Origin of the sequence: Streptomyces sp. WM6378, from assembly GCF_001279695.1 — a bacterium.
In the GTDB taxonomy this organism is placed as follows: Bacteria; Actinomycetota; Actinomycetes; order Streptomycetales; family Streptomycetaceae; genus Streptomyces.
Genome location: NZ_LGDD01000320.1, coordinates 1 through 50,388 on the forward strand (window position 1 = coordinate 1; position 50,388 = coordinate 50,388).

Genomic DNA, 50,388 nt, shown 5'->3' on the forward strand with positions numbered 1-50,388 from the left:
CGCCCTCGTAGAAATCACCCCCGACGGCACACTCCTGGCAGCCGCCGACCCCCGCAGGGACGGCGCCGCCGCAGGCGGCTAGATCGAAATCCTCACCCCCGCATAGACGCCCGCCGGCAGAACCCGGAGCCGGGACCCGATCGCCGAGATCCGCCTGCTGGACAAGAAGCTCCTGGACAACTCCACGCAGATACAGGGCCTCGTGGAGGCGGCGGACAGCATGTTGATGGACACATCTGGCATCGGTCTGGTCGGGGCCGGCCACCGTCCTCCTGCTCGGTGTCGATGCCGCAGGAAATGACACTGCGCACTTCACCTCGCGCAGCAGGTCCTCGCCTTCGGTGCGTGGCCGGGTTGGTGGGACAGGACCAGGATGAGGGCCTGATGGTCTTGATCGGCAAGGTGAGGGCTGACGCGACGGCCGCCGTCCGTGAGGGCTGCCCGGGCCAGGAGTACGGTCGCCTCGGTGATGTTCGCTTCCCGGTCGCTGTCCAGGCTGTAGCCCCACTCGGCCAGCTTGCCGATGACATGCCGGCCCGCTTTCGCGGGTGGCCAAGCGGCGTTCTCCAGCGCCCAGTTCGCCGCCCTACGGTTCGCAATCCTCGCCGCCAGACGCGGGCGCACCAAGACCGAGAGCTGTATGTCACCGAAGCGTCCGACGAAGCCCTGGCGAAAGCGGAGAGCCTGCCGAAGGCCGAGGCCGAGCGGTCCGGCTTCACCGGCTCGCCGACCATCCTCGCCGACGGGCGCGACCCCTTCGCCGAGCCGGGCCGCGCTCCCGGTGTGGCGTGCCGGGTGTACCGGAGCGCGGACGGCCTGGCGGGCGTGCCCGCCCTCGATGAGCTGCGCGACGCGCTCCGGACCGCTGCCGGGGGTTGAACCGGGGCGGGCCGTCACGGCGCCTTTGCCTCCCGCCCCGGAGATCAGTCCGGCCGACCGTACAGGTGCCGTCGCGCGGTCAGCGGGGGTGGGCGGCGAAGAAGAGGCAGGCACGCCCGTCGAACTCGGCGCACCCTACGCCGCGCGAGCAGTACGGGCGTAGGTCTGAGCGCAGGGACCGAACGGCCTTGAGGGTCACCCAGAGGGGCCCCGATCCCCCGCACCCCTTCCCAGGAGTGACTTTCATGGGCATCCAGGACCAGTGCAAGGACAAGGCGCAGGAGCTCGCGGACCAGGCGAAGTCGCGAAGCTTCCCGGTGACAAGGCCGAGGCCTCTGAGCGGGCCTCGCAGGCGCAGGACCGGGCGAAGCAGCGGGCGCAGGAAACTGCCGACGACCTGCGGGACGAGTTCGACGCCTGACACGCGGTTCTACTTGCGGCGTCGGCCCTCGACCCGAGCGGTGCGAGGGTTGCGGGACAGAGTGCATGCGGCGACCGTCATCTCGAGGGCCGAACGGTCGGTGTCCGCCAGGTTGTCGACCGCAACCCCGAACTCCGGAGCAGGGAGCATCTCGCTTACCGGGTCATCAGGCGTTGATGGCCGCTATGAGTTCGTCCCGGCCGCAGGTGCCGGTCTTGCGGAAGAGTGCTTTCAGGTAATCGTCCACGGTGTGGGCGGACAGGTCGAGCAGCCGGGCGATCCGTTTGGGAGTGGTGCCGTCGTGCAGGTACCGCATGACCTGCCGTTCGCGGGTGGTGATCTGGTACCAGTCGCAGAACGTGGGGAGCAGCAGTGTGCCGGTCGCGCGCTGGACCGTGATCGCGACGTCGCCGTTGTCGCCGAGGGGTTGTGCCTCGATCGCGGTCCAGCCGGAGACCGCGGACCTGAAGCAGATCCGCGGGTATCGGCGGCTCGGGTCGCGGGCGTGTTCGTGGGCCTCGAAGGACAGGGCAGCGAGGAAGGATTCGAGGAGCCAGCCCGGGACCGCGTCCTGCGGCGCCTCCGCGGCCAGCCACTGCCGGGCTACGGACGTCATCGCCTGGATCTTGCCGTCCGCGCCGACCACGAGCATGCCCGGCGGCAGCCCGTCCGCCGTGGGCGCGACGGGCCGCGCTGTCACGCTGCCGCGTAGCGCGGCGATGAGCGGCCGTCCGACTGCGGCGATCGAGTGCATGTCGTCAGCGTCGAACGGCCGGCCGCCCGTGGCGCGCGTCAGGCTGAGCAGCCCCCATACGCCGCGCGTGTCCCGCAGCACCAGGCACAGCTCCTCGCCGACGCCGAACACGCCCAGCGGAACGCTGAGATCCACGACGCCCACCGGCACGGTCTGCCGCGCGAGACGGGCCAGTTCGGGCAGTCCGGCGGCAAAGCTGCTGACGCTCATCAGCTCGCGGCCGAGATCGGGCCCGTACCCGTGCCAGAACCCCAGCGCGCTGATGCCCACCCCCAGTGACGGGTTCATGACGCCGCACCGCAATCCGTCGTGCGCCACGACGGGCGCGATCACCCGGGACAGCGCCGCCCCCGTTTCTTCCGTCCCCGCGCCCGGTACCAGCGCCGCGCGCAGCTCCCCCGACAGCCGATCATTCACCACACCCGCAGTGTGGGTCCGCAGTCACAGGACGGACAAGCGCTTTATTACGTACATTCCGGCCCACCGGCAACCCCCGGAATCCCGGGGGTTCTTCCTGACTCCTGACCTTGCGAACCTCGATTAGGCACATCGCCGATCACTGCAGGTATCAGGAGACAACCATGACGTCGACAACGAAGCGCTCGGCCATCGCACTCCTCGGGCTCGCGCTGACCGGATCACTGATCAGCTCCACCGCCTCGGCATACACCCCGGCGGACGCCGCTCCCGCGGTGACGACCAAACCACTCGCCGGTTTCATGCTGGCCTCCAACATGAACAACCGGTGCCTGACGGTAGTCGGTGCCAACAACCTCCCGGGCGCGGCCGTCTACATGCAGGACTGCGACGGTTCCCCGGGGCAGCGCTGGTACTTCATCGGTAACCAGCTGCACACCGACGTCAGCCCCAACTACTGCCTCGACGTCGCCTGGAACAACCACGACATCGGCGCCGCGGTGAACATGTGGAAGTGCATCGGCGGGGACGCCCAGACCTGGAACTGGTCCGGCACCAAGCTCCAGAACGCCAACGGCAACGTCCTCGACATCTCCCACTCGAACCCAGCAAACGGTGCCGCGGTCCAGATGTGGAACCCCGGCGAATCAGCTTCACAGGACTGGCACATGAGCTGAACAAGGAGTCCCGGATCCAGACGGACCGTCACCGGTCATCCCGCTGGCGGCCGAAGCGCACCTCCAAGTGGCTGGCGTTGGCGGGACGGGAACGGCGAGCGGCTGCACCTGCGGCGGCCCAACCCGGGCGCAGCCGGTCGAGGGCGCGGGTGTCGGAGCACAGCGGGAGGCCGGGGCGACGAGGGTGCGGGGCAGCGGCGGGCGGAGTGCCGACCAAGGTCAAAACGCCCGCCGCTGACTCCCCATCATCCCAGGCGGACACCGCTGCGAGGCACCGTTACCGGCCTCGCATGCGTGCCGAACCTGCCCGCACTCCGGACAGCCCTTTGACCCGCATCAACTCGTCATTGCCATAGAGAGCGGGTGCGCAGCCGCTCCAGAGGGGGCAGCCAGCGTGGAGGCCGCGCCCTCGTACGGGGTGACGCAGAGCCGTTCGTGTCCCTGCACACGGACCCGGACGCTATCTCTTGACACATGATCACTTCTCGCGGGTGGCTGCGCGCCGCCACCGCCTTGGCCGGTCTCGCCGCCGCCCTTGCCCCCGCCACTGTGGCATCCGCAACCACCACCACCGCCTCAGTCACATCACAGCCCGTCCCGGCGCTGCGGCGGGCCTTGCCGGAGCCGCCCCCGGCCGAGGTCGCCCGGGGCGAGCTCGGCGACCTGAACGTCGAGGTGCCGCACGCGATGTCCGGGTACAGCCGGGCCAAGTTCCCGCGCTGGGCCAGGCAAGGCAGTACGGCGAGTGCGACACCCGCGAGGTCGTCCTGCAGCGCGACGGAAAGGACGTGGACCAGGACGACAAGTGAAGGGCCGTGTCCGGCACTTGGCACAGCGAGTACGACGGCAAGACCCTGACCGCCTCCGGCCAGGTCGACATCGACCACATGGTGCCCCTCGCCGCCAGCTGGCGGGCCGGAGCCGACCTGTGGGACACCGCCAAGCGGAAGGCCTTCGCCAACGACCTGGAACACTCCCAGCTGATCGCCATCTCCGCCGCCTCCAACCGGTCCAAGGGCGACCGGACCCCGGACCTGTGGAAGCCGCCGCTGCGCTCTCCTACTGGTGCACTTACCCCGCGCCTGGATCGACGTGAAGCACCTCTACCAACTCAACGTCACCGAGACAGAGAAGGCGGCGCTCGGCGAGATGCTCGACACCTGCCCGGACAGCTGATGCCCGCCCCGGAACCGGCGGTGTGCGACGACCAGGTCACCGCCGGACCGGGCGGCGCCATGACCGATCAGGTCGGCGTCATCACCGGCGACCTCACCATCCACACCACCCGGCGGGCCGACCACCTGGTCGCCATCGCGATCCAGTACACCGGCGCCGACGAGTGGTACGCCCTCACCGGCAGCCCGGTTGCCGTGCCCGACGGCGAACTGGAGGCGTACCACGAGCGCGTCCTGGGCGCCGTCGAACACGGCGCGGAAGCCGTAGCCCCCACCTGAACAGGACAACGCCGACCGCGGTTCAGGCCAGGCTGATCCTCAACTGCAGGGAGTGCCGACTCACTACCAGGGGCCGGACGTTGGCTCGGCCGAACTCCGCCTGCCGCGGGTTCTCCGCCACGTCCCGCAGGTCCAGGCGGCAGTTCGCCCGGCGTCGCAAGCCCCAGGTTTCAGGATTGCCGGTGGGCGTGGACTCCTGCCTCTGCCTACTGCCAGTCTTTGGCGAGCTTGTAGGACCATTCGAAATCGACGTCCACCGTCCCCTCATCTCCGATGACCCGACTGCGGACGCTGTAAGTGCCGGAACGGGCCTGTAATCCGGTGGGCGCCTCCTCCGCGGGAAGCTCCTTCTTGCACGGGCTTCCGTCAGGTGAGGGACCGTACGAACCGAGCACGGCTTCCAGCTTGTCCACCGTGATGCCCGCACGCTTGACCACGTGGATGTACCTCATGCCCGAGGTGTCCCCGTGGTTCACACGGAACTCCAGGCCGAGGCTGTACTCCACGCCTTCCTTGATGACGACCGGGCCGGCCGCAAGGCGGCCATCGGCAGGGTCCAGCCTCCGCCGCTCGCGCCCTTCGGAACTCACCGTCAGCGCCAGCAGGACGAACTCGGGCTCTTCACTCATCAGATCCCCTCACAATTGGATGCGGTCAGGCGAAATTCGAGGACAACCTAACCAACCCGAAGATCACGACGCGGCTCACACAGAAGATCAGACGCGAGAGGTTCTCAGAACGGCCGAAACCGATACCGTCCCCAGACTGCCGCCCGCAGAACCCTCTCAACCGGCCCCGGGGCCGGGCGCGAATGCCTGTCAGACGGTGGTGGCCAGCCAGCCGACCTGCTCCGCCGTGTGCTTGCCACCACTCATGACGCTGCAGGAGCTCAGCTTCGGCGTCGATGCCACGTTTACGGCCGGACCGTTTGAGCGCGGCCCGCAGCCGAGCAAGGACGATCCGGGCATCGGGGCGGGTCAGCCCGCCGAGCCTGCCCTGGAAGGCTGCGAGGGCGGCCGGGTAGCCCGTACCGCAGCGGTAAGAACCTCCCGCCTGAGCGGGGGACCCGGAGGCGGGCAGGACCGGATGCCCAATGTGGCAGCACCAGTTGCGTCACCGCCGGTGGTGCCGCACGTGCATGCTCTCGGCGGAGGCGAGCAGGGCGACGATGTCGCCCACTGCTCCGCTCGCGCCGAGACGGAGCGCGTCGTCGACGATCGCCAGGAGCTGGTCCTCGCCCGTCGCGGTGAAGTAGTCGCGGGCGTAGTGCAGGCATCAGGCTCACACCGGGTATGCCCTACCCCACAACGCCGCGTGCCGACCATACTCCACCACCGCGCATCGCCAAGCACCTGACTCTGATCAATGCGTGGGCGTCGTCATGGTCGATGCCCGACCCTGCGGCTGATGGCTCCGAGTCGGCGGGTGAGACCGTCCAAATCGAGTTCGCCGAAATGGCGATTGAGTAGGGCCAGGCAACACCTCACCTCCGCCATAACAGAGCCCGCTCCTCACCCTGCCCAAGCAAGCATGGGCAGGGTGAGGCCTAATCAACCTCCAGTCCAACCGTCTGTGGGCGGACCACGGTCGCTCAAAGAGGTGATCTGTCCGCCGCCGTCGAACCGTGCCGGGGTGGGTCGGCGTCGCCCGGAGTATGACGCCGATCAATAACGGTATGTGTCCGAGCCGGGCCTGGTCGTTCTGGACATCCTGGTCGTTCTGGACATCACCGCCGCGGACGAGGCGACCGCCCTTGCCGTGCAATCCGAGCTGGAACAGTGGTGGGCGACGTCCGGGGCCGCCACCGTGCGGCGCACTCCCGGCGCGCCGGGAGTGCAGATTCGCGTGTACTCGGACCTCCGGCGCGCCGGCACCCAGGCGTAGCGCTGCCCCGGGGCCGGCAGAGCATGCGCGATGTGGACCCCTTGTCTTGCGCACGGTCTCGGTCTCCCGCTCGGCCCGCTGTGCCGTACGCCGCTCCGACTCGAGTACGGCCGCACCCGCCGTACGTCGATTCCGTGGCGGGTGGGCTTGTGCGGTTGTGGCGCAGCATTCGCACGGGTCGGTCAGGTCTCGTAGTGGTGGCGCATCGCTTGCGCCCACTGCTGGGGCGGGCGGCCTCGCAGCCAGCACGGCGACGTCCGGTGATCCACGCGCGGGCCGGGTAGGGCAGTTGGGCTGAGGGGCGCCACCGACGCCCAACTGCAGTTGAAGGGGAGGACCCCGAAGAAGTACGCACCTCAAGAACGCACGCGCTGGAGCAGGCACCCACGTGAACTACGCGTCAGGCGAACAGTCCCGCCTTTCGGTGAACCTCGTCCCACAGTGGTGACCATGTTGAACCGAGTAGCCGTCCTGTCCGACATCCACGGAGTCCTGCCTGCCCTGGAGGCCGTGCTCGCCGAACCAGACGTGAGCGCCGCCGATCGCATCGTGCTGACCGGCGACATCACCGCCGGCCCGCAGCCGACCCAGGTCCTCGACCTGCTGGTCAGTCTCGGCGACCGGATCGCCTGGGTCAGCGGCAACGCCGACCGCGAACTCCTCGAATACCGCCGCGGCCAACGCGACTCGATCCCCGATCCAATTGCTCCCTGGGCCGCCGAACAGCTACACGAAGACCACCTCGACCTCCTCGGCCAGCTGCCCCGATCACTCTCTCTGCCCGTGCGCGGCCTGGGGAAGGTGCTGTTCTGCCACGCCACCCCTCGTGACGATGAAGAGGTCGTCCTGGTGGACTCACGCCTTGACCGCTGGCGAGAGGTCTTCAGCGAGCTTGACTCCGATGTCCACACGGTGGTCTGCGGTCATACGCACATGCCGTTCGTCCGCCTCGCTCACGGCCGACTCGTGGTCAACCCCGGCAGCATCGGCATGCCCTATGGGCGGGCGGGAGCCCACTGGGCACTTCTGGGCCCCGGCGTCGAACTGCGATCGACCACCTTCGACGCGGAAGCTGCCATCACCCAGGTCACGCAGGACTCCTCCTACCCCGAAATCGCCGAGTGGGCCGACTACTTCCTTCATGCTCGGGCAACCGACGCAGACGCTCTCGAAGCCTTCGCACCGCGGGACGGGCGCAGTGATGCACCGTGACATCGCGCGCCACCGTCCTCATGAACCACCCACCAAAGCGTGTGATCTGCATCGCACACATGGAGGTGGAATGCAACACAGCCGATGGACTGCGTCACGAAAGGATCCACATCGACACGCCTGCTCATTCGCTACACGGGGTCATCCGCACACGGCCTCTGCGGACACAAGCAGGATCTTTTCGTCACCGACGCCATCATGAACGGACTGCCCCCGCACAGGTGTCCATCGGCACCTGCGCACGCGCCTCCGAGGGTCACCAGGCCCGCGTCTAGCAGCGCTGCCAAGGTCTGCGCGCGGGTGATCTGCTGAAGCTGCCACGGTCGCGAAGGTGCGGCAGGGACTTCGCCGACGAGCCCTACGAGATGGCCACTGCGGGTGGGTACGGCCCAGGCCGGGAACCGCTCCCCGGGGACACGCCGTCAGGAGATCGAGATGAGGGTCTCGCTGGGTGAGGTCATGCCTCTGGACGCTGCCTCGCCCAAGGTCTCCCGTCTGCCCCGAGCGTCCGCAATGTGGGTGACATGGGTCACGGCCCGCCGCCCCGGCACTCGGAAGACATTGAGGTTCAGAGATGGGTTCGAAGTGGGGAACGAGATCGAGCAGGTCCGCGGCCACCCCTGAGTACCGGGTGGCCGATCTTCAAGAGCGTCATCATCTTCCGTCCCGTGCGGCGACGTCCCGACTTCACGGGCCGTCCCGCCGGGCGGCCGCGCACGCCCCGAGGACGACGGCGGCGAGTGCGCGGCCGGGTTGGGCAAGCCGCCGTTCAAGGCGGCTTGCCCAGGCTCCCCTTGGGCTTGCCCGGGTCAGGTCCGCCAGCGGAGCAGACCGCGGCGGGGCTTGCCCGGCTCCTGATCGCGGTCGTCCTCCGGCTCCGGCTCCGGCTCCGGCTGTGCGGGAGCCGGAGCCCAGGCGGTCTCGGTGCGGGCGGCTTCCTGACGGGCGACGTCGTCGGCACGGCACGTCCCGCACACGGACACGTCACCGGCCTTCCAGGCACTGCTGTGCGCGGTGGTCTCCTGCCAGCGCTGGTCGGTGAACTTCTGCCCGCACCGCTTGCACACCGGACGCCACGCCTCGCGGTCGGCAGCGCGCTGCTGTGCCTCTGCCGCCTCGGCCCGCGCGACCTGGCGGCGGAACAGGGCCTCGCCGTCGGGGTTGTCGAGCGCGGCCGTCAGCGCCTGCTCATCGGGACTGCCGAGACGGCACCACACCGCCGCGCCCGCACTGTGCTCCTGGAGCCGCTCCAGGGTGGTGAAGACGACCGGCACGGCCTGGCCGTAGTCCCGGGCCGTGATCCCCCGGTAGTAGGTGTCGTACCGGCGCGGTGCCCAGTAGCGACGGCCGGCCTCCTCCAACACCTTCACGGTGTTGGCGACTTTGGCGTCCGTGGTGTCGGCGAACACGAACGCCACCGGCGGCAGGCCCTCCCGGCCGGTCGGCGGGTAGACCCGGCGCGGCGACGAAAGAAACGCGATCCGTGTTGACGGGTGGGAATGGGAAGCCAGCCGCCCCGCCTGCGTTGGTGCCCGTAATTGCATCCTCAGGCGGGCATCGGGAACCAGCGCAGAGCGGCGGCCTTGGCGTCGGCTATCAGAAATCCGTGGTGGCGCGGTTCGTAGACGAGGTCTGCGAGATCCTGGGCGCCGGGCAGGGGCCAGAGCGAGATCACGCCCGCCATGGTGATCCTGCCCACCTCCGTGGAGGTGGTGAACCACATCGCGTGGTCGGGTCCGGCGATGACGGACCGTACGTAGGTCATGTTCCCCGTCCGGTAGGACGAGATGGCGCCGCTCGGTGTGATCCGCCCGATGGCGTTGGTCTCGCTGAACCAGAGCGCGCCGTCGGGTCCGGGGACGATCGACCCGATGGGCGTGGCCGCGAGCGGCAGCCGCCAGACCTCGGTGTGCCTGCTGGAGTCCGCGTAGCCCACTTCGCTGGGAGCCTTGCTGATGGGGGACTCGGTGAACCAGAGCCGTCCGCCCGGCCCGAACGCCAGTGACGTGACGTGCGGCGCGAAAGGCGCCAGTGGCACAGGGATGCGGGTGGCCGAGAGTGAGGCGGTGAGGTGGGTCAGTTGCGATGCGTCGACGGACGCGCTGCCGTACCAGACGGAGCCGTCGGCGCCCGCGGTGATGGCGTCGGGCGAGCCGGGCCCCATGACGGGCGGGCCGAAGAGGCTGACTTTCCCGTCCGGCGCGAGCCGGCCGACGTAGTTCGGGCAGGTGAACCAGACGGAGCCGTCGGAGGCGACCGCAAGGTAGGTGGGATCGAGAGAGGGGCTGTGGATGGCGTCGGCGAGGCGGTGCTGGATGATCCGCCCGTCGGGGCTGATGGACGCGAGGAAGCCGATGGAGGACTCCGCGGCCCACAGCGTGCCGTCCGGTGCCATGGCGAGTTCGGCCGGCCAGGAGTTGCCGGGCAGCTCGACGGCCTGGGGCGAGCGTGAGACCACGGTGGCGGTGGCGCTGTGCTCGGGAGCGGCGGGACGGTGAGCGTCGGTGCACCCGGTGAGCATGAGAGGGAGCGCCAGCGCGAGGCAGGCGAGGGCGCGTACGGCGGGGTGCATGGGCAGCGGACCGTGCGGGTTCGGCCCTGGTCGGCGGGGCGAGGGCCGCCGCGGTCCGCGAGCGCGCGGCCCCTTCATGCCGGGCAGCGCAGGTTCGAAGGGGCGCTTGATCCCATGTACTGACTCCAGACATCGGGAGTGAGGTCCCGGCCGGCCGAGGCGCAAGCGGCGCGCGCCCAGGCGTCCGGGTTGAGCTGCCAGGTGATCAGGGTGCCCACGTTTCCGGTGACGTCCCCGCGGGACTCCGTCGCGGTGACCAGTTCGGTGCCGTCGGCCGAGAAGGCGAGACCGGTGGACTCGGCCTTGCCGCCGGGCGGGAGCTGGAGGGTGCCGAAGGTGTGGCCGGATGTGAGGTCGATGAGCCGGATGGTGTCGTCGTCCGACTTCTCGGCGATGACCTCTTCGCCGACGGCCGGGCCCACGCTCGTGCGGGGTTCGCCTTCGAGTGTGTTCAGGTGCCGGTCCCCTGCGGCGGTCCACACCTCCAGGTCGCCGCTCCCTCGCTGGACGAGCAGGTGGTCTCCCGCGTACGCGACGCCCAGGGCGTCCGTCCCGGGGAGCGGCCGGGAGCGGCCCGTGGCGGTGTCGGTGACGACCACCTTGTCGGTCTTGAGATCCAGGGAGCTCATATCGATCACGGCCGCGTGGCCGGCCGTCGCGTCCAGGGCCGCCCATCCCTGCGAGAGCGCCCGGGTGCCGCCCCCCGTCGGGGCCATGTCACGGGGGCCGTCCAGCCGGCGCAGCACCTTCCCGGTTGCCACGTCCCGGAAGAGGATGGCGCCGGAGGTGTCCAGCTCCGCCGCCTGTCGGCCGTCCGGCAGCAACCGCAACAGCGAGGCGGGGTCGGAGAGTTGGAGCGGGTAGGGCACCGGCGGCCAGCTGCCCGTGATCCGGAATCCCTGGGAGGCGGAGAGGATCTCGGCACTGCCGTCCTGCGCGGAGACCACGACGACCCGGTCGTCGTCCTGCCACAGCGCTGCCGCGAAGCCCTGGCCGGTCATCAGGGGCCCGTTCACCGAAAAGGACTTCCGTACGGCTCCGGACGGGTCGAGCCCCTGGAGATCGAGCGTCGCCCCGTTGCCGTCGATGACCGCTGCGGAGCGGCCGTCGGGAGACAGGGAGACCCGCGGTCCCCGACAGCCGTTGCACGACCGGGGGATGGTTGTTCCCGCTCCCGTGGCGATCCGGGCGTACTGCCCGAGGTCCCACAGGCTCAGCACGGTGCCGGAGGCCGAGAGCAGCCTGACGCCGTCCCCGCCGAGGAAGGCGAGGGCGCCGCGCGACACCACCCCTGCCCCGGCAAGAGTGATGGGCGCGGAAAGGTTCTGGCCCGATGCGTCGGTCCGCGAAACGTAGATGCTGCTGCCCACGGCCTCGCCGGCCCAGGTGCCGCCGCTGCTCACGGCCAGGGCCGTCGCCGGATGGCCGGCCTGGGTCTGCGCGAGGAGGGGCGGCTTGTCGATGTCGGGCACGCCCTGGGAGGACCAGACCGGGAGGGTCGCCGCGCCGTTGGTGTAACTGAAGTGGCTGCCGTCCGGGGCGAGTGCGGATGCCTGGTTGTGGACACCGAAGCCGACCGTGCTTCCGGCGGTCCGGGCGAGCGCCGGAAGGGAGATCCGTTCCCAGGAACCGTACCCGCTCTCGAAGGCGACCGGGGTCGAGTCGTCGGAGAAGGCGATGTGGCTGGCGGCCGAGGCCAGGCTCAGGTCGACGTGACGGGTGCTTCCCGTGGTCCGGTCCAGCACCCACAGCGTGGGCGGGTCGGCGAACGTACCGGAAGCGGCGGCCACCGCGGTGAAGCGTCCCGACGGGGAGACCGCCACGGCCGTGGGGCTCTGTCCGGCGGGTAGCTGCGGAGCCGCGGTCTGCTGCGAAGCTACCCAGAGACGGACCGTGCTGTGGTCGATCGCGGCGACCGTGCCTCCGTCGGTGTCGGCCGCGACGGAGGTGACGGATCCGGGCAGTCGGCCCAGTAGCTTCGCCGGGCCGGGTCTCGTCCCGGTGAGCGTCCATTGCTCCACCTCGCCCTGCTGGGTTCCGGCGAGCGCGGCACGTCCGTCCGCGGAACTCCCGAGCGCGGAGACCGGCCCGCTCGCCTGCACGCCGCCCGCCAGATGCGGACTGGCGACGACAGCCTGGAGGAGCGCGGCGCGGGTCAGCGAATCGGAGGTGTGGCGGTAGGCCTGCACGGCGAACAGTCCGGCGAGCCCGGCATCGCTGGAGAGCAGGCTCTGGGACACCTGGGCGAGCCGGTGCGCGGCGGCCAGCCGCTGCGCGGCCGCCTGGTCCTGCTGGGTCACTATTGCTCCGGTGGTGGCGGCCGTGGCGACCAGGGCCAGGGCGACGGCCAGCCGGCCGGTGCGGAACCGGCGGGCGTACCGGTCGGCCTGGCGCAGGGTCGCGGCGAACTTCACATCGCCGGGCTCGGGCGCCCTGGTGACGTCGAGCCGGTTCGCCTCGGGTGCTACGAGCCGTAGCCTCTTGCGGTGTGCGGCCAGCAACTTGGCATTCATGTTGCTTACTTGGAGGAGGCGCTCACCTCCGTCGAGCGCACCGGTCACCGCGGTCCGCGGCCGCAGTCCGTAGAAGACGCCGCGAAGCCCGGCCATGCTGGGCCGGCGGGAGGGCGGGCGCCGCAAGAGGTCGCGGAGGGCGAGCGCGAAGGCGGCACCGAGGGAGGGACCCTCGATCCGCGCGGGGGGCATGGGGTCGTCGGACAGGACGAGGCGCCACAGGACACAACGCCCCTCGCGCCGGGCGCCGGCCGCGTTCCACGCATGGCCCAGCGAGGCCGCGAAGTGCCCGTTCGGGCTCCGTACGCCCGCCATCGCCCGCGGGTCGGGATACAGGCCGGCGGGGCCGGCGGGGAACGCGCGCAGTTCGAGTACGCCCGTGGCGCCCTCCGCCACGGCGGCCTGCCCGGTGGGACCCGCGGATCGGCCGAACACCACCGGCACACTGACGCGGGGCCCGCGCGGTTCGGCCCCGGCCATCAGCAGTGCGGCGATCACCAGGACGCCCGCCGGGCCGGTCGCCTCCGGCTGCTCGACGGTGGTGTGGCGCCGGGCCTGAATCCGCCCGACGACGGCCCTCAGACCGTCCGCGACGTGCGGCGGAAGGCTCTCAAGTCCCTTTCCCGACAGCTGAGCGGGCCCGGGAGCCGCCTGCGCCGAGACCAGACCGCTCCGCTCCCACGCCTGCGCCAGCCGGTCCAGTGCGCCGGCGTGTTCCCCGTCCCGGTCCTCGGTCGCGGTCAGCGCCCTGGCCAGCAGCCAGGCGTGATCGGCCGTCGTCACGGAACCGGTGGCGCGGCCCGGCACGGTGGCGTTGAGCCCGGCATGCAGGTCCTCACCGCGCCGGTCGGACAACCAGGACGGATCGGTGCGAACGGCTTCACTGCAGCACTGCCACCACAGCTGCCGCGCACCGAGCAGGTCCTGCACGGCGGCCTGCGGACTCGTCGCGCCGTCGAGTACGGCGTCGAGCGCCGCCCGGTACGGGAACGAAACCGCCCGGGCGTCCGAGCGGCGCCGGAGCGACCGGAGCGGCCTCGTCACGACAACCCCCCGTCGATGACCCTGCGCAGATCGTCACCGACGAGTTCCCGCACCTGCCGCCAGGCGGCGCGGGTCGCCTCGTTGAGCGCCGCGCGAACCGAGTCGGCAACCGTCGCGGCGTCCCAGGCGGTGCTCGGAGTCACCGGAGCCGGAGCACGGGCCGTCCACTCCGCTGACGCCGAGTCGGCGGTGAAACCGGGGAGTCGGACCAACGAGGCCGGAGGTCCGAACTGCCCCTGTATCACTGGCACGAGCAGCACTTGCTCGTTGCCGCTCGCCGTTGCGTACCGGACCGAGGACACAAGCGGCCGGGCGGCATCGACGCCCTGCAGCACCAACTCCAGCCTGTACTCGGGCGGGACGGTGCCATGCCTGCGCACCAGGAACCTGGCCCCGCGGTCCGGGGACGACGCTTCGAGGATCAGCGCGTCACCTCCCGCAGCGGTCAGACCGCTGACCTCCAGGAGCGGAGGCAGCGCGAACCACCCTGGTTCAAGTCGGCCTGTAAGCAACCCGCTTCGGGTGCTCTCCCGTGACGACGGCATCGGGAGGCCAGCCGATGCCTCGGCCGTCGGTACCGTACCGAGGGAAGCGGAGGGCAGGTCCACACCGATGAATGACGCCCAGAACCGCTGCCGCAGGGTATATCCGTCGCGTCCGCGCCCCACCGTTCGCGGAAGGTGCGGCTGCCGCCCGCCGATGAACGACCTCCAGCTGCGCTGGGCAACCGAACCAGCACTCATGAAGCCGTCTCCTCGCCGGCCGGGGGACGTTCTGGAGGACCGAGTTGGGAGATTGAGCCGCTCGGCTCCCCACCGGGCCCACCGCGGAGGGCCTCAGCTGCGGTGGTCGCCCTGCCTATCTGGGCCAGTAGCGCGGGCGCGGAAGCACCCACAGTCACAGCCGCGTACACACCGGTGACCTCGGCATGGAGCAGCCACGCGGCCGTGCCACCCAGCGCCACGCGAAAGAGCGCGGCGAGCAAGTCCGCGAGTGGATCGACGAATTCGCCGATGCGAGGTAACTGGCCCGCTGCTGCTCTCGCCGCATGCCGCGCCTGTTGCCAGGCGTGCAGCCGTCCGAAGGTGACGACAGCCTCGACAATCAGCCCGCCCCCGCCCCCGCACGCCGTGGCCTCGACCCACGTCAGCATTCCCCCCCCCGTCCCTCGCTGGGCAACCGACATACGTTGGTTCACACCCGGTAATCCGCGAGGCCGACACCGTAGCCTCACGTTTCCGAGACGAGCATCGGACTGACCGGAGCAGTAGCCCGCTCTGCCCCCTGGCCGCGCAGGTCACTGTGCCCCTGCGACCTCCACGCCGCATCCCGTCTTCCCGAAAAATCCACGAACCATTCAGAGAAGAGCCACACTCGTGCTTTCGGACCCTCCAGCCCGGGTCTGGACTCGGGTGTGCAGTTGCGGCGCTCAGGCTCTCTCGAACGGATTAGGACGGGTCGACACCTTCACCGCCAGGGAAGAACCCTCCCCCCCGGGCCCCAGCGATGCCCCGTACCGGCTGCTTGGATCGTTCCTGGCCGAGGCAGTCGAGGACAGGCGAGCGATGGCCGGGGTGCACAGCGGCCGAGGCATCCGCCTATGCTCGGCTCGTGCAGCCGCTTTCCGACAGCAGCAATCCGTTGATCGCTGCGTTCCCGGCCGAGCTTGCAAGCGATGCCGAGGCAGTCCTGGCTGTGATGCCTGATTCTCGGCTCCAGCCGCAGGCCTCGTTCTCGGTCGCTGTCGAGGGCCAGCAGGTTTTGATCCCCGGGCGCCTCTACAACGACGAGCCGCCAACTGACGCGGTGGCGTCGCTTTCGTCGCGCCAACAACAGCTTCTGCACTGCCTGTACTCACGGCACTGCGACGGCATGGTCAGGCAGCGCCACCTGGAGAAGACCGTTGGTTCCACGGACCCATGGGTCGTCCCTTTCGTCGTGCAGCTGATTGGCGAGTACGTCTTGGAGATCCTGGTCGTCATCTGCAATGAGCTGCGTGATCTCGCCACGCCCGGCACCTGGGGCCACCTCGCTTACGGGCAGTTCATCGTGGACAACCCTGCTTTCTTCGCGCGCACTCAACGGCGGGTCGTGAGCTACTGGAGCCGCTACTACCGGGGCACCTACGCGAGTTTTCAGGGCTACCCGGGGTGCACGATTCTTGACCTTCTACGGTCCGCTGCCTCCGACAGAGCAGGACATCCCTGGCCCAACCTCGCTCCAGCCGGCGGCAGGGTGGACGGCTACTGCTAGGACCCGGCCGGGCACGGTCGCCGGGCTGGTCAAGCAGCATCGGCGAGGGGACGTCCGCCCCAACGGATGCCCTTCTCGCTGCGGATGCGAGTGCGCTCGCGGCGCTGGGCTGCCAGCACGTCGGGGTGACGGGCATTCGCGTTGCGCCAGCGCAGACAGGCGTGCAGGGCCCGGGTCTGCACGGTGTGGTCGCGGTGGTTGGAGTTGGCGATGGTGAACTGCCGCAGCGGCCCGAAGTGCGCCTCGATTGGGTTGGCCCAGGACGCGTATTTCGGCGTGAAGCACAGCTCGACGCGGTTCTTCTTCGCCCAGCGGCGGATCGTCTCTCCCTTGTGGGCGGACAGGTTGTCCAGGATGACGTAGATGGGGGCGCCGTCCGGTTGGGCGGCCGGGATCGACCTGAGCGCGGCCAGTGTGTTCGCGGCGCCCTTCTTCCGGCGGTTGACGCCCCAGAGCGTGTCGTCGCCGACCGCCCACCGGCGTTCCGGACGGCAGGGGCCCATTTTCCCGCCTCCACGGCGGCCAGCGCAGTGGCCTGGGATCCTGACACGCCCATCGGCGACGACGGTCTCGGGCTCAGCGATGAGCATTTTCATGCGGGCTCATCGGATGCTCGGTGAAGAGGGGCTGGCCCGCCGTTCCGGCCGCCCGGCCAGGGCGTGTTCCGAGGTGGAACCGGTGCTCGTGAGCAGGGCGGCGGGACGGACGGCCGCGCCATGGGCGGGGCGGCGTTGACAGCTTGTTAACCGGTCCCTGGTGTCCTCTCGGCATGGCCAGGCAGGAGGCGCTCGGAAAGCCTCTTCCGGCGAGGCACTGTTCAGGGGGATTGCTCCTATGCGAAAGAGACTCGGGACGACCATTGCGGCCGCCGCCATGGTCATGGCGTCCACGGCGGTTTCGGTCCGGGATGCGGGGGCCCATGACGCACCGGGGGCCGGCAGTTCTGTCCGGTTGGCCGCAAGTGTGGTACCGCAGCAGGTGGCGGACGAGGCCGGCTACTACCGGATGGCCGCCGACGACCTGCACCACAAGACCGGTCTCCCGGTCACCACGATCCGGCAGCGGCTTGCCGAACAACCCGCGCTGTCCGCCAAGTTGAAGGACTTCAGGGAGGCACTGGGAGATCGCTCCGCCGGATCGTGGCTCGACAGCCTGGGCGACGGACGGGCCCACGTGGGCGTGCTCGACCGGGCCGACGAGGACCGGGCCACGAAGAACGGTCTAGTCCCGCACCGGGTCCGGTATGCCACGGCCCAGCTCGACCGTGTGAAGGCCGCCCTGGACGAGGTCGGCAAGCGCCAGGTGATGCCACCCAACAGCGCCTGGTCGGTGGACACCCGAGCCAACAGGGTCTCCCTGGAACTCTCCGCCCGGCAGCCGGGCGGACTCAGCGTGCAGCAGGCCGCACGGAAGATCTTCACGGCGGCGGGACTGACGCAGCAGGAGCAGGCCCGGGTGCGGGTCGACACCTCCCGGAGCACCCTCAGCAGACACGGTCTCGTCGGCGGGGACGACATCCAGGTGGGAGGGAACGACTGCTCGGCCGGGTTGGGCATTCTGCAGGGCGACAACTCCACGTACATCCTCACTGCCGGGCACTGCGGAAACGTGGGGGACTCGGCGTGGCGGAACGACGGCGGCACGATCGGAACGATATCCGAGAAGGTGTTCGGCGCCGAGGGGGACTACGCCCTCATCGGGGTCAGAACCCCCACCTCCTGGCGTCCATTCGGGAATCTCCAGAAGGGTTCTCCCGAGGGGACCTTCAACACCTACAAGGGGTGGGTCACCCAATCCCAGCTCCCCGATCTCGAATCGATGTACGCCTGCGGTTCCGGCAGGTATCTGCGATGGGAATGCGGATCCGTCGTCGATTCCAACGCCAGCATGACCGACGAGCACGGTGTCACCACCAACGGGCTCGTGAGAGCGATCAACATGCGGTCGCAGCACGGTGACAGCGGCGGAGCCGTGATGTGGGGCGGAATGGGCCTGGGAACGATCGTGGGCGGCAACGGCCAAGGGGTCACCTACATCCAGCCGGTGGCCAGGGTGATCGACGCCCAGCCCGGTCGCAGGCTTCTCGACTGGCAGAAATGGTGACGCTGCCCGCGCCGAAGAGCCTCCGTGCACTTCGCACGGTGGAACAACCAATGACCCCACGGGGACACAGCCCCGTGGCAACAAAAGGAGAAGCGATGAACGAGGAAATCCTGACCCCCGTCGAGCTCGACGACCTGCAGATCGAGGAGCTCAACGTGTCCGCCGAGTTCTTCTGCAACAACACCACCAGCTGCAACACCACCAAGTAGACAGCCGCACACCGGTGAACCGGCCTGCCGAAGCGGCAGCAGTATCCGCTCCGGCAGGCCGGCCCGGCATACGACCCGCGCACATCCCCGGACCCCGGAAAAGGATGGAAAAGTGCCAGGCAACATACGGTTCAAATGGTCCGTCACATCCTTTGTGGTGCCCGGCGAAGGGGTGTTCCTGCTCTCCGAGCGCGGGCAGACCGTGCTCCGCGGGACTCTCGTCGAGAACCTGGCGCCGCTGCTGGCCGAGCCCCGTACCCGTGAGTCCATCGCTGCCTCGCTGTCGGAGCGGTTCGCCCCGGAGCAGGTGACCCGCGCCCTGGACCGCCTCCTTGCCTCCGGTCACGTGATCGAGACCGGACTCACGGCGGACCCCGGTGCCCCCGCGTTCTGGGAACTGGCGGGTCTGGACGGCACCGCGGGAACGCGGATCGCGGACGGCTCGCTGGACATCACCGCCCTCGGCTCGACATCCGCGGCCCCGTTCGCGCAGGCCGCCGCGGCGTCTGGAATCCGGGTACGGGACCGGGACGGCGATCTCGCACTGGTACTGGCCGACGACTACCTGGACCCGGCACTCGACTCCCTCAACAGCAACTGCCTGGACCGCGGCTGCCCTTGGCTGCTGGTGCGGCCGGCCGGGGCCAGGATATGGATCGGCCCCCTGTTCCAGCCGGGCCGTACGGGGTGCTGGCACTGCCTGGCCGTCCGGCTGCGCGGCAACCGCATGGTCGACTCCTTCGTCCAGTCGTCCCTGTCCCTGGAGCGCATTCCCGTGACGGCCACGGCCGCCGGACCGGGCGCGGCGGACATCGCCGGGCGCCTCGCCGTGCTGCAGGCCGCGAAATGGCTGGCCGGGGTGCGGACGGATGATCTCGCGGAAGTCTTCGCACTCGACACCGTCACGCTGGAGGGCGAGCGGCACCGGCTGACCCGCCGCCCGCAGTGCCCGGCCTGCGGCGACCCCGGTGTCCAGACCAAGGCCGCCTCGCGCCCCGTCGTCTTCCGGCCGCAGCAGAAGGCCGGTACCACTGACGGCGGTCATCGCGCCCGGGACCCCGAGGCGTTCGTCGAGACCTACGGGCATCACGTGAGCCCGCTGACCGGGGTCGTCTCCGAACTGGTCAAGTTCGACACCAGGACGGCCGACGCGGACGGGGCCGGGCTGCTGCACAGCTACATCGCAGGGTTCAACGCGGCCGTTCACCAGGGCGGATTCAAGGCACTGCGGTCCGGTCTGCGGTCCATGAGCGGAGGCAAAGGCCGCAGCGACGCCCAGGCGCGGGCCTCTGCGCTCGGCGAAGGGGTCGAACGGTACTCGGGGATCTTCCAGGGCGACGAGCCTCGGCGCCGCGCCTCGTACCGGGAACTGGGACCCGAAGAGGCGATCCACCCCAACGCGCTCCAGCTCTACTCGGCCCGGCAGTACGCCGAACGCGAGACGTGGAACAGCCGTACCTCGGGGTTCCACCACGTCTGGCGCCCGCTGGATGAAGACGCCCGGGTGGAGTGGACACCGGTCTGGTCGCTGACCCGCGGCCGCCACGTGCATGTCCCCACAGCACACCTCTACTTCGAACACCCCGAAGCGGCGGACGGGTTCGCGGGCGGTGACTCCAACGGTTGTGCAGCCGGGGCCAGTCCGGAGGACGCCGCCCTCCAGGGGCTCATGGAGCTGGTGGAACGCGACAGCGTCGCACTCTGGTGGTACAACCGCGTCCGCCGCCCCGCGGTGGACCTGTCCTCCTTCGATGACCCGTACTTCGCGCAATGGCAGGCGGCCTACCGGCGGATGGGCCGGCAGACCTGGGTTCTCGACCTGACCTCAGATCTCGGTATCCCGGCCGTGGCGGCGCTGGCGCGCCGGACTACGGGGCCCGTGGAGGAACTCCTTTTGGGATTCGGAGCCCACTTCGACATCGGGATCGCCATCTCCCGCGCGATGACCGAGGTGAACCAGTTCCTGCCGCATGTCGGTGCCGGCTCCCCGGCCCCGGGCGCCTACCGGTTCGACGAACCCGATCACGTGCGCTGGTGGACCACCGCCACCCTCGCCAACCAGCCCTACCTGCAGCCCCTCGACGGCCCGGCCCGCACCCGCGACGCCTACCCGGCGCCGCCGCCCCGCGATCTGTACGCCGACCTGAAGACCGCTCAGGAGGCGGTCGAGGCCGCGGGCATGGAGATGCTGGTCCTCGACCAGACCCGGGTGGACGTCGGCCTGCCCGTCGTCAAGGTCCTGGTTCCCGGACTGCGTCACTTCTGGCCCCGGTACGCGCCCGGCCGGCTCTACGACGTGCCGGTGGGCCTGGGCTGGCTGAGCGAGCCCACGTCGGAAGACGACCTCAACCCGATCGGGATGTTCCTGTGAAACCGACCAGTGCACGGCTCGCCTTCCGCGACGATGTCATCGTCGAGGAGGGCTCGGCGGCAGCAGAGACAGCGGAGGGCCGGCGCACCCTCGTCGTCAGCCGCGGCCCGTCCCGGTTCACGCTCAGAGGCACACGGCCGGAAGTCGCCCGGGTGCTCGTGCGGATGACACACGAACCGGTGGACACCGAAGCCGCGGTGCGCGACGCCCCGGCCTGCGCCCGCCAGATGAGCGCCGTCCTGAGCAGGCTGGGCGGCTTGCTGGCCCACCACCTGCGAGCGGGAGGCGAAGAGGCCGCCCGCATCGAATCGTCGGCCGGCGCCCCCCTGACTGCCGCGCCTGTCGACGCCCATGCCCCTGTGCGCATGTCGCCCTTCTCCCTGTGCCGGTCCGTGGACGGCCATCCGGTCGTGGAGTCGCCGTTGTCGACGTTCCGTGCCGTCCTTACCGGGGCCGGAACACGACGCCTGGTGGCGGAGTTGTTCACCGGCGGCACTGCAGCCCGGTTCGCGGAAGACACCGCGATGAGTCCCGGCGACGTCCTCGCACTGGTGAGCCACTTGGCGGGCGCGGCACTGGTGGACGTCGGCGACGTCGAAGGATTTGCGGTGGACCGTGACCCGGTGCTCGCGCAATGGGACTTCCACGACCTGCTCTTCCACGCGCGCAGCCGGTCCGGGCGGTACGACGGCGACTACGGCGCGGTCTTCGCCCACCGTGCCACCATCGAACCGTGCCCTGCGGTCAGAACGCCGCCGCAGGGTTCGCGCACACCCCTGCCCCGGCCACCGCTGGGCGCGGTGCTGGCCAAGGACGTGCCTCTGACCGTCGCCGTCGAGGGCAGAAGGTCGGTCCGCGGGCGCGGCCTGACCCCGCTCTCGCTCGCCGAACTCGGGGAGTTCCTCTACCGCACGGCGCGCGTCCGCACCGTCACCGAGGCGCTGCCGGAGCAGGGGATGCCCTATCCGGCGACGTCGCGGCCGTACCCGAGCGGCGGCGCCGCTTACGACCTGGAGCTCTACCTCACGGTGAACCGGGTGGCCGGCCTCGCCCCCGGGATGTACCACTACGACCCGGTCGGTCACGCACTGGTCCTGGTCAACGATGAGCCGGAGCAGCGGCAGCTGCTCCTGGACTGGGCACGGCGGGCGACCGGGGCCGATCAGACCGCGGACGTCCACGTCATGGTGACCTCCCGTTTCCAGCGGCTGTCGTGGAAGTACCGCGGCATGGCCTACGCCGCCACGCTCAAACACGTCGGAGTGCTCTACCAGACGATGTACCTGGTGGCCACCGCCATGGGGCTGGCGCCGTGCGCACTCGGCGGCGGCGACTCCGACCTGACCGCCACGGCGCTGGGCCTGGACTACACCCGGGAGTCCGCCGTGGGCGAGTTCCTGCTCAGTTCGCTTCCCGCACCCGGCGACCTTCCCCCCGCCGGCCACGACGGCTGGGAACGCGTCAACGGCCACAGCTGGTACCGGCAAGCGCGGCTGCACCTGGAGGCCGGCCGATGACACAGATCTGCCCGGTGCTGTCCCTGCGGGTGTCCGGACTGTCCCCGCAGGACCTGGAGGCCCTGTCGGTCCCCGAGCTGTCCCGTGCCCTGCAGCGCACCAGGTCGTTGCGCTCGGCAGCCGCCGCGGCTGCCCAGCAGATCGCACCGAACCTCTACGAGCTGGTGCCCTCACTCGACACCGACCCGGACGTCCGCAGGGCGGTGCTCAGGCTGCGCAGGGACGTTCACAACACGCGGTGCACGCCATCGACCGTCCGGGCGGCGCGCACCGCCCGGCCGTTCCTCCCTCCCGCCACCGGCACCCTGGTGTCCCAATGGCTGAGTACCGTCGAGGACTTGGCCTTGGCACGGGCCGAGGCGGACGACCTTGCCGCAGAGGCATCCCGCACCACGGGGGCCCGCATACTCACCCTGCTGCGCACTCCGCGGATCGCCTCGACCCTGGCGCTCGCGAGCCCCGTGTTCACCCGCGAGCTCCTGCGCGCCGACCCCGCCCGGCCACCCGCGCCCGGCACCCGCCTGGCCCGGTCGGCCCTGGCCTACGTCACCCGCACCGCGGCGAAGACCAGCCCCTTCGGGGCGCTGACCACGCTCGGCACGGCCCGTCTCGGGCCGCCCCCCGCCGGGCCGCCCGCACCGGCGGAGCGGGGCGTCGACCTGGTGTCCCCCCGCTACCTGGCCGTGCACCTGCTGCGTGCCCTCACCGCGTGCGCCCCCGCCTCCTTCCCTGTGCGCGGGAATCCGAGCCTGCAGCAGACGGACGGGTCGTGGCAGATGCTGCTGCCCCAGTACCAGACCACGGAACGGCTGCACTACCGCTACGACGAACTCACCTCGGTGGACGGCTACGTGCCGTACCTCGACGGGGTGTGGCAGACCTGGGCCGACGGAACCGACGGGCAACGCGCCCTCGTCCGCCGGTGGATCGCGATCGGACTGCTGCTGCCCGAGACGCCCTGGCGGCTGGAGGACCGCGACTGCTTCCGGCAACTGGCCGCGCAGGCAGCCGATTCCCCGGCGATGCCCTCCGGAGCCGCGCCAGCGCTGGAGACGCTGGCGCGTGCGGAGGACCGCATCCCGCAGGCCGGCGCAGCAGAGCGCCTCGCCCTGGACGCCACGGTCCGGCAGGCCGCGGGGGCTGCCCTACGGGCCGCCGGTGCACCCGTCCCGCGGTGGCTCGCGAGCGCCCCGCTATTCCACGAGAACGTTCCCTCCCCGCACCTGCAGCCCCTGACGCTGCCGGACACGGTGGCGGATGACCTGAGCACACTGGCCGGGCTGCTCCGGCCGGCCGTCCGGCGCGGCGGTCTGTACGACGTCCTCGTGGCGCACTTCGTCACCCGTCACGGCCGCGGCGGCGTCTGCCGGGACGTCATGGAGTTCCTTCACACCCTGTGCCGGCGGCCCGACTATCCCGACCTGCTCCGGCAGCCGACCTCCACCGCCCCCGAGGATCTGCTGCCATGCGGCACGGTGGGAGCGGCGGCGGTGTCGGTGCTCCACCAACTGGCGGCGCCGGACGAGGCGGCCCTGCATCGCGGGGAGTACCGGATGGTGGTGAACCGCGTCATGGCCAGTGCGGGCGGCCTCCTGGCACGGTGGGGAGCGGTGCCCGGCACAGGACAGCACGTCGAAGGCCCCCTGCGCACCTGGATCGAGGGCCTGTACCCCGGCTGTGCCGTGTACGGGCTGTGGCCGGGCGGCGACTACGCCATGGTCCAGGCGCCGCCCGGGGGCCTGCTTCCTTCACTTTGCTGGCCCACCGAACTCCGGCCGAGCGGGCACGACGACGGGATCGGCCTCGCCGAGCTCCTGCTGTCCCACGACCCCGGCACGGGAACCCTGCAGTTGTACGGGCCCGACGGACGGAACGTCGCGCTTCCCTACCTCGGCAGCGTCGTCTTCGACCTGCTGGACGGACCGGTGAAACTGCTCGCCACGCTGTCCCATCCGTGGCTCGTGGAACCATCGTGGCAGCGCGACGCAACGACCGCCAGTGCCGGAGCCTCGCCCCGGGCCGAACACGGCCGACTGGTCCTTGAACGCGCCGCGTGGCGCATTCCGGCCGACTCGGTTCCCCGCCCGGAGCGGGGCGAGGCAACGGCAGCCTTCCTTGAGCGCTTCGACAATTGGCGGCACGCAGCGGACATTCCCCTCCTGTGCTTCGTCCAGCTCCTGGGACACCGGTCGTCGCAGAAGCCGCAGTGGGCAGATCTCGGCTCGCCCCACGTGCTGACCGCGCTCCTCAAGCAGATCGACGCCTCCGTACGGACAGTGCTGTTCACCGAGCAGTTGCCCGGGCCGGGGCAGCACTGGCTCGCCGACGCCATGGACGGCCGCCGCCGCGCCGCCGAACTGTGCGCGCTCGTCCGGCTGGACGGCGCGCAGGACTGACGAGGACGGACATGGAAACGGACTGGCTCTACTACCGGATCTTCGCCGAGCACGACCGGGGCATCCAGCACCTCCTCGACGGTCCCGTCCGGGAGATCGTCGGCGAGGCCGGGCGGCTGTGCCCGGGCCACCGCTGGTTCTTCATCCGCTACTTCGACCGGAGAGGACTGCAGATCCGGCTCCGGCAGCACGGCCCGCTCGACGCCCTGGCCGAACTGGAGCACCGGTCCGCTGCCGTGCTCGAACGGGCCGGCCGGGCCGACGGCATCGCGGGGTACACAGGATTCCTCCCGAGCCTGTATGAACCCGAGACCGCCAAGTACGGGGCAGGGGCGGGCATCGCACGAGCCGAGGAGGTCTTCCTGGCGTCCAGCCGGCTCACCCTGCGGATCACCGGCCCCGGGTACTGGCCGCTGCGTCTGGGCTACGCGGGGGTCACCACGGCCGCCGCGGTGGAACTCCTCCCGGCCGCACAGCGGGTGGCCTTCCTCTACAACATGAGCTGGTACTGGAGCGGGGGCAACGGCAGGACGGCCCAGGAACTGCGCCACCGGGTCCGATCGGCGGCCGACCGCAACCGCGAGGCACTTGAGGCCCGGTACCGCATCGTGCACAACGGGCCGCACGCGCACGCGATCCGGGAGTACACGGACCTGCTCCGGGAGACGCTGCACACACCCTTCGCGGAGCGGCTGACGGTCCCGCACCTCTTGTTCCACTTCGTTCACCTGATGAACAACCGGCTCGGTCTGCGTCCCGCCGAGGAGGCACTGGTCGCGGAGTTGCTCCTCACCTCTGCCGGCTCGCCGTGTGCAGCGCGTTGACCGCTTGTTGATCGACGCGGGACACGCTTGTGCGGCAACGGCCGCCGTTGCCCCCATATTTGTCCACGCCGTAAAGAAAGGGCTCGTCATGAGCACCATGAGAATCAACTGTCCGTCGATCGCCCGCCGCTTGACCGGTCTCGCCGCGTCTGCGGTGCTCGCCACGGCAGGAATGCTGGCGACCGGGGGCACGGCGCACGCGGCCGTCGGCGCTGGCGGCACCACCATCTACAACGACGAGCCCCTCTACGGCGCCCAGGAATGGCACGTGGACAACGACGGCGCGCGGCTGATCATGCAGCGGGACGGCAACCTCGTCGTCTACGTCAACGGCAGCCCCCGCTGGGCTGCCAACACCGTCGGCTGCGGCTACAAGGCCGTCATGCAGACCGACGGGAACTTCGTGGTCTACGCGCAGGACGGTCACGCGTGCTGGGAAAGCCACACCGCCCAGAACCAGATAAACACGAACTATCAGGTGGTGAAGCTCCACCTCGGCCCCAACGGCACCTTGACGATCTACGGCGACGAGAGCTCCTCCTGCCCCGACCTGCCCCGGAACGCGGAAAGCACAGCGCCGTACTCCATCCAGCTGAGGTGCGGGATCCCCATCCGGATGCTGTGACGCCCCCGCTCACCCCGCGCCCATCCGTTCGGCCATGCTCGCCAGCGACCAGTGCGGCCGGGCGGCGATCCGCGCCACCGTGGTCCGCAGCAGCGCCGGGTGGCACCGGCAGGCTTCCACCAGGGCCCGGGCGGCGTCCGGTTCGGCCGCGACGCGTGACACTCCAAGAGTACGGACCAGCAGACCGAGCGCGTCATCCACGGGAAACGCACTGAGAGCGACCCGCCGGGCACCGGGGAGGAGCCCGGCGGGCGCGCGCCCGGTCACGAGCACGGCGCACCCCGGGCGCCGGGGAATCAGCGGGCGGATGCTGTCGAGGTCGTGCACGTCGTCGAGCACGACCAGAACCCGGCGGCCGCCGAGCGCCTTCTGGTAAGCAGCGGCCACGTCCGTCCCCTCTCCGGAGACTTCACCGCCGAGCGCCCGGATGAAAGCGGCAAGGACCCGGCCGGGCGGGACGGGCGGCCCGTCGGACGCCTTCAGATCACCGTAGAGCTGGCCGTCGGGATAGCAGTCGCGCAGCCGGTGCGCGGTGTGGACGGCGAGCGCGGTCTTCCCGGTCCCGGCAGCACCGTGGACGACGGCCAGGCGGCTGGCAGCCGGGGGGCCGACGGACCCCAGGGTCTGGACGAGCAGGGCGACTTCCCCGGCCCGCCCCGTGAAATCGCCCGTGTCGGGCGGCAGATGGCAGGGCCGGGCGCGGGGAGCGGGCGTGGTGTCCGCATCGAGGATCCGACGGTGCAGCCGCACCAGTTCCGGCGCGGGGTCGAGGCCGAGCTCTTCGGCCTGCCCGCATACACGGTCGAAGACGTCAAGCGCCTCCTCCCGCCGGCCGCCACGGAAGAGCGCGAGCATGAGCAGTGCCTGCAGATGCCCGGAAGGGGCCGGCCCCGCCGCCAGCGCGGCGATCTCCGGCAGTACGTCCGCGTGCCGCCCGCGGGCGACGTCGAGGCTCAGCCGGTTCTCCAGGGCCGCCGTGCGGCTGGCCGCCAGCCGGTGCCGGATCCGTTCGGCCAAGGGGCCGGGCACGCCGTCCAGGGCGGTCCCGTACCACAGGGACAGCCCCTGGGTCAGGAGCGCGTGGGCGCCGTCCAGGTCACCCTGCTGCCGGGCCGTCGCGGCAGCCCGTACAGCGTCGTCGAAGCAGTGCATGTCGACGGTCCCGGCCGCGACCGTCAGCCGGTACCCGTCCCCGACCTGGAGCAGCGCAGCACCCTCGCTCTCCGCAGAGGACGGGGGGAACGCCAGCAGCCGGCGGATCCGGTAGACATGGGTGGCCAGGGCGCGCTTGGGCCGCGCCGGCCAGTGCTCCTCGTCCTCGCCCCAGACGGCGCGCAGGAGCTGTCCGGTGCTCAGCGGCCGGTCCCGGGCCGCCAGCAGCGCCACCAGGACGGCCTGCTGCTGGGGCCGGCCCGCGGGGGACTCGCCGTCGCCCCGCAGGATCCGCAGCGGCCCCAATGTCCCCAATTGCAGCGTCACTTCGTGCCCCCAAGCCCCGTGTCGCTTCGACATCCGGGCAACAGACATCCCATCATATGTGCGTACTTCATGTGCAGCTGTGCACTTTCGGGGAGGGAGCGCCATGGAGACGCACGAGGACGCCCGCACAAGAGGGGCCGCAGCGCCGTCCCTCCGGTTCGCCCTTCTGGGCCCGGTCCGCGCCTGGCGTGACGGAACCGAGATTTCCCTGGGCAGGCCCCAGCAGCGCGAGGTGCTCGCGATCCTGCTTGCCGCCGCGGGGCGGACGGTGTCGACGCTCCTGATCGCGGACGGCGTCTGGGACGAGGCGGACCGGCCGGGCAGGCCGGGCCAGTCCGTCCGCACCCACATCCACCGGCTGCGCCAGACCCTGGGGCACTCGCTCCTCGCCACCGTCGGCGACGGCTACGCGCTGCGCGTGCCCGCCGGCGCCGTGGACACCTGGGCATTCGAGCGGGCGGAGGCGGAGGCCGCGCGCGTGCGGGCCGCGGGCGGCACGGCCGTACAAGCCCGGGACGTCGTCGCGAAGGCACTGGAGCTGTGGTCCGCCGAGCCGCTGGCCGGCCTCCAAGGCCCCCACGCCAGAGCGGTGCGCGACCGGCTGTGCACCGTCCGGCAGTCGCTGCTGGAGACCCGCTTGGAGCTCGATGCCGAGATCGGGGACCGGCCCGACCTGCATGCGGAGGCGGGCGCCCTGGTCATCGAGTACCCGACGAGCCAGCGGCTGCGGGGCATCCAGATGCTGGCGCTGTCCCGGGCCGGCCGCCAGGCCGAGGCGCTCAGCGTCTACGAGGACACCCGCCGGTTCCTCCAGGCCGAACTGTGCCACCTGCCAACGCCCGAGCGCAGACCCACCCCGGCCCTGCAGCAGCTGCACCAGCGCATCCTGCGCGCGGACCCCGAGGTCAGACCCATCGCGGCGCATCCGGCCCTCGACATGGCCGGCCTGCCCCAGGTCCACCGACTGCCCCGCGGTATCGACGACTTCACCGGGCGCGCCGAGGCGGTCGACGCCCTCACCGCCATGCTCACGCTCCCGGGCACGCGGGCCGTCGTGGTCTCCGCCGTCAACGGCATCGCGGGCGTGGGCAAGACCACCCTCGCCGTCCACACCGCGCACAGGGTCACGGAGCGCTTCCCCGACGGGTACCTCTACGCGGACCTGCGCGGCGCCGACCGCGAACCGCTGGCCCCGCAGACCGTCCTCGCCTCGTTCCTGCGCGCCCTGGGCGTGGCCGACGGCGACGTGCCGGACGACGGCGACGAGCGCATCGCCCTCTACCGCTCCCTGATGGCGGACCGCCGGTTGCTCCTGTTGCTGGACAACGCGGCCTGTGACGGCCAGGTGCAGCCGCTGGTACCGGGGTGCGCGGGCAGCGCCGTCCTGGTGACCAGCCGCGCACGGCTGACCGAGCTGGCCGGGGCACACCACCTGCGGCTCGACGTGATGCCGCCCGCCGAGGCCCTCGCCCTGCTCAGGCGGATCGTCGGTGACCACCGCTGCGACGCCGAGCCCGACGCGGCCGCGGCGGTCGTGGCCGCCTGCAGCCGGCTTCCCCTGGCCATCAGGGTCGCCGCCTCCCGCCTGGCCGCGGAGACCGGCTGGACGCTGGCCGAGATGGTCCGGCGGCTGGAGGACGAGCACCAGAGGCTGAACGAACTGTCCACCGGCGAACTCGCGGTAGAGGCCGCCTTCGAGCTGTCCTACTCCAAACTCTCTGCCGAACAGGCCCGTGCCTTCCGGCTGTTGTCCGCCGTGGACGCGCCGGACCTCGGCCTGCACTGCGCCGCCGCGCTCCTCGGCCAGGCCCCGGAGGACACTGAGGACCTCCTGGAGTCCCTGGTCGACCTCAACCTCGTGGAATCCCGAAGGATGAGCCGGTACCACTTCCACGACCTGGTCCGGGCCTTCGCGCGGGCCAGGAACGCCCGCGACGACGCCCCCGCGGAGACGGCCCGCGCCTTCGCCGGGCTGCTGGACTTCTGTCTGGCCACCGCGCGTGCCGCGGACGCGGCCTCGCACTCGGTGGACCCTGCCGAACGGCGGCTCATCGACGTGCCGGTGGCCGCGGCTGGCCTGGCCTTCGGCACCGCCCGGGCCGCGACGGACTGGATGCACGAGGAGATACCCGTCCAACGGGCGCTGATCGACCGGGCCTGCACGCAGGACGCCCTGCCGCTGGCCCAAGCGGCCGACCTCGTGGACAAGCTGAACAACGTGCTGCCCGGCATCACCCACCAGACCGGCGTGATCGCCCAGGCCGCACGGGTCGCCGAGGTCGCGGCGGCCCGCGGCGACCAGACCTCCGAGGCCCTGGCCCGCTACGTCCGCGGCAACGCCCTGTGGCACGCGAACGCGTACGCCGAGGCCGAGGTCGAACTCCTGCGGTCGATCGCGCTGTGCGACGGCGACCGCGATGCGCGGCTGCGCGCCTGGGCCCACCTCACGCTGTGCGCCGGAGCGCGCGTCCGGGGGCGCACTGGCGAGGCGATAGAGCACGGCGAGGCCTCGGTGCACCTCTTCCGCGCCGCGGGCGCGGACACGGCCGAGGGCACCGCCCTGGGTGAACTGGCCTTCAACTACGCCCGGCAGGGCCGGCTCGCCGAGGCCCGCGCCGCAGCCGAACGCGGCGCCGAACTGGTCGGCGGCGAGCCCTCGGTGTCCAAGGCGATCGGCCTGTACTACCTGGCCCGGGTGCTGCGCCTGTGCGACGACCACGACGAGGCCCTCCGGTGCGCCCAGGAGGCGCTGGAGCTGTTCCGCATCCTGAACGTGTCGGCCTTCGAAGCGGCCACTGGCACGCTGATGGCCGACCTGCACGTCCAGACTGGACAGCACCGCCTGGCAGCGGACGTCGCCGAGACCTTCCTCCCCGTGGCCCGCCAGACCAGCGGCATGCTCGAAGCGAGCCTCCTGCGGGCCCTGGGCTGTAGCCTCGACCGCCTTGGCCAGCACACCCGGGCGCGCACCTGTCTGGAAACGGCCCACGAACTCTTCGAGCAGCGCCAGGCACAGGCCGACATCGACCAGACGCGTGCACTCCTGGCCGGACTGGCGTGCAGCCCTGCCGTATCGGACCCGACGAGTAAGTCCGAGCCTTGTGATGCATGAAGCGCGGGATTCGTCCGATCCGTCTGTGACGACAGACCTCCGGCGCGGGCGTCGGGTGGTCCGTGTGGGGTGGGTTGTGTGCCGGGTGTCAGGTGCGGGTGGGAGGCACGTTGCCCACCGCAGGCCGCATGCCCCACGTCGACAGTTTGTGTCCTGGGGGTTGGTGTGGTCCTTCGGGTTGCGGTGGCGTCCGGGTGTCCTCGTGGCTGGCAGAGAACATCGGGCTCGCTGTGCGCCTGGCGGCCCCGGCGGACGCAGGGCCGTCAGAAATCTTCGCGGCCTTCCTCAAACCGCACTGGGCCACAGCCCGCTGCGAACTGCAGAGCGGATCCGCCTTCGGCGATGGCCTCTTGGACGAACTGGCCAAAGCACCGCTGCCGCAGGAGGTCCTGTCAACGGTCATTTCGAACTCCCCGCCTGCGGCCAGTAGTTCTCCCCGCCGTCACGAACGCGATACATCGGTTCCGATCATCGACCAGCAGCGTGAGGCGATGCTCGGCCTCGGGTCGGACTGGTGGCTCTACGTCGTGCTGGACGGTAAGACAGCCCCGGTCCTGGTCGTGGTTCGGGAGCCGAGCAGGCTGCTCTGGCGGTTGATTACTCCTCTTCGAGAGTTGCCGGAAGGCCAGTACCGCGGCGTGGGCGATGAAGGCAGATGGCACACCATGCCTTCAGACGGGCTTGCCGTGGGAGAGCAGGTCGATGTCCCCATGTGACTCTACGGATGCCCTCTAACCGCATAAGGAATGCGGTTAGGCGGCTGTGACCTGGGGATTTCGCGGGGTGCTGCACCGCGTGTGGCGAGGACGGCGAGCGGGCACGGGCGCTAGCAGCGATTGAACCTCTTTCATCTCCTCTCCGACGGGTGAAGGTGCAGGTCGGCGAGGGGGTATGTGACATGGCGAAGCCCCCGTCGCTGGTGTGGTGATTCCACTCATCACATCGGCATCGGGGGCTTCGTTGGTTCCGTATCCTGCCATGCTCGATGTCCCGCACGAGCTCGTCGAGCATGTCGCGTGGCTGTTGCACGCCCGCAGAACGGAGATCAACTCTCCCTGGCGCAGGCTGGGTTGTTTCAAGCAGGCCCTGCTCGCGCTCGCGCATCTGCGGAAGAACGAGACGTTCGCCCAGCTCGGGGCAGGTTTCGGCGTGTCCGAATCCACGGCATGGCGGTACGTCGATGAAACCCTTGAGGTCCTGGCTGCCTGGGCACCCGGTCTGCGCGAAGCCCTCGTGGGCCTGGGTGAAGGCGACTTCGTCATCGTTGACGGCACCCTGATCCCCACCGACTGGGGGCACCTCCCGGCCGAAGGCTGGGGGACATCAAGGCGGACGAGCCCTACTACTCGCAGAAGCACAAGCAGTACGGCATGAATGTGCAGGTCATTGCCCGTCCCGACGGGACACCTCTGTGGTTCTCCCGCGCGCCGCCCGGACGCACCCATGACCTCACGGCGGCTCGTGCCCACGAAATCGCGCAGGCCTGTCTGACCCGGCAGATCCTCGTCCTGGCCGACCGCGCCTACCAAGGCGCCGGCGCCACCGTCCGCACCCCCTACTACCACCACCGCATCCAGCCGTCGCAGTACCAGCGGTTCAACCGAGTACATGCCCGGCTTCGAGCTCCGGGCGAACGCGCCTTCGCTCGCCTGAAGTCCTGGCGCATCCTGCGCCGGACCAGATCCTCCACCAACCGCGTTGGACGGATCATCGCGGCCGTTCACACCCTCCTCACCTGCAGCTACTCAGGATGAAAGGGGTTCACTGACTACAGATTGATACCTGGGACTTCGCCGTGGCAATACAGGTTCCGGGCTTGTTTCCAGGCTTGCGAGCAATGCTCCAAAAACAGGACATATGCGCCACGTATGGGAAAAATGGAATGTACGGTACTTGGTGTGCCGAAAGCCCGAGCGAGAGGAGTGCACCATGATCGCCAAGCTGCTCCGAAAGCTGTTCTTCACGCGCAACTACGGTGCGTACGGGGTCCACGACTGGGCTACGTCCGCCGACAAGCTGTGACCGCACTGCCGACGGGTGCTCCCGGGCGCCCGCCGGCTCCTGGCCATGCTGTCGGCGATATCGGCCTGGACAGGTGCGAGCGTCAGGGGCGATTTCATGGGCCGAATGAATGAGCCGCCGCGGTTGCCCGAAGGCAGCTTCGCGGCCTGGAGCCGCGACCGGCTGGCACTGGCTCGCCGTGGCGCTGACGAATGCGGCGACGTCTGGCAGCTGGAGCCGGGTGCCTACGTAGTCGCTACGGCCGGCTCGTGCGAAGAAGTCCTGCACCGCACGCAGGACTTCCCCAAGCCACCCTCGCCCCTCTTCCCACCGTTGAAGCGGGCCAACAGCGCGCCGACGCCCGAAGCGCATGCGCACGCCCGCGCCGCCCGCATGCGCGGACTACGCCCGCAGACGGTTGCGGCCCGGATCGGTGAGATCGCGCCCGGCGCCGCTCGATTTGCCGACCAGTGGCCCACAGGCCGGGACGTCGAGATTCTGCCCGTAGTCCGGCCCGCCCTGGCAGAGATCGGCGTGCGCTACCTCTTCTCCGTGGACGCTCCCACTTTGCTGCCCTTCGCCTGGCAGCTCTTCATGGCCCGGGAGCTACTCGTACACCCCTCGCGCTGGGTATGGCCGCGCTGGGTCCCCACATCGGCACGGCGCTTCCGCACACGGCAGCAGGTCGCCTTCACCAACGCTTTGCGGCCGATCGTCCGCCGACGCCGTTCATCGGGCCGGCTCGGTGACGACGTGCTGGGACATATGCTCCAGCCCTCCTCCCGCTACGGCCTACTGCCGGAAGAGGCCATCCTCGACACTCTCCCCGGAATCACCGTCGCCACCTTCGAGACACCGTCCCGGGCGGCCGGATGGATCCTGCTCCACCTGGCCCGGTACCCACAGGCAGCAGGGCGCGTCGCGGTCGAAGCCGCCTTGCTGCCCGCGGACCCGGCCGCAACGACCAGCATCCACCTCGACAGCCTGCAGTACACCCAGGCACTGGTACGCGAGGTGCTCCGGCTGTACCCCCCGAGCTGGCTGCTGACCCGGCGCGCCACGCGACAGACTCGGCTCGCCGGCTACACCATCGACGCCGGGTCCACCGTTCTCGTCTGCCCCTACACCGCCCACCGTGACGCGCGGGAACACTCCGAGCCGGACCGGTTCCGGCCCGAGCGCTGGCTCGATGATTCGGGATCACCGGCGAAACCGGGGGTTTTCCTCGCCTTCGGTACCGGGCCGCACGGCTGCGAGGGAGCCGCTCTGGCCATGGCCATGCTCACGCTCCTGACCGCGCAGATCGCCCGCCGCTACCACTTGAGCGAGCCGCCCGGACCGGAACCCGGCTACCAGGTCACCACCTTCGAAGGTCTCGCGACCGACGGCCTGCGCCTGCGTGCCACCGTGCGCGGCTGAGGGCGGGCCCCGCTTTCGGTGACAGGACGCCTCCACCCGCGTGCAGCGAACGTTGATCAGGTTCGGGTGCCGTTCCACACGTGATCGCATGACCGGCTCATGGTTCGCTCATCGTGTGTCGCTGGTCGAACTCGTTGACGAGGATGCCCATCATGACGAGGTCGTGGTGCCGGCCGGCGGAGAAGACGTGTTTCCGCAGGCGACCCTCCTCGGTGAAGCCGAGCCGACGAAAAAGTGCCAGTGATGCCTCGTTGTCGGCCAAGACCTCCACCAGGCATTTGTGGTAGCGCCGCTCGGCGAACATGAAGCGCAGCAGCACCACCACGGCTTCCGCCGCATAGCCCTTGCGTCGGTGCTCGGCGCCGATCGTGACATCGAACTCGAACCAGCCCGATGGACGGCCGGTGCGATGTGAGCCGACCGTGCCGACCAGCTCTCCCGTGGCCGTCGTTTCGACGGCCAACCGGAAACGGTCGTCATCACACTCGGCAACGGCTTGCTCCTGCGCCCAGGCACGATAGCTCTCGGCGGACCGCGGCAGGTCCAGCCGGGTCCGGCCCTGCCCGCAACCATCAGCGTCAGCGAAGCGCGCGAACACCGTCCAATCGTCGGGTTCGATAGCGCGCAGGCGCACCCGTTTGCCGGACCAGGACGATGCCATGCCCTAGTTGATCACACTCAGTGCACGCGAGATCAAGAGGCACGCCGAGGTAGGTGTCACCCGCGGTTGCTCGGTCTCGCCGCTGATTGTCGTCCTCATCCGGAGCAGTGGGGTCGCGCAGCGGGCGCAAGTCCGACTGTGCCAGAGAGGGTCGTGCCGGTGCTGCCGCGCTACTGCTCTTCGGACTGAACTGAGGTAGAGCTGTTCATGGGGCGGAAGGTAGGGGCAGCTCATGGCGGTACCCGTGGCGACGATTGTGAACATCGGGATCCCGTCGCCGGAGCCTGCCCACGCGATCGACGGAGTCCCAATAGCCCCGTCAAGCGCGGCTTCCCGAGTCCTGCCGAGTGGGCACGCGAAGGGCATGGGGCTGCCGCCAGTCACCGCTTTAGGAGTTCGCTGGATGTCAGGCGTTCGTCGCCCGGGCCATCGGACTTGCCGGTATCGGTGCCGCTGATACGCTGATTTGTGACGGTTTCCGGCGCACCGTGCCATACGGTTTCGTCGAAACGGCAATTCAAAAGAGCGCCGCTTGCGTAACCAAAATGCAGCCGCAACCAGGGATGCGTCCCCCCAGTCAGGCACCGATCGCCTCAGCCGCGATGATCATTCTTTTCATGGGGACCCAACGCGCGCGGTGCACCCCCTCGCACTTCGCAGGGGTGGGCAGCGACCGGGTCTCCCCCTCGTTGCGCGCCGGAGTGGCGCTGGCTTGAGGGTCTGCAGCTCCCACTTCCTGTGGAGGTCGGGGTGAAAGTTGTCGTTGATCTTTCCCGATGCGTGGGGCATGCGCAGTGCGCATTCCTGGCTCCGGAGGCGTTCCGGATGCACGGTGAGGAAGCGCTCATGTACGCCCCGAACCCCGACGACGCCCAGCGCGATCAGGTGCTACGCGCCGCGGCGGCCTGCCCGGTCCAGGCGATCCTGGTCGACCAACTGGCGGCGCGGCACGCACCGGCGGAGGCGTCGCCGTCATGACCGGTGCCGACAACCTGCGTGCGTTCAAGCGCGATGGCCACATCGTGGTCGTCGGGGCTTCGCTGGCGGGACTGCGGGCCGCGGAGGCTCTACGAGACGAGGGTTTCACCGGATCGTTGACCATGATCGGTGACGAGTTGGGCGAGCCCTACGACCGGCCTCCCCTGTCCAAGCAAGTACTGACCGGGTGGGTGCCGGCCGATGGCACCACTTTGCCCCGCCGTCGCGACATCGATGCGGAGTGGCTACTGGGCGTGCCCGCCAGCGGGCTGGACCTCGCGACGAACCACGTGCATCTCGCCGACGGACGTGAGGTTCCCTTCGACCGCGTCCTGATCTCCACCGGGGTACGGGCCCGGCCGTGGTTCGTCGAATCCGAGGCGGCCCTGGACGGAGTGTTCGTCGTACGGACACGCGAGCATGCCGAGAGCCTGCAGCGAGCCCTCGCCGCCGGGCCCTCCCGTGTGCTGGTCATCGGTGCGGGGTTCACCGGCTCCGAGATCGCCTCCGTCTGCCGCGAGCGGGACATCCCGGTTACCGTCGCCGAACTCGCGTCGGCTCCGCTGGTCGGGGCGCTCGGCTCCCTGATCGGCGAGGTTGCGGCCGACATGCAGCGCGCTCACGGTGTCGACCTGCGGTGCGGTGTCAAGGTCGCCTGTCTGGAGGGCGACGCGCAGGGGCGATTTCGCCGTGCTCACTTCGGCGACGGCAGTACGGTCGACGCCGATGTGGCGGTGGTGGCACTCGGGAGCATCCGCAACACCGAGTGGCTTCGGGAGTCGGGACTGGCGGCGGGCGTATGGGGAATCACTTGCGACACGGGCTGCCGCGCCCTCGACATCAATGGCCGTGTCACCGACGACGTCTTCGCCGCGGGAGACGTGGCACGTTGCCCGAACCCCGTCTACGAATACCGACTCATCTCACTGGAGCACTGGGCCAACGCCGTGGAGCAGGCAGAGGTCGCGGCACACAACATGGTCAGTGCCCAGGCGGACCGTCGGCCCCACCTGTCCATCCCGCTGTTCTGGTCGATCCAGTTCGGCGTCAACATCAAGTCCGTGGGCGTGCCGACCTTCGCCGACGAGGCGGTCGTCACCCAGGGATCGCTGGGCGACCACCGTTTCGTCACCACATATGGCTATCGGGGCCGCGTCACGGCTGCCGTGAGCTTCAACAACGGTAAGTGGCTTGACCACTACCGTCGGTTGATCGAGACGGCCGCGCCTTTCCCACCCCCCTGCCCCACGCCGGACCAGCCGACCGACATGAAGCCGGTGCGCGTCGACTCCCCCGGCCCCGCCCTGCTCGCGCAGGGTGCCACGGTGGTCGTCACAGGCCGTGACCCGGGTGAGCGCCGCGTCACGGCCGTGCACCAGCTCCGGCAGGAGGAAGGCCAGACGACCACGACCGGGACGCCCGGCACGCTGCAGCGGATCTTCGACTACTCCGCCCGGGCCGACCCCTACCCGCTGTATGCCGAGCTGCGCAAGACGCCGGTGGCTCGGCAGGAGGACGGCAGCTACGTCATCAGCACCTATCGCGAGATCACGGACATACTCAATGACCCGCATCTGAGTTCCGACCTGCGCAATCTGTCGCGTCCGATGCCCCCAGCCGAGGAAGGGGCCACGTCGTCGTTCATCCACATGGACTCGCCCGAGCACGATCGCCTGCGGCGTATGGCGATGCGTCACTTCGGCCCCCCGCACACCCCTGGGCTGGTGACCGGACTTGAAGGCTTCCTGGCCGCCACCGTCGGCAGCCTGATCGACGATTTGGCGGGCAAGGAGCAGATCGACGTCGTCGACGATTTCGCCTTCCCGTTCCCTGTAACCGTGACCTGTCGCTTGCTCGGCGTGCCACGCGAGGACGAGCCGAGGTTCCACCTCTGGGTGAAAGACATCATGAACTCGATCGACTACAACCCCGAGACCGACCCGAAGGAGAAACTGGACAAGGGCGTGCAGGCCCGCAAGGACTTGCGCCAGTGCCTCGGCGAGCTGGTGGAACAAAGCCACGGCCGGCCGGGAGACGGCCTGCTGTCACGGCTGGCCAACGACGACGGGCCCGACGATCGGATGGCCGACGCCGAAATCGTCGCCACCGCCAGACTGCTCCTCATCGCTGGCCATGAGACCATCGTCAACCTCATCACCAACGGCATGCTGACGCTGCTGCGCCACCCGCAAGTGCTGCAGCGACTGCGCGACGAACCTGACCTCGTCGTGCCGCTGGTCGAGGAACTGCTGCGCTACGAGCCCGTCGTGCACATCATTCCCTGGCGGGTGGCGTACAGCGACATCACCGTCGCCGACAGCGTCATCCCCCAGGGCTCACGGATCATGCTCATGCTGGCCTCAGGCAGTCGCGATCCGAAGCGCTTCCACGATCCGGACCGTTTCGACCCAGATCGGCATGACAACCAGCACCTGGGGTTCGGCAGCGGCATCCACCTGTGTTTCGGCGGCCCGCTGGCCCGGCGGGAAACCCAGATCGCGCTGACCGAGTTGGTACGCCGGCTCAACCGCCCCAGGCTGGTCGCTGACCCGCCGCCGTACCGGCCCAGCCCCGTTCTTAGGGGTCCGATCCATCTGGACATCGAGCAGGGTGACGGTTGACGCGGCAGCCGAGGGCAATTGAAAGGTCGCGCCTCGGACGGCCCGGCCATCCGGCTCTGCATTCGACAGCAACCCGCTACCCTCCTCAGCTCACGGCGAGCGGCGCGCTCGCCGCCCGGACTCCGGTCGAGACCGGCTTCTTCCTCTTCGCCCGGCCACGCATCACAATCTGCTCAACCACACCGCCATAGAGACACTGACTGCCGCCGTCGCAGACGACCATGCAGACGTCTTCGGTGCCCCTGTTCTTGATCTCTGTGAGAACCTGGAGCCAGTACTTGGCGCCCTCGCCGCCGTCGCCGGCCCACAGCCCCAGGATCTCCTGGGTGCCCTCGACGGTCACTGCGAGCACGACGCAGATCGGCCGGTTCGCGACCTGACCACCCCTCAGCTTCACGTGCACACAGCCGATGGACAAGACCGGGTAGACCGAGTCGAGCGGCCGGTTCTGCCATTCGTGCATGCCGTCGAGCACTCTGTCGGTGATCGTGGAGATGGTGGCCCTGGAGACCTCGGCGCGTAGACCGGCTCCGGCAAGAATTTCGTAGACGAAGATCAGGGCGGGACAGGTGAGTTGGAGCCTGGATAGTGGCGACGGAGGTGTGCGATCAGCACGACTCGTTGCCGGAGCAGGGGGACACCGGCCCGTCCTCCCATGATCCTTTTCTGGAGCTTCACGTCGGTGATGCGACCTTCGTTCACTCCCGAGCTGAAGGATGTGGTGATCCCCTGCATGACTGCTGCCTCGTCCTCGCGGATGGACTTGGCCATGCTGGCCAGGGCCGGGAGGTGGGAGGTGGTGAGTTGGTCGAGCCAGGCGGGCAGCAGGGCGGCGTCCTGGGCGTCGAGCATGGCGGCGAACTCGCGGACCAGCGTGTGGGTGCGCTGTAGTTCCGGGCAGTGTTCCAGCAGGCGGGCGAGCCGCTCACGGACGTGAAGGCCGCGCTGGTCAGGGGCGGTGGCGATCCATCGGGCAACTTCCCGCGGTGTGACCCGTTCGTGGACTTCCTCCAAGAGGAGTCCGCGACGCAGGGGTTGAACGGCGAGTTTCACCTGCTGGTAGTGGCCCCGGTAGCCCTTGGCGGCGATCTCCTGGTGGAGAACGAAGGCGTTGTGCTCACCCTCGTCCCAGCGTTGGCTCAGATGGCCGAGATACGGGTCGAGCGGTGTGGGCCTGCGCGGGTAGTGACGCCGGATGCACTCCTGCCAGGTGGCGGCCCGCGCGTACTTGCGGACAGTGCGTCGGTTCAGTCCGAGCTCGCGGGCGATGGAGTGGTAGCTGCGGCCTCGGGCGGTGTCGGTCACTGCGTGCACCGCGTCGAACAGTCGCTTCGCGTGTCGTCTGGCGGGCGTATCGGCCGCCTCCGGGTCCCTGGCCTCTGCAGGCTCAGGGATGACAGGTTCGGGATCGGGCGTCGCGGCGGGCAGGCAGCCCCGGTGCGCGGTGGCGATTTCCTGCACCCGCCTGGACAGCCCCTGCCACAAATGAAAGCGGTCGCTGACCTGCAGCGCGTCCGGTGCGCCGGCGGTGATGCCCTGCCGGTAGGAGGGTGAGCCGTCCCGGCAGACGACCTCCACGCCGGGATTCTCGCTGAGCCAGGTGGTGAGCGTCCCGGCGTCGCGGCCCTCCCACAGGGTGAGCGGGAGCCGGGTGCCGACGTCGACCAGCAGGGTCCCGTAGGTGCCCGCGTACAGGGCGAAATCGTCCACGCCCAGCACCCGCGGCGTGATCGCGGGCGGGAGTGGCACTCTCATCAGGTGAAACAGCACACTCGTGCGCGAAAGCGCCGTGTTCAGGATGCACAGCAACCTCGCACCACCGCGGCCGGCCAGGACAATGCCGAGAATCTCCACCAGGCGCTGAAGCAGCGGAGTGCGGCGTTGGTAGCGCACGGTCAGTCCGTCGACCTGTTCGGCGAAGGTGACCTTCATACAGGCCGGGTTTTCGCAGTACAAGCGCCGTACGCTCAAGTCGATACGGACAGGCCGCCCACCGAGAGCGGTATCGGCGAGGTGGCGCACGTAGCGGCTGTGGACCCAGTCGCTCATGACACCGCAACCCGTACAGCACGCGGACACATCGCCGTAAGTGCGGGCCTGGATGACCACGGTGGGGCCCGTGGCGTCCACCGAGGCGACGACCACCGACGTCAAGTGCGGTAACAGCTCGAACAGTTCGTTGGCACACGAGGAGAGGATGCCCGCCGACCTGCACCCCGATAGCCAGAGTCCCGCCCTGATCTTCGCCTACGAAATTCTTGCCGGAGCCAGCTAAGTTCGTACGCCGACACCGGACGCTGACGGAGAGGGACGGCCATCACGGCATGTTCGCCTTCCTCTATGAGGGGGAAGTGGTGGTCGCGACCCAGGAACTGCGGTTCGACGACCAAGACACCAAGATTCTTTCGTTCGAAGGCCTTGCCGACCTGGTGGAGTCCACGCGGGCCGACGGGATCGTGATCATTGCCGAGGGCTGGCTTGCGATCCCCACGCAGAGAGAGGAGGAGCTTAATACCATCTTCTTCCCGGCGCGGGACCGTCTCGACCGAATGGAGGGGATCACGGTCTATGCCGCAACGAGGGACGGTCGACAAGCAGAACTACTCTCCATGATCGAGCGTGGCACCGATGGCCAAGTGAGCTGCGGAGAACCAGTAGAGGTCACGTTTCCGATGGGGGCGAACACGCTCGTGCCCATCAGACGGAAGTGGGACGACATGGAAAAGCGCGGGATCTGAACCCTGTCTCGGATGCCTCCCGCGGAATTGCGAACCCGGACCCGACTCACACGGCATCAGCGCAGGTCCCGGCCCACCACCGGTATCTCATGAGCCCATCGGATCCCCTGCGGCGATGCCCGTTCCGGGCGGAAAAGAGGAGGCAGCCATGCTCGAAGAGACGAAGGACACCGAGGAGATCGTGGAACGGGTGGCCGCGCTGGACATCGGCGAGGTCGTGTGCTGTACCCGCGTGCCGCGGGAGGGGCCGGCAGGGCGACGCATGGACGCATGCAGGAAGTCGCGACCTACTCGACCATGACCCGGTCACTGCTGGCGCTGGCAGACCGCCTGCGCGATCTCGGCGTAACGCGGGTGGTCATGGAGGCCACATCCGACTACTGGCGGCCCGCGTTCTACCTGTTGGAGGCTGCGGAGTTCGAGGTGTGGCTGGTCAACGCCCGGGACGTCAAGCACCTGCCGGGCCGGCCCAAGACCGACAAGCTCGACGCGATCTGGCTGGCCAAGGTAGCCGAGCGGCAGATGCTCCGCCCGAGCTTCGTACCCCCTCGCGAGATCCGTGCGCTGCGGGACCTGACCCGCTACCGCACCGACCTGGTGAACGCGCGCACCAGCGAGAAGCAACGCGTGGAGAAGCTCCTGGAGGATGCGCAGATCAAACTCAGTGCGGTGGCCAGCGACATCTTCGGCCGCTCCGGGCGGGACATGATGGCCGCTCTGATCGCCGGCGAGCGCGACCCGAAGGTTCTGGCTCAGTTCGCCCGGCAGCGGTTAAGGGCCAAGCTGGCCGAGCTGGAGGAGGCGTTCACCGGCCACTTCAGCGCCCACCACGCGTTCCTGCTCACCTAGATGCTCGGCCGTATCGACGCCATCAACGCCGACATCGCCGCGCTAGACGCTCGGATCGGTGAGGAGGTTGCTCCCTATGCCGCGGCGATCGCCCGCCTCAGCAAGATTCCCGGCATCAGCCCGGTCGCGGCCCATGTGATCATCGCCGAGATCGGGCTGGACATGTCGCGCTTCCCCACCGCTGCCCACCTCGCCTCCTGGGCGAAGTTCGACCCCGGCGTCAAGGAGTCCGCCGGACGGGGCACCACCGGCCACGGCAACTCCTACCTGGCCCGGGTTCTGGGCAACTGCGCCACCGCCGCGGGCAAGACAGACACCTTCCTGGGCGAGCGCTACCGGCGGATCGCCCGCCGCCGGGGCAAACGGAAGGCGCTGGTGGCGGTCGGCCGTTCGCTCCTGGTGGTGATCTGGCACCTGCTGTCCGACCCGGACGCCCAGTTCCGCGACCTCGGCTCCGACTACTACGAGACCCGCATCGACCCCGAACGCCGCAAGCGCAACCACCTCCACCAACTCGAAGCCCTCGACTTCAAGGTCACCCTCGAACCCACGGCATGACAGCGACTCAGCCTCGCCCGTGGACGCCTGTCCATGGGCTGATGCGGCACGCCCTGGTCCGATCATTTTCGGATGAGACACCAAGAGCGAACGGTGACCGCGTCGTCGACCACGCCTTACGCGTTCGGGTCCCAGGCGAAGAGCCGCTCGAAGATGACCCGGTCGCCGTCGATCTTCACCGAGTCCAGCGGTGTGCGTCCGTAGAACCACAGGACCAGCTCACCGGCCGTGCCCCGGGCGGAGGCGTCGGCCGGGGCCTGGGCTTCGCCCTCGCCGGCAGCCGGGAGGCGGACGGCGCGGGCGCCGTCCGCCTCGACCGTGAAGCGCCAGGAGCGGCCCTCGGTGGCGTGGTAGTCGACGACGGCCGGCTCGTGCGGCCAGACGCCCGACCACGCGCAGCAGGTGAACAGGAAGTCCTCGACGCCGTCCAGCGCCACCTCCGCCGGCAGCGGCTGCGCGGCGCCCACGGTGAGCTGGGCGTCATAGGTGTGCATCGCGATCTCCTGAAGCTGGTGCCGGGCGACGGCACCGCTGGTCCGCGGCGACTGCGAGGCGCCCCACCACGTCCAGCACTCGGCGTCCGGGCCGACCTCCCGCAGGGTGTCCAGCAGCTCCTGCGTCGACGCGGCCAGCCAGGCCACCAACGCCTCGCGCTCCCGGGGCGCCTGCGCCTCGGCGCGCGCCGCCACAGCCTCGGCCGGCGGGGCGTCGGCCGGACCGGCCTCGACGACGGCGGCCCAGAACGGGCGGCCCAAGCCCAGGTGCCGCGCCAGGTCGAACAGCGTCCACTCGGGGCAGGTCGGCACCTGCACGTCCAGGCTGGGCGCGGCTGCGATCGCGGCCCGGAAGGCTGTCGCCCGCTCGTTGATCAGTCGCAGCAGGTCAGGGAGTTCAAGATTCTTCTGCACTACGGCTGTCTATCACCGCATTCCGGCGGCCGAAAGCGAATTTCCCAGCCGCCGCCTGCCGACGCCGCCGTCCGAACCGCCGCCGACACCGAACCTCCTTCGAAACCACGGGAGTTCCCCACCCGACTTCACTCCTGGGTGGGGTTTGGCTCAACACCCCACCGCCCGGGTGCCGAGAAGCCAACGGTGTGTCAGTCTCGACAACCGCGCCAAGTACTTGCCGGAACAGCTGGAGGTATGGCTCCATGCTCACGCCCTCCGCGCAGGATGCTCCCCCTACGAGGTGATCAAGCAGGCGAACGAGGCCGCCCCGCGCCCTATTTGAGGCCGAGCGTGGACAGGGCGGCGGCAACTCCGGAACCGGTGCGGCCAACGAGCGCGGGCTCCGTTGCTTCCCGCCCGTGGAGGACTTGCCGGCTGACCAGCCCGCCACCGACACGGCGACCACCAGCGACACAGCAGCAACAACGATACGCCTCATGGACATGAAGCCCCCCTGGCAAGACGGCAACCCCCGTGAACCCACCGTCTCAGCGTCAACTGCCCGGCGGGCAGGGAGAACAGTCCGCCCGATCGAAGGACCTCGGCTCGGCTCCTCAAGCAGCTCCTGCGTGATGCGGGTTTCGAAGATGACGGTGTACCGCCTGGTGCACAGCGGGCACTTCCCAGCGATCCGGGTGGGCCGGTCCTTCCGGGTTCCGCCCCGGTCGGGCGGGTGGATCAGCGCAGTCCGGCGAAGAGATCGTTCTCGGGTACGGCCGTGCCGGTGGCGTCCTGGACACGTACGAAGGTCTCCATGCCCATCAACTCGCCGAACCTCTCCTTGCCCATCCTGAGGAAGAAGATGTTCTCGCCCTGACTGGCGTGCGCGGCCAACGCGTCGAACTTCTGGCCGCTGAACGCGATGGTGTCCACCCACGTCGTGATCTCATCGTCGGGGAGGCCGATCTCGGCCATCGCGGCGGCCTCCGCAGGATCCGGCTCCGGCATGTCCTCATGAAACTCGCGCATGATCTCGCCGAACCGCTGCATCATCGAGCGGGGCATCGTCGTCCAGTACACCTTCGGAGTCAGCGCGGTCATCTCCAGCGCCGCCATCGTGATGCGGTGGGCCTGGATGTGGTCGGGGTGCCCATAGAAGCCGTTCTCGTCGTAGGTGACGACCACATCGGGTCGGTAGCGCCGCATGAGTTCCGCGAGTCGGGCGGCGCCTTCCTGGACGGGGGTCTGCCAGAAGGATCCGGGGGCGTCGTTGCTCGGCCAGCCCGTCATCCCCGAGTCGGCATAGTCCAGCATCTCCAGATCGCTGACCTTCAGGACGTCACAGCTCGCCTCAAGTTCTTGACGGCGCATCAAGGCGACTGCCGCCGGATCGTGCCCGGGATCGCCCGGCTTGACACCCCCCGGTCCGTCACCGCAACCGCCGTCGGTACACGTCACGAGAACCGTACGGATGCCTTCCGCCGCGTACCGCGCGAGGACCCCTCCGGTTCCGGTGGCCTCGTCGTCGGGGTGGGCGTGCACTGCCATGAGCGTCAAGGGCCGGTCAGTCATGAAACAAGTCCTCCTGCAGAAATGCGTCTTGGTCCGAGTGCGCGGCGGGCGTACCGCGATGCTGGGGCCCGGATCCTGGTGGGGCGGACGACCTTGCGGTCTCCGTGTTCCCCGCCAGCGCGGCGCCGGTCCCTCGTTCGATGCAACCGTGCCGGCCTGACCATCTGTTCCCGGCGCCCCTGCAGTCGCAATTGTGTTGGCGGGCTGAACGGCTCTCGACCGTGATCAAAAACCGAACAGCGAACTCGCCGCAGCAGAGCCTGGAGCGTTGCTGCTGGCGGTGGACGAGCCGGACGTCGAGTCCACGCCTTCGATCATGCACCAACTCGCCTGCCGTGCAGGACGTCTTACGACTTCGTAGGCGATTGAGCTCGGGGTGTGCTTGTCTGGCGGTTCGGCTGGTAGGTGATCAGCAGGCGGCCTGCCGGGCGAGCGCCAGTTCGGTACTGGACTTACGTTGGGTTGCTCGGCGGGCGGCGCGGTCGGAGACCAGGCCGGCGACGGCCAGATGGGTTTCGGCGTATGTCTCGCGTCGGGCCGTGTGGCGCTGGAGTGCGCGCCACTGCCGGTGCTCGGCGATCGCGTGCTCGATGCAGATTCGGGCCGGGGACTGGCGGCAGCGGTACTCGCGCCAGGCATGCTGCTCGCCCAGCGGCGCGTCGGTCTTGGGTTTCCTGGGCGGGATGCTGATCTGGTCGGGGAACTCGTTGTGCAGGCCCCGGTAGCCCTCGTCGGCTTCGGCCTTCGCCTTCGGGTAAGGCCGAACTGCTCGGCGACGCCCTCGGTGCGCGCGGCGGTCTGATCGTGCATGCGGCCCGGCCGGACGGCCCCGGTCCACAGGGTGCGGCTCTGCTCGTCGCCGATCACGGTGGTCTTGATCGTGTTTTGCTTCTTCTTGCCGGAGACGAACGCCCGCCTGCCGGGCCGGCCCGCTTTCGGGCGGCGGACCTGGGTCTCGGCACCATCGAAGCACAGGGTGACGCCCTCTGCGTCAGCGTAGGCGAACACGTCCGCCAGGGTGCGCAGGCGCACGTTAGGGCGGTCGGGGACGGCGAATCCGCGGGCGGCGAGCAGCGGACGGATCTCGCTGATCGCCTCGGTGACGGTGGAGCGCCCGGCGCGGTACAACTCGGCCAGAGCCTGGTGGGTCAGGCCAGTGCGCAGATAGGCGAGGGTGACCAGCACCCGGTCGGTAAGGGCCAGCTCATATTTGGGCCCGGCCCCGGCCGCCCGGCACCGGTCTCCGCGACGCCGCTCGCGCAGACCGGACTCCTGGCGGGCGGTCCACGGGGCCGCCAACTCCACGATCAAATGCCCGAGATGGACATGACCAAGGCCACAGAAGGCAGGATGGGACAAGGCCGCACGGGCCCACTTCTTGGTCACACTCGAAGAACCCGTGCGGCCCTTGTCACGTCACGCCCCGCACCAGCCCCACTCAAGCAACGCGGGACGCGAGCGCGGTCCGCAGCCGCTCGTAGCTCGGCGCCAACCGGCGCAGACCGTCCGCCAGGGCCCGGTCGTCGCCCGTGACCAGAGGGTGTTGGAGGCCGCCGACCAGCCGCGACTGCCCGGACGCGACTGCCGCCGCATCGGGGAGCCTCAGCAAGTCCAGGCAGTGCGCGGCGTCGGCGAGTCGGCGCGCGCCGACTCTGATCGCGAAGTGCGCCAGGAACCCGCGTATGCCCACGTCGAGTCCCCCGTCGGCCTGGGCGGCCAAGGCCTCCACACCGGCGGCACCTCCGAGCGTCCCCGGCGGCACCGGCTGGTCGCCGCCGCCCGCCAGCCACCGCTCCGCATCGGGCAGCGACTGTCGCAGCGCCTCCTCCGGTGTGACCTTCCGTTCCTGGACGAAGCCGGCGCGCATCACGTAGGGGGCGTCGACATAGCCGACCGTCTTCGCCTCCCACGCGGCGAGGAAGTCCGCGACCGGCAGCGTCGCATAGGGATGACCGTGCGGGTCGTGGAAGACCACCATGCTGCCCTCGACTTCCAGCACGACCACGAAGTGGTCGCCACCGTCGGCGGTGGGTGTGCCCGGCTGGTGGAGCAGTAGCCCCATGTCGACGGGGCCGACCAGGACGGGGCCTTGGGCGGAGGCTTCGCGCAGCCGCTCCTCAGCCTCATCGGCCGTGCCGCCGGCGGTACGCACGCAGCGCGCGCCGAGTAGGGCGATGGCCGCGTCCAGGCCCAGATCCGGGTCCCAGCCGTAGGGGTCGAACAGCGGCAAAGTGCCGCCGATCAACTCGAAGCCGAACGGCGAACCGGTCAGCACCTCGATGACCGCCGGGGGCGGGGCCGCCTCGCCGAGAATCATGGCCAGGGAGTTGGCGTAGCAGTACGGGCCAGAGCCGATGTAGTGGGTCACTGTTGTCCTGTCTTCTTCGGTCAGGAAGCGATGACGGGCTGCTGCAGCCCCGTCACCAATGCGGTGGTGTCCTTGGGGCAGTCCAAGAAGATGGTGAACATCACGTCATCCAGTGCAGACCCTGACACGGTGTGATGGTCAAGCCCAGGGCGGTCAGCAAGCCCACTTGATCCTCACCCGCAAGCCGTCGGCGGACGGGGAGGAATCAAAGACAGGCACTCAACTTGCCCTTTAACGTCCCTCAATCGCCGACGAAGTCGTGAGCGTGCGCACGGTGGCGATGCGCACCTGGCCCGACGGCATCGAGTGGACGTACCCGATGGGGACGTGGGAGGACCCGCACCTGGAGGTGGCTCTCATGCCCGGCGGCGACGAGGTGTGGCTTCGGATGTCCACCGACCGTTCCAGCGTCGCCGTGTGGACCATCGAGCAGTGGCTGGACTTCGCCGGAGAACTGCCCGGGGCGACGCCTCCCGGCTGAACTCGCCCGGAGCAGGTGGCTACGGCTGCTCACTCGGGCCCGGACGGGCCCGAGGTGGATCAGGTGGGAGTACAGAGTTGGCCTGCGTCTGTCCCGCTACCTCGTTTCGTCGCGCTGACGCCGAAGTTCACTGATGCGGTCCTGTGTGGCGGCCAGCAGCCAGCGGTTCTCCTGCGAGGGCTCGCCGAGCGAGGCCAGCAGGGTTCGCTCGCATGCTCCGGGTCCGTCGACCAGGTCGACGAACTCGGCGATCTGCGCGAGGGCGCAGGTCATCGCGCGGGGTTCGCTGTCGGGGACGAGACCGGCCTGGTCCCGCCAGGCGACCGGGTCCTGTCCCGCGAAGAACGCGATCACGACCTGGCGCACCATGGGCAGGTCGGTCTCCTCGACGAGCCCTTCCCACTGGCTGGTCTTGTGGATCAGCGTGGTGGTGAACCGCTCGGCGAACCCCTCCCTGCCCAGGGTGGCGGGCCCGATCTGCGCGAGCGCCCAGCCGATCAGGAGCACGCTGCCCCGCAGGAGTTCACCACTCCCGTACCAGGCCAGGCGGCGGCTTGCTCGATGCGCCGGGACAACTCGGGCCAGGCCTGCTGATTGTCCGGCGTGCGCAAAATGCTCGCCTGGTCCCACGCCGCCTGCACAGCACCAACCGAAACGCTCACGCCACCCGTCGTCACGAGGATCGAGCGTAGCCATAGCTACCAACCCCGCGGATGGGCATCGGCGGGGTCAGACACGATTGAGGTCTGGGCGCGCTTGTCGAAGAAGACCAGCTTCGGCTACCCGGCCCCGGCCGCCCGTCGGCGTGGACCCGCCGCGGGCCGTCTGGAGTGTGCGGTGCGCAGCCTCTCGCAGGCCGGCGAGTCCGGCGAACACCCTCTCGGCAAAGGTGGGTTTGCTCTTACACGCCCCCATGCTCACGCCGGTGCGCCATCACACCTTCCATCCAGAGTCAGACGCAACGGGTCATGCTCGTGGCGGATACATGCCTGCCGTCCGGAGCTTGCAAGGAGAGACCGTGCGCCGACTCCCCGCTGTCCTGGGCATCTTGACCGCGTCCCTTCTGCTCACCGTGGCCCTGCCCACCTCGTCCCAGGCCGCCACCGGCAGGTTCGACTACACCGGCACGAACGGCGTCCCCAGCGTGATCTTCAACCCTCCCAACGGCCCGTGCATCGGGTTCAACAGGCCGGCAGTCGGCGTCGACAACCAAACGGACACCGGAGCCACCCTCTACACCGGCCTGGCCTGCAGCGGCATCACCGAATTCGTACCAGCTCGTACCGGGCTGACCTGGGGCACCTACCGGCCCAACAGCGTACGGTTCGGCTGACCCCCACCTGCCAATCCCCCCCCGGGCGGTGAGCTCCACCCTGTCTCGGCCGTAGCCGAGCCCGTCTCAGAAGCGGAAGCCGACCACGCCGTGGCCGGGCTGCGCCTGCGCGTGCCGCATCCAGTCGAGGCACTCCTGGACGGCCTCCACCACCTCGGGCTCCAGCGGCGGCGCCTGTCCCGACGTGTCGATCTCGTGCTTGCCGGCCTCGAACTGCTGCAGCGCCTGGGCAATGTGATCGGGCGTCCACTCGCCGTATCCCGGCGTGAAGGTGTAGGGCAGCGGCGCGGGCGGGCCGCCGTCGCTGAAGGCCTCCACGGACACAGCCGTGATGCCCAGAGCCTTCAGCCCCTGGTCGACGACCGCCAGCCAGTCGCCCCGGTGCGGGGTGAAGCTGCTGTTGGGCAGGAACGAGCCGGTGAGCGAGCACAGCCGCCGGTAGGCGTAGCCGTACTGGAAGGCGTACTCCCCGCCTCCGTCGTCGCTGAACGGCCCGCCGTGGACGACCGCGCGCAGCGCTTCGTACGCCGTGGGGGCGCCCTGCTCGATCTCGTCGCTGAAGTAGTCGTCGCTGCGGGCCATGTCGTCGCCGAAGTTGTCTCGGATTACCTCCAGCAACGTGTCGTCGCCGGATCCGACCAGGGCACGCGTGGCAGCAATGTCGAGCAGGTAGACGCTCAGCGAAGAACTCATGAGATGAACCTATGGGACGCCACTGACAGCCGGCCGGTCCGCTCCGGCCAGGCCGGCAACGGCTGCCGTTTCATACCTGCGCAGGCTCGCTCCGGTGTGCGGCGGTCTCGCTGATGAGCTGGTCGCGCACCGCGAGTGCGGCGGTCAACGCGCCGGCGAGAGCGACATCTTCCGGATGGACGTGCATCGGCGAGCGCAGCGCGATGACCATGCGGATCATGGCCTTGCGGAGGTGTTCGAGAACAATTTCGGGCTCGTGATCGGCCATCGCCTGATCGGTCAGGTCGAACAGTTCCCTCACCGTGATGACGCGACCGCCGTGGGCCTCGTCTTCCTGGGCGGCCACCGTGTCCGCGAGCGGCTCCCACAGGGCCCGGCAGCGCTCGGCGTAGCCGCGAGCACGGCGCATCACCAGGCCCTGTCGTACCGCCTCAACCACCGGTAGTGCGCCGCGACGAAGAACGGCATGCCCTTGCCGAAGACGTACTGCGCCGCCTCGTTCATCTCCCG

The 50,388-nt window shown here is 69.6% G+C and carries 38 protein-coding genes and 5 pseudogenes; 25 read left to right on the forward strand and 18 right to left on the reverse strand.

Going from position 1 to position 50,388, the window contains the following annotated elements; all coding sequences use genetic code 11:
- The first annotated feature begins 345 nt into the window (after positions 1-345).
- On the forward strand, positions 346-879 hold the full coding sequence (locus tag ADK54_RS46935) for a hypothetical protein (protein ID WP_199827081.1): 534 nt from the start codon (positions 346-348) through the stop codon (positions 877-879).
- Between the two features lie 587 nt (positions 880-1,466).
- Here the strand turns inward: ADK54_RS46935 and ADK54_RS47845 are convergent.
- Positions 1,467-2,474, reverse strand: a complete 1,008-nt coding sequence (locus tag ADK54_RS47845; protein ID WP_234392295.1) for a helix-turn-helix transcriptional regulator — start codon at positions 2,472-2,474, stop codon at positions 1,467-1,469.
- Between the two features lie 161 nt (positions 2,475-2,635).
- Between ADK54_RS47845 and ADK54_RS33195 the strand changes: the two genes are divergently transcribed.
- On the forward strand, positions 2,636-3,148 hold the full coding sequence (locus ADK54_RS33195; RefSeq protein ID WP_053729505.1) for an RICIN domain-containing protein: 513 nt from the start codon (positions 2,636-2,638) through the stop codon (positions 3,146-3,148).
- An 815-nt stretch (positions 3,149-3,963) separates the two neighbouring features.
- The gene (locus tag ADK54_RS47850) at positions 3,964-4,602 is read left to right on the forward strand and encodes an HNH endonuclease family protein (protein WP_234392296.1); all 639 of its coding nucleotides are present in this window, start codon (positions 3,964-3,966) and stop codon (positions 4,600-4,602) included.
- Between the two features lie 206 nt (positions 4,603-4,808).
- On the opposite strand, the gene ADK54_RS33210 is transcribed toward ADK54_RS47850, so the two are convergent.
- A complete protein-coding gene (locus tag ADK54_RS33210; RefSeq protein WP_053729507.1) occupies positions 4,809-5,231 on the reverse strand; it encodes a hypothetical protein in 423 nt (140 codons plus the stop codon).
- A gap of 1,048 nt (positions 5,232-6,279) precedes the next feature.
- Between ADK54_RS33210 and ADK54_RS33215 the strand changes: the two genes are divergently transcribed.
- Both ADK54_RS33215 and ADK54_RS33220 read left to right on the forward strand, forming a co-directional pair.
- The gene (locus ADK54_RS33215; protein ID WP_053729508.1) at positions 6,280-6,486 is read left to right on the forward strand and encodes a DUF6207 family protein; all 207 of its coding nucleotides are present in this window, start codon (positions 6,280-6,282) and stop codon (positions 6,484-6,486) included.
- A 450-nt stretch (positions 6,487-6,936) separates the two neighbouring features.
- Positions 6,937-7,698 (forward strand): metallophosphoesterase family protein, encoded by a 762-nt coding sequence (locus ADK54_RS33220; protein WP_053729538.1) that lies wholly within the window; start codon positions 6,937-6,939, stop codon positions 7,696-7,698.
- An 809-nt stretch (positions 7,699-8,507) separates the two neighbouring features.
- Here the strand turns inward: ADK54_RS33220 and ADK54_RS47860 are convergent.
- From ADK54_RS47860 to ADK54_RS44015, 4 genes are all read right to left on the reverse strand, one after another.
- Entirely contained in the window at positions 8,508-9,116 is a 609-nt protein-coding gene (locus tag ADK54_RS47860; RefSeq protein ID WP_234392297.1) for a hypothetical protein, read from the reverse strand.
- Between the two features lie 128 nt (positions 9,117-9,244).
- Entirely contained in the window at positions 9,245-10,270 is a 1,026-nt protein-coding gene (locus ADK54_RS33235; RefSeq protein WP_053729510.1) for a hypothetical protein, read from the reverse strand.
- Positions 10,271-10,344: 74 nt separating this feature from the next.
- Positions 10,345-13,827 carry a hypothetical protein gene (locus ADK54_RS33240; RefSeq protein ID WP_053729511.1) on the reverse strand — a complete coding sequence of 1,161 codons (3,483 nt, stop codon included), beginning with the start codon at positions 13,825-13,827 and terminating at the stop codon, positions 10,345-10,347.
- Complete coding sequence (locus ADK54_RS44015; RefSeq protein WP_234392298.1) at positions 13,824-14,339, reverse strand: hypothetical protein; 516 nt, start codon at positions 14,337-14,339, stop codon at positions 13,824-13,826. The genes ADK54_RS33240 and ADK54_RS44015 overlap by 4 nt, the downstream gene beginning before the upstream one ends.
- 1,099 nt (positions 14,340-15,438) lie before the next feature.
- On the opposite strand from ADK54_RS44015, the gene ADK54_RS33255 reads away from it, so the two are divergent.
- Positions 15,439-16,080, forward strand: coding sequence for a hypothetical protein (locus tag ADK54_RS33255; protein ID WP_053729514.1), 642 nt, complete (start codon positions 15,439-15,441; stop codon positions 16,078-16,080).
- A 29-nt stretch (positions 16,081-16,109) separates the two neighbouring features.
- On the opposite strand, the pseudogene ADK54_RS33260 reads toward ADK54_RS33255, so the two are convergent.
- Positions 16,110-16,556: pseudogene (locus ADK54_RS33260) on the reverse strand (transposase); the annotation flags it as partial.
- Positions 16,557-17,031: 475 nt separating this feature from the next.
- Between ADK54_RS33260 and ADK54_RS33265 the strand changes: the two are divergent.
- The 6 genes from ADK54_RS33265 (at position 17,032) to ADK54_RS33290 (ending at position 26,125) form a co-directional block, all read left to right on the forward strand.
- Positions 17,032-18,183, forward strand: coding sequence for a S1 family peptidase (locus tag ADK54_RS33265; RefSeq protein ID WP_159047963.1), 1,152 nt, complete (start codon positions 17,032-17,034; stop codon positions 18,181-18,183).
- Between the two features lie 321 nt (positions 18,184-18,504).
- Positions 18,505-20,763, forward strand: coding sequence for a TOMM precursor leader peptide-binding protein (locus ADK54_RS33270; protein WP_053729516.1), 2,259 nt, complete (start codon positions 18,505-18,507; stop codon positions 20,761-20,763).
- Positions 20,760-22,280, forward strand: coding sequence for a SagB/ThcOx family dehydrogenase (locus ADK54_RS33275; RefSeq protein ID WP_053729517.1), 1,521 nt, complete (start codon positions 20,760-20,762; stop codon positions 22,278-22,280). Before ADK54_RS33270 ends, ADK54_RS33275 begins: the two co-directional genes overlap by 4 nt.
- Positions 22,277-24,676, forward strand: a complete 2,400-nt coding sequence (locus ADK54_RS33280; RefSeq protein ID WP_053729518.1) for a lantibiotic dehydratase — start codon at positions 22,277-22,279, stop codon at positions 24,674-24,676. The genes ADK54_RS33275 and ADK54_RS33280 overlap by 4 nt, the downstream gene beginning before the upstream one ends.
- Positions 24,677-24,687: 11 nt before the next feature.
- A complete protein-coding gene (locus ADK54_RS33285) occupies positions 24,688-25,500 on the forward strand; it encodes a thiopeptide-type bacteriocin biosynthesis protein (RefSeq protein ID WP_053729519.1) in 813 nt (270 codons plus the stop codon).
- 88 nt (positions 25,501-25,588) lie between these two features.
- Positions 25,589-26,125 (forward strand): hypothetical protein, encoded by a 537-nt coding sequence (locus ADK54_RS33290; protein WP_053729520.1) that lies wholly within the window; start codon positions 25,589-25,591, stop codon positions 26,123-26,125.
- Between the two features lie 9 nt (positions 26,126-26,134).
- Here the strand turns inward: ADK54_RS33290 and ADK54_RS33295 are convergent, their stop codons facing one another.
- A complete protein-coding gene (locus ADK54_RS33295) occupies positions 26,135-27,637 on the reverse strand; it encodes an AfsR/SARP family transcriptional regulator (protein ID WP_159047964.1) in 1,503 nt (500 codons plus the stop codon).
- 70 nt (positions 27,638-27,707) lie between these two features.
- Between ADK54_RS33295 and ADK54_RS33300 the strand changes: the two genes are divergently transcribed.
- From ADK54_RS33300 to ADK54_RS33315, 4 genes and pseudogenes are all read left to right on the forward strand, one after another.
- Positions 27,708-30,716 carry an AfsR/SARP family transcriptional regulator gene (locus ADK54_RS33300; RefSeq protein ID WP_053729522.1) on the forward strand — a complete coding sequence of 1,003 codons (3,009 nt, stop codon included), beginning with the start codon at positions 27,708-27,710 and terminating at the stop codon, positions 30,714-30,716.
- 194 nt (positions 30,717-30,910) lie between these two features.
- The gene (locus ADK54_RS33305; RefSeq protein ID WP_053729523.1) at positions 30,911-31,432 is read left to right on the forward strand and encodes a hypothetical protein; all 522 of its coding nucleotides are present in this window, start codon (positions 30,911-30,913) and stop codon (positions 31,430-31,432) included.
- A gap of 205 nt (positions 31,433-31,637) precedes the next feature.
- Positions 31,638-32,470, forward strand: a pseudogene (locus ADK54_RS33310) (transposase family protein).
- Between the two features lie 373 nt (positions 32,471-32,843).
- Positions 32,844-34,136: a cytochrome P450 gene (locus tag ADK54_RS33315; RefSeq protein ID WP_078966813.1), complete on the forward strand. Its 1,293-nt coding sequence runs from the start codon at positions 32,844-32,846 to the stop codon at positions 34,134-34,136.
- A gap of 97 nt (positions 34,137-34,233) precedes the next feature.
- On the opposite strand, the gene ADK54_RS33320 is transcribed toward ADK54_RS33315, so the two are convergent.
- A complete protein-coding gene (locus ADK54_RS33320) occupies positions 34,234-34,797 on the reverse strand; it encodes a GNAT family N-acetyltransferase (RefSeq protein WP_053729524.1) in 564 nt (187 codons plus the stop codon).
- Positions 34,798-35,547: 750 nt separating this feature from the next.
- Here ADK54_RS33320 and ADK54_RS33325 point away from each other — a divergent pair.
- The 3 genes and pseudogenes from ADK54_RS33325 to ADK54_RS47865 all read left to right on the forward strand — a co-directional run bounded on the left by ADK54_RS33325 (position 35,548) and on the right by ADK54_RS47865 (position 38,396).
- Positions 35,548-35,775 (forward strand): ferredoxin, encoded by a 228-nt coding sequence (locus tag ADK54_RS33325; protein WP_078966815.1) that lies wholly within the window; start codon positions 35,548-35,550, stop codon positions 35,773-35,775.
- Positions 35,772-37,142: pseudogene (locus tag ADK54_RS46945) on the forward strand (NAD(P)/FAD-dependent oxidoreductase); the annotation flags it as partial. The gene ADK54_RS33325 and the pseudogene ADK54_RS46945, both read left to right, overlap by 4 nt.
- A 132-nt stretch (positions 37,143-37,274) precedes the next feature.
- Complete coding sequence (locus ADK54_RS47865; RefSeq protein ID WP_420717447.1) at positions 37,275-38,396, forward strand: cytochrome P450; 1,122 nt, start codon at positions 37,275-37,277, stop codon at positions 38,394-38,396.
- Positions 38,397-38,601: 205 nt separating this feature from the next.
- On the opposite strand, the pseudogene ADK54_RS33340 reads toward ADK54_RS47865, so the two are convergent.
- Both ADK54_RS33340 and ADK54_RS33345 read right to left on the reverse strand, forming a co-directional pair.
- Positions 38,602-38,913 (reverse strand): annotated as a pseudogene (locus ADK54_RS33340) (transposase); the annotation flags it as partial.
- Between the two features lie 38 nt (positions 38,914-38,951).
- On the reverse strand, positions 38,952-40,541 hold the full coding sequence (locus tag ADK54_RS33345; RefSeq protein WP_234392304.1) for an ISL3 family transposase: 1,590 nt from the start codon (positions 40,539-40,541) through the stop codon (positions 38,952-38,954).
- Between the two features lie 179 nt (positions 40,542-40,720).
- Between ADK54_RS33345 and ADK54_RS33355 the strand changes: the two genes are divergently transcribed.
- The 3 genes from ADK54_RS33355 to ADK54_RS47875 all read left to right on the forward strand — a co-directional run bounded on the left by ADK54_RS33355 (position 40,721) and on the right by ADK54_RS47875 (position 42,541).
- A complete protein-coding gene (locus ADK54_RS33355) occupies positions 40,721-41,134 on the forward strand; it encodes a hypothetical protein (RefSeq protein ID WP_053729528.1) in 414 nt (137 codons plus the stop codon).
- A 270-nt stretch (positions 41,135-41,404) separates the two neighbouring features.
- On the forward strand, positions 41,405-41,983 hold the full coding sequence (locus tag ADK54_RS47870) for an IS110 family transposase (RefSeq protein WP_234392299.1): 579 nt from the start codon (positions 41,405-41,407) through the stop codon (positions 41,981-41,983).
- Entirely contained in the window at positions 41,984-42,541 is a 558-nt protein-coding gene (locus ADK54_RS47875; protein WP_234392300.1) for a transposase, read from the forward strand.
- Positions 42,542-42,657: 116 nt separating this feature from the next.
- Here ADK54_RS47875 and ADK54_RS33365 read toward each other — a convergent pair whose 3' ends face one another.
- Positions 42,658-43,449 carry a maleylpyruvate isomerase family mycothiol-dependent enzyme gene (locus ADK54_RS33365; RefSeq protein ID WP_053729529.1) on the reverse strand — a complete coding sequence of 264 codons (792 nt, stop codon included), beginning with the start codon at positions 43,447-43,449 and terminating at the stop codon, positions 42,658-42,660.
- A gap of 572 nt (positions 43,450-44,021) precedes the next feature.
- Between ADK54_RS33365 and ADK54_RS47880 the strand changes: the two are divergent.
- Positions 44,022-44,159, forward strand: a pseudogene (locus tag ADK54_RS47880) (excisionase family DNA-binding protein); the annotation flags it as partial.
- 10 nt (positions 44,160-44,169) lie between these two features.
- Here the strand turns inward: ADK54_RS47880 and ADK54_RS33370 are convergent.
- The 3 genes from ADK54_RS33370 to ADK54_RS33380 form a co-directional block, all read right to left on the reverse strand.
- Entirely contained in the window at positions 44,170-45,003 is an 834-nt protein-coding gene (locus tag ADK54_RS33370; protein ID WP_053729530.1) for a PIG-L family deacetylase, read from the reverse strand.
- A gap of 225 nt (positions 45,004-45,228) precedes the next feature.
- Positions 45,229-46,389, reverse strand: a complete 1,161-nt coding sequence (locus ADK54_RS33375; protein WP_324610210.1) for a transposase family protein — start codon at positions 46,387-46,389, stop codon at positions 45,229-45,231.
- A 52-nt stretch (positions 46,390-46,441) separates the two neighbouring features.
- A complete protein-coding gene (locus ADK54_RS33380; protein ID WP_053729531.1) occupies positions 46,442-47,371 on the reverse strand; it encodes a hypothetical protein in 930 nt (309 codons plus the stop codon).
- Positions 47,372-47,630: 259 nt separating this feature from the next.
- Between ADK54_RS33380 and ADK54_RS33385 the strand changes: the two genes are divergently transcribed.
- Positions 47,631-47,852: a hypothetical protein gene (locus tag ADK54_RS33385; protein ID WP_234392301.1), complete on the forward strand. Its 222-nt coding sequence runs from the start codon at positions 47,631-47,633 to the stop codon at positions 47,850-47,852.
- Positions 47,853-47,948: 96 nt separating this feature from the next.
- Here the strand turns inward: ADK54_RS33385 and ADK54_RS33390 are convergent, their stop codons facing one another.
- Complete coding sequence (locus ADK54_RS33390) at positions 47,949-48,359, reverse strand: hypothetical protein (protein WP_053729533.1); 411 nt, start codon at positions 48,357-48,359, stop codon at positions 47,949-47,951.
- Between the two features lie 541 nt (positions 48,360-48,900).
- On the opposite strand from ADK54_RS33390, the gene ADK54_RS33395 reads away from it, so the two are divergent.
- On the forward strand, positions 48,901-49,185 hold the full coding sequence (locus ADK54_RS33395; RefSeq protein WP_234392302.1) for a hypothetical protein: 285 nt from the start codon (positions 48,901-48,903) through the stop codon (positions 49,183-49,185).
- Between the two features lie 66 nt (positions 49,186-49,251).
- Here ADK54_RS33395 and ADK54_RS33400 read toward each other — a convergent pair whose 3' ends face one another.
- Together ADK54_RS33400 and ADK54_RS33405 are read right to left on the reverse strand one after the other, a co-directional pair.
- Positions 49,252-49,878 (reverse strand): DUF7691 family protein, encoded by a 627-nt coding sequence (locus ADK54_RS33400; protein WP_053729535.1) that lies wholly within the window; start codon positions 49,876-49,878, stop codon positions 49,252-49,254.
- Between the two features lie 70 nt (positions 49,879-49,948).
- Positions 49,949-50,287, reverse strand: a complete 339-nt coding sequence (locus tag ADK54_RS33405; protein ID WP_053729536.1) for a hypothetical protein — start codon at positions 50,285-50,287, stop codon at positions 49,949-49,951.
- Between the last annotated feature and the right edge of the window lie 101 nt (positions 50,288-50,388).

What these genes read in the sequence shown, in the direction of transcription:
- ADK54_RS33300 (WP_053729522.1), top strand. Translation starts at nt 27,708, where the DNA reads ATGGAGACGCACGAGGACGCCCGCACAAGAGGGGCCGCAGCGCCGTCC.
- ADK54_RS33315 (WP_078966813.1), top strand. Translation starts at nt 32,844, where the DNA reads ATGAATGAGCCGCCGCGGTTGCCCGAAGGCAGCTTCGCGGCCTGGAGC.
- ADK54_RS47875 (WP_234392300.1), top strand. Translation starts at nt 41,984, where the DNA reads ATGCTCGGCCGTATCGACGCCATCAACGCCGACATCGCCGCGCTAGAC.
- ADK54_RS33285 (WP_053729519.1), top strand. Translation starts at nt 24,688, where the DNA reads ATGGAAACGGACTGGCTCTACTACCGGATCTTCGCCGAGCACGACCGG.
- ADK54_RS33195 (WP_053729505.1), top strand. Translation starts at nt 2,636, where the DNA reads ATGACGTCGACAACGAAGCGCTCGGCCATCGCACTCCTCGGGCTCGCG.
- ADK54_RS33295 (WP_159047964.1), bottom strand. Translation starts at nt 27,637, where the DNA reads ATGTCGAAGCGACACGGGGCTTGGGGGCACGAAGTGACGCTGCAATTG.
- ADK54_RS33290 (WP_053729520.1), top strand. Translation starts at nt 25,589, where the DNA reads ATGAGCACCATGAGAATCAACTGTCCGTCGATCGCCCGCCGCTTGACC.
- ADK54_RS33405 (WP_053729536.1), bottom strand. Translation starts at nt 50,287, where the DNA reads ATGCGCCGTGCTCGCGGCTACGCCGAGCGCTGCCGGGCCCTGTGGGAG.
- ADK54_RS33220 (WP_053729538.1), top strand. Translation starts at nt 6,937, where the DNA reads ATGTTGAACCGAGTAGCCGTCCTGTCCGACATCCACGGAGTCCTGCCT.
- ADK54_RS33400 (WP_053729535.1), bottom strand. Translation starts at nt 49,878, where the DNA reads ATGAGTTCTTCGCTGAGCGTCTACCTGCTCGACATTGCTGCCACGCGT.
- ADK54_RS33320 (WP_053729524.1), bottom strand. Translation starts at nt 34,797, where the DNA reads ATGGCATCGTCCTGGTCCGGCAAACGGGTGCGCCTGCGCGCTATCGAA.
- ADK54_RS33370 (WP_053729530.1), bottom strand. Translation starts at nt 45,003, where the DNA reads ATGACTGACCGGCCCTTGACGCTCATGGCAGTGCACGCCCACCCCGAC.
- ADK54_RS47870 (WP_234392299.1), top strand. Translation starts at nt 41,405, where the DNA reads ATGCAGGAAGTCGCGACCTACTCGACCATGACCCGGTCACTGCTGGCG.
- ADK54_RS33235 (WP_053729510.1), bottom strand. Translation starts at nt 10,270, where the DNA reads ATGCACCCCGCCGTACGCGCCCTCGCCTGCCTCGCGCTGGCGCTCCCT.
- ADK54_RS33280 (WP_053729518.1), top strand. Translation starts at nt 22,277, where the DNA reads ATGACACAGATCTGCCCGGTGCTGTCCCTGCGGGTGTCCGGACTGTCC.
- ADK54_RS33355 (WP_053729528.1), top strand. Translation starts at nt 40,721, where the DNA reads ATGTTCGCCTTCCTCTATGAGGGGGAAGTGGTGGTCGCGACCCAGGAA.
- ADK54_RS33210 (WP_053729507.1), bottom strand. Translation starts at nt 5,231, where the DNA reads ATGAGTGAAGAGCCCGAGTTCGTCCTGCTGGCGCTGACGGTGAGTTCC.